General features: G+C 34.9%; 50 protein-coding genes, 5 pseudogenes, 1 riboswitch and 1 other annotated feature (2 of these 57 only partly in view). Of the genes and pseudogenes, 34 read left to right on the top strand and 21 right to left on the bottom strand.

Annotated elements, in window-relative coordinates; genetic code table 11:
* From I5435_RS12270 to I5435_RS12260, 3 genes are all read left to right on the top strand, one after another.
* Positions 1–319 carry the 3' end of an ATP-dependent nuclease gene (locus I5435_RS12270; protein ID WP_337982336.1) on the top strand. 1,502 nt of this gene lie to the left of the window's left edge, so only the last 319 of its 1,821 coding nucleotides appear in the window; its start codon lies off the left edge, out of view; it ends in the stop codon at positions 317–319.
* Positions 320–592: 273 nt separating this feature from the next.
* Positions 593–1,639 (top strand): RelA/SpoT domain-containing protein, encoded by a 1,047-nt coding sequence (locus I5435_RS12265; RefSeq protein ID WP_337982335.1) that lies wholly within the window; start codon positions 593–595, stop codon positions 1,637–1,639.
* Entirely contained in the window at positions 1,636–2,058 is a 423-nt protein-coding gene (locus I5435_RS12260) for a hypothetical protein (protein ID WP_337982334.1), read from the top strand. Before I5435_RS12265 ends, I5435_RS12260 begins: the two co-directional genes overlap by 4 nt.
* Positions 2,059–2,325: 267 nt before the next feature.
* On the opposite strand, the gene I5435_RS12255 is transcribed toward I5435_RS12260, so the two are convergent.
* Positions 2,326–3,321 carry a DGQHR domain-containing protein gene (locus I5435_RS12255; protein WP_337982333.1) on the bottom strand — a complete coding sequence of 332 codons (996 nt, stop codon included), beginning with the start codon at positions 3,319–3,321 and terminating at the stop codon, positions 2,326–2,328.
* Between the two features lie 132 nt (positions 3,322–3,453).
* Between I5435_RS12255 and I5435_RS12250 the strand changes: the two genes are divergently transcribed.
* Complete coding sequence (locus I5435_RS12250) at positions 3,454–3,804, top strand: helix-turn-helix domain-containing protein (RefSeq protein ID WP_337982332.1); 351 nt, start codon at positions 3,454–3,456, stop codon at positions 3,802–3,804.
* A gap of 378 nt (positions 3,805–4,182) precedes the next feature.
* Here the strand turns inward: I5435_RS12250 and I5435_RS12245 are convergent, their stop codons facing one another.
* The 6 genes from I5435_RS12245 to I5435_RS12220 all read right to left on the bottom strand — a co-directional run bounded on the left by I5435_RS12245 (position 4,183) and on the right by I5435_RS12220 (position 11,832).
* Complete coding sequence (locus tag I5435_RS12245) at positions 4,183–5,298, bottom strand: HNH endonuclease (protein WP_337982331.1); 1,116 nt, start codon at positions 5,296–5,298, stop codon at positions 4,183–4,185.
* Between the two features lie 371 nt (positions 5,299–5,669).
* Entirely contained in the window at positions 5,670–6,611 is a 942-nt protein-coding gene (locus tag I5435_RS12240; RefSeq protein WP_337982330.1) for an ATP-dependent DNA ligase, read from the bottom strand.
* Between the two features lie 55 nt (positions 6,612–6,666).
* Positions 6,667–7,062 carry a DUF6262 family protein gene (locus tag I5435_RS12235; RefSeq protein ID WP_337982329.1) on the bottom strand — a complete coding sequence of 132 codons (396 nt, stop codon included), beginning with the start codon at positions 7,060–7,062 and terminating at the stop codon, positions 6,667–6,669.
* 6 nt (positions 7,063–7,068) lie between these two features.
* A complete protein-coding gene (locus I5435_RS12230; RefSeq protein ID WP_337982328.1) occupies positions 7,069–8,856 on the bottom strand; it encodes a tyrosine-type recombinase/integrase in 1,788 nt (595 codons plus the stop codon).
* Positions 8,857–8,882: 26 nt separating this feature from the next.
* Positions 8,883–10,745, bottom strand: coding sequence for a tyrosine-type recombinase/integrase (locus I5435_RS12225; protein ID WP_337982327.1), 1,863 nt, complete (start codon positions 10,743–10,745; stop codon positions 8,883–8,885).
* A 4-nt stretch (positions 10,746–10,749) separates the two neighbouring features.
* Complete coding sequence (locus tag I5435_RS12220; protein ID WP_337982326.1) at positions 10,750–11,832, bottom strand: tyrosine-type recombinase/integrase; 1,083 nt, start codon at positions 11,830–11,832, stop codon at positions 10,750–10,752.
* A 116-nt stretch (positions 11,833–11,948) separates the two neighbouring features.
* Here I5435_RS12220 and I5435_RS12215 point away from each other — a divergent pair.
* A pseudogene (locus I5435_RS12215) lies at positions 11,949–13,715 on the top strand (DNA ligase D); the annotation flags it as partial.
* A gap of 53 nt (positions 13,716–13,768) precedes the next feature.
* Here the strand turns inward: I5435_RS12215 and I5435_RS12210 are convergent.
* The gene (locus tag I5435_RS12210) at positions 13,769–14,731 is read right to left on the bottom strand and encodes an MBL fold metallo-hydrolase (RefSeq protein WP_337982325.1); all 963 of its coding nucleotides are present in this window, start codon (positions 14,729–14,731) and stop codon (positions 13,769–13,771) included.
* Between the two features lie 137 nt (positions 14,732–14,868).
* On the opposite strand from I5435_RS12210, the gene I5435_RS12205 reads away from it, so the two are divergent.
* Together I5435_RS12205 and acnA are read left to right on the top strand one after the other, a co-directional pair.
* Positions 14,869–16,353 carry a methyl-accepting chemotaxis protein gene (locus I5435_RS12205; RefSeq protein ID WP_337982324.1) on the top strand — a complete coding sequence of 495 codons (1,485 nt, stop codon included), beginning with the start codon at positions 14,869–14,871 and terminating at the stop codon, positions 16,351–16,353.
* A gap of 330 nt (positions 16,354–16,683) precedes the next feature.
* On the top strand, positions 16,684–19,389 hold the full coding sequence (acnA, locus tag I5435_RS12200; RefSeq protein ID WP_337982323.1) for an aconitate hydratase AcnA: 2,706 nt from the start codon (positions 16,684–16,686) through the stop codon (positions 19,387–19,389).
* A gap of 45 nt (positions 19,390–19,434) precedes the next feature.
* Here acnA and I5435_RS12195 read toward each other — a convergent pair whose 3' ends face one another.
* The 3 genes from I5435_RS12195 to I5435_RS12185 form a co-directional block, all read right to left on the bottom strand.
* On the bottom strand, positions 19,435–20,352 hold the full coding sequence (locus I5435_RS12195; RefSeq protein WP_024361826.1) for a TIGR03943 family putative permease subunit: 918 nt from the start codon (positions 20,350–20,352) through the stop codon (positions 19,435–19,437).
* A gap of 11 nt (positions 20,353–20,363) precedes the next feature.
* Entirely contained in the window at positions 20,364–21,365 is a 1,002-nt protein-coding gene (locus I5435_RS12190) for a permease (protein ID WP_337982322.1), read from the bottom strand.
* A 196-nt stretch (positions 21,366–21,561) separates the two neighbouring features.
* Entirely contained in the window at positions 21,562–22,146 is a 585-nt protein-coding gene (locus tag I5435_RS12185) for a DJ-1/PfpI family protein (RefSeq protein ID WP_337982321.1), read from the bottom strand.
* Between the two features lie 141 nt (positions 22,147–22,287).
* On the opposite strand from I5435_RS12185, the gene I5435_RS12180 reads away from it, so the two are divergent.
* The 7 genes from I5435_RS12180 (at position 22,288) to I5435_RS12150 (ending at position 27,592) form a co-directional block, all read left to right on the top strand.
* Positions 22,288–22,725: an Lrp/AsnC family transcriptional regulator gene (locus I5435_RS12180; RefSeq protein WP_024361823.1), complete on the top strand. Its 438-nt coding sequence runs from the start codon at positions 22,288–22,290 to the stop codon at positions 22,723–22,725.
* A 72-nt stretch (positions 22,726–22,797) separates the two neighbouring features.
* A complete protein-coding gene (locus I5435_RS12175) occupies positions 22,798–23,313 on the top strand; it encodes a sigma-70 family RNA polymerase sigma factor (protein WP_025219438.1) in 516 nt (171 codons plus the stop codon).
* The gene (locus I5435_RS12170; protein WP_337982320.1) at positions 23,306–24,250 is read left to right on the top strand and encodes a DUF3221 domain-containing protein; all 945 of its coding nucleotides are present in this window, start codon (positions 23,306–23,308) and stop codon (positions 24,248–24,250) included. The genes I5435_RS12175 and I5435_RS12170 overlap by 8 nt, the downstream gene beginning before the upstream one ends.
* Positions 24,251–24,358: 108 nt before the next feature.
* Positions 24,359–25,207, top strand: a complete 849-nt coding sequence (locus I5435_RS12165; RefSeq protein WP_108030870.1) for a DUF2785 domain-containing protein — start codon at positions 24,359–24,361, stop codon at positions 25,205–25,207.
* Between the two features lie 36 nt (positions 25,208–25,243).
* Positions 25,244–25,480: a binding site (T-box leader), on the top strand.
* A 54-nt stretch (positions 25,481–25,534) separates the two neighbouring features.
* Positions 25,535–25,744, top strand: a complete 210-nt coding sequence (locus tag I5435_RS12160) for a hypothetical protein (protein ID WP_337982319.1) — start codon at positions 25,535–25,537, stop codon at positions 25,742–25,744.
* Positions 25,725–25,976, top strand: coding sequence for a DUF5915 domain-containing protein (locus tag I5435_RS12155; protein ID WP_108030868.1), 252 nt, complete (start codon positions 25,725–25,727; stop codon positions 25,974–25,976). Before I5435_RS12160 ends, I5435_RS12155 begins: the two co-directional genes overlap by 20 nt.
* Positions 25,977–26,725: 749 nt before the next feature.
* Positions 26,726–27,592: a helix-turn-helix domain-containing protein gene (locus I5435_RS12150; RefSeq protein ID WP_337982318.1), complete on the top strand. Its 867-nt coding sequence runs from the start codon at positions 26,726–26,728 to the stop codon at positions 27,590–27,592.
* A gap of 46 nt (positions 27,593–27,638) precedes the next feature.
* Here I5435_RS12150 and I5435_RS12145 read toward each other — a convergent pair whose 3' ends face one another.
* The 4 genes from I5435_RS12145 to I5435_RS12130 all read right to left on the bottom strand — a co-directional run bounded on the left by I5435_RS12145 (position 27,639) and on the right by I5435_RS12130 (position 33,148).
* A complete protein-coding gene (locus I5435_RS12145) occupies positions 27,639–28,856 on the bottom strand; it encodes an MFS transporter (protein ID WP_337982317.1) in 1,218 nt (405 codons plus the stop codon).
* 380 nt (positions 28,857–29,236) lie between these two features.
* Positions 29,237–30,184 carry a hypothetical protein gene (locus tag I5435_RS12140; RefSeq protein ID WP_337982316.1) on the bottom strand — a complete coding sequence of 316 codons (948 nt, stop codon included), beginning with the start codon at positions 30,182–30,184 and terminating at the stop codon, positions 29,237–29,239.
* A gap of 2 nt (positions 30,185–30,186) precedes the next feature.
* Positions 30,187–31,248, bottom strand: coding sequence for an arginase family protein (locus I5435_RS12135; protein ID WP_337982315.1), 1,062 nt, complete (start codon positions 31,246–31,248; stop codon positions 30,187–30,189).
* 1,297 nt (positions 31,249–32,545) lie between these two features.
* Positions 32,546–33,148, bottom strand: coding sequence for a LysE/ArgO family amino acid transporter (locus I5435_RS12130; RefSeq protein WP_337982314.1), 603 nt, complete (start codon positions 33,146–33,148; stop codon positions 32,546–32,548).
* Between the two features lie 100 nt (positions 33,149–33,248).
* On the opposite strand from I5435_RS12130, the gene I5435_RS12125 reads away from it, so the two are divergent.
* Positions 33,249–34,688, top strand: coding sequence for an aminotransferase-like domain-containing protein (locus I5435_RS12125; RefSeq protein WP_108030863.1), 1,440 nt, complete (start codon positions 33,249–33,251; stop codon positions 34,686–34,688).
* 358 nt (positions 34,689–35,046) lie between these two features.
* Here the strand turns inward: I5435_RS12125 and I5435_RS12120 are convergent, their stop codons facing one another.
* The gene (locus I5435_RS12120; RefSeq protein WP_108030862.1) at positions 35,047–35,625 is read right to left on the bottom strand and encodes a hypothetical protein; all 579 of its coding nucleotides are present in this window, start codon (positions 35,623–35,625) and stop codon (positions 35,047–35,049) included.
* Positions 35,626–36,125: 500 nt separating this feature from the next.
* Between I5435_RS12120 and I5435_RS12115 the strand changes: the two genes are divergently transcribed.
* A complete protein-coding gene (locus tag I5435_RS12115; protein ID WP_158694858.1) occupies positions 36,126–36,287 on the top strand; it encodes a hypothetical protein in 162 nt (53 codons plus the stop codon).
* A gap of 20 nt (positions 36,288–36,307) precedes the next feature.
* Complete coding sequence (locus tag I5435_RS12110; protein WP_107895365.1) at positions 36,308–36,544, top strand: hypothetical protein; 237 nt, start codon at positions 36,308–36,310, stop codon at positions 36,542–36,544.
* Positions 36,545–36,596: 52 nt separating this feature from the next.
* Here I5435_RS12110 and I5435_RS12105 read toward each other — a convergent pair whose 3' ends face one another.
* Positions 36,597–37,748, bottom strand: coding sequence for an MFS transporter (locus I5435_RS12105; RefSeq protein WP_229389648.1), 1,152 nt, complete (start codon positions 37,746–37,748; stop codon positions 36,597–36,599).
* A gap of 97 nt (positions 37,749–37,845) precedes the next feature.
* Here I5435_RS12105 and yeiL point away from each other — a divergent pair, with 97 nt between their 5' ends.
* Positions 37,846–38,511 carry a transcriptional regulator YeiL gene (gene yeiL / locus I5435_RS12100; protein ID WP_024361808.1) on the top strand — a complete coding sequence of 222 codons (666 nt, stop codon included), beginning with the start codon at positions 37,846–37,848 and terminating at the stop codon, positions 38,509–38,511.
* Here the strand turns inward: yeiL and I5435_RS12095 are convergent.
* Entirely contained in the window at positions 38,505–38,846 is a 342-nt protein-coding gene (locus tag I5435_RS12095; protein WP_024361807.1) for a hypothetical protein, read from the bottom strand. The two genes, yeiL and I5435_RS12095, sit on opposite strands and share 7 nt — an antisense overlap.
* A gap of 282 nt (positions 38,847–39,128) precedes the next feature.
* On the opposite strand from I5435_RS12095, the gene I5435_RS12090 reads away from it, so the two are divergent.
* The 4 genes and pseudogenes from I5435_RS12090 to I5435_RS12075 all read left to right on the top strand — a co-directional run bounded on the left by I5435_RS12090 (position 39,129) and on the right by I5435_RS12075 (position 44,263).
* A complete protein-coding gene (locus I5435_RS12090) occupies positions 39,129–40,109 on the top strand; it encodes a diaminopimelate dehydrogenase (RefSeq protein WP_024361806.1) in 981 nt (326 codons plus the stop codon).
* Between the two features lie 227 nt (positions 40,110–40,336).
* The gene (locus I5435_RS12085) at positions 40,337–43,189 is read left to right on the top strand and encodes a winged helix-turn-helix domain-containing protein (protein ID WP_337982313.1); all 2,853 of its coding nucleotides are present in this window, start codon (positions 40,337–40,339) and stop codon (positions 43,187–43,189) included.
* 27 nt (positions 43,190–43,216) lie between these two features.
* A pseudogene (locus tag I5435_RS12080) lies at positions 43,217–43,525 on the top strand (bacterial transcriptional activator domain-containing protein); the annotation flags it as partial.
* A gap of 72 nt (positions 43,526–43,597) precedes the next feature.
* On the top strand, positions 43,598–44,263 hold the full coding sequence (locus I5435_RS12075) for an alpha/beta fold hydrolase (RefSeq protein WP_337982312.1): 666 nt from the start codon (positions 43,598–43,600) through the stop codon (positions 44,261–44,263).
* Here the strand turns inward: I5435_RS12075 and I5435_RS12070 are convergent.
* Positions 44,252–45,118, bottom strand: a pseudogene (locus tag I5435_RS12070) (IS3 family transposase); the annotation flags it as partial. The gene I5435_RS12075 and the pseudogene I5435_RS12070 overlap by 12 nt on opposite strands.
* Positions 45,079–45,639, bottom strand: a complete 561-nt coding sequence (locus tag I5435_RS12065; protein WP_025220230.1) for a helix-turn-helix domain-containing protein — start codon at positions 45,637–45,639, stop codon at positions 45,079–45,081. The pseudogene I5435_RS12070 and the gene I5435_RS12065, both read right to left, overlap by 40 nt.
* 53 nt (positions 45,640–45,692) lie before the next feature.
* On the opposite strand from I5435_RS12065, the pseudogene I5435_RS12060 reads away from it, so the two are divergent.
* The 12 genes and pseudogenes from I5435_RS12060 to panF form a co-directional block, all read left to right on the top strand.
* Positions 45,693–45,902 (top strand): annotated as a pseudogene (locus I5435_RS12060) (alpha/beta fold hydrolase); the annotation flags it as partial.
* 189 nt (positions 45,903–46,091) lie between these two features.
* Entirely contained in the window at positions 46,092–47,321 is a 1,230-nt protein-coding gene (locus I5435_RS12055; protein WP_337982311.1) for a substrate-binding domain-containing protein, read from the top strand.
* Between the two features lie 111 nt (positions 47,322–47,432).
* The gene (locus tag I5435_RS12050; protein ID WP_025219459.1) at positions 47,433–48,209 is read left to right on the top strand and encodes an ABC transporter ATP-binding protein; all 777 of its coding nucleotides are present in this window, start codon (positions 47,433–47,435) and stop codon (positions 48,207–48,209) included.
* Positions 48,184–48,891 (top strand): ABC transporter ATP-binding protein, encoded by a 708-nt coding sequence (locus tag I5435_RS12045; protein ID WP_337983869.1) that lies wholly within the window; start codon positions 48,184–48,186, stop codon positions 48,889–48,891. Before I5435_RS12050 ends, I5435_RS12045 begins: the two co-directional genes overlap by 26 nt.
* Before the next feature lie 15 nt (positions 48,892–48,906).
* Entirely contained in the window at positions 48,907–49,779 is an 873-nt protein-coding gene (locus I5435_RS12040; RefSeq protein WP_337982310.1) for a branched-chain amino acid ABC transporter permease, read from the top strand.
* The gene (locus I5435_RS12035; protein ID WP_024361799.1) at positions 49,776–50,795 is read left to right on the top strand and encodes a branched-chain amino acid ABC transporter permease; all 1,020 of its coding nucleotides are present in this window, start codon (positions 49,776–49,778) and stop codon (positions 50,793–50,795) included. The genes I5435_RS12040 and I5435_RS12035 overlap by 4 nt, the downstream gene beginning before the upstream one ends.
* Positions 50,792–51,796, top strand: a pseudogene (locus tag I5435_RS12030) (3-oxoacyl-ACP synthase). Before I5435_RS12035 ends, I5435_RS12030 begins: the two are co-directional and overlap by 4 nt.
* A gap of 12 nt (positions 51,797–51,808) precedes the next feature.
* Positions 51,809–52,720: an intracellular short-chain-length polyhydroxyalkanoate depolymerase gene (gene phaZ / locus I5435_RS12025; RefSeq protein ID WP_025219462.1), complete on the top strand. Its 912-nt coding sequence runs from the start codon at positions 51,809–51,811 to the stop codon at positions 52,718–52,720.
* Positions 52,704–53,435: a 3-oxoacyl-ACP reductase FabG gene (gene fabG, locus I5435_RS12020; RefSeq protein WP_025219463.1), complete on the top strand. Its 732-nt coding sequence runs from the start codon at positions 52,704–52,706 to the stop codon at positions 53,433–53,435. The genes phaZ and fabG overlap by 17 nt, the downstream gene beginning before the upstream one ends.
* A gap of 17 nt (positions 53,436–53,452) precedes the next feature.
* The gene (locus I5435_RS12015) at positions 53,453–54,919 is read left to right on the top strand and encodes a class I adenylate-forming enzyme family protein (RefSeq protein WP_337982309.1); all 1,467 of its coding nucleotides are present in this window, start codon (positions 53,453–53,455) and stop codon (positions 54,917–54,919) included.
* Between the two features lie 245 nt (positions 54,920–55,164).
* A complete protein-coding gene (locus I5435_RS12010) occupies positions 55,165–55,428 on the top strand; it encodes a YhdT family protein (RefSeq protein ID WP_024361794.1) in 264 nt (87 codons plus the stop codon).
* Positions 55,428–56,873 carry a sodium/pantothenate symporter gene (gene panF / locus I5435_RS12005; protein ID WP_024361793.1) on the top strand — a complete coding sequence of 482 codons (1,446 nt, stop codon included), beginning with the start codon at positions 55,428–55,430 and terminating at the stop codon, positions 56,871–56,873. The genes I5435_RS12010 and panF overlap by 1 nt, the downstream gene beginning before the upstream one ends.
* A 95-nt stretch (positions 56,874–56,968) precedes the next feature.
* On the opposite strand, the gene I5435_RS12000 is transcribed toward panF, so the two are convergent.
* Entirely contained in the window at positions 56,969–57,340 is a 372-nt protein-coding gene (locus I5435_RS12000) for a nucleotide excision repair endonuclease (protein ID WP_024361792.1), read from the bottom strand.
* A gap of 243 nt (positions 57,341–57,583) precedes the next feature.
* A riboswitch (SAM riboswitch) is annotated at positions 57,584–57,671 on the top strand; it runs 22 nt beyond the window's last position.

Here is a 57,671-nt window from a genome sequence, read left to right as displayed (position 1 = left end):
TGATTCACTAAAAAATGTAACATCTGAGCCTTATCGCTTACTTAAAAGTTCTTTTAGGGACCAAAAAACAAATCGTATAGAACTAAGTAAAATTGAATTTGATGATATTGTTCGCGATATTATTCAATCAGATATTATCTATGCTTTAAATAAATCCCAAATTAATTATCTTCTAGATGAATTAAAAGGAAAGTTTTGTTCTGATACGGATACCATTCTCCATATGGGGATTATAGAAAAAACTTATTTTAATCGTATAAAAGAGATATCCGATTTTTATCAATGTCATATAGATGTTGTTCATAATCTCCTTAACTGAAGCTAATAGGTGTATGACATTCTTTATGGAGCTGTCGTAATTTAATGTCTTTATTTGCATGTTTGTCCGGAATTGGAATATTCTTATTTTAATGATGATAAAGTTCATAATTTAAGTTTTAATAACAATTAGATATCTTAACAGTAACCTCTTTAAGTATTACAAGAGGTTATTTTTTATTGGATATTTATGCTAAAATTGATTTAACTGTGTAGGTGCAGTATTTCAGTAATAAATTTGTATTGTTCAGTATTTTTTGGAGGGAGTAACTAAATGGAAATTTCTAAAGAGCTTTTTTTAGAAAAATATAATTTTGAATCTGATGTTCTTGAAAAAAACAACATTAGTTGGGGGAATTTAGAAGAGATTTACTCAGACTTTGTTAATACTAAAGAAAAATTGGAAGTATATGCTGATTTAATAGCTGGATTACTTAGGAAACAAGAAAAGGTACATACCGTTCGGACAAGAATTAAAGATCCAGAGCATTTAATAGCAAAACTTATAAGAAAAACTCCAGAAAGAAGAGAAAAATTTACCGAGGATTTTCAGTTTACGACAAGTAATTATAAAGAAGAGATAACAGATTTAATAGGTGTACGAGTAATTCATATATTCAAGGAAGATTGGTTAAGTATCCATGATTTTGTTTCGGATAATTGGCAAGTGAAAGAATCTCAAGCAAATGTTAGAGATGGAGATAATCAAGAAATATATACAGCATTAGGAATTCAAATTAATTCTAGAAAAACTGGTTATAGATCAGTTCATTATTTGATTGAATTTATGCCAACAAATGAGAAAATAACTGCAGAAATACAAGTTAGGACAATCTTTGAAGAAGGTTATGGTGAAGTTGATCATCAACTTAGATATCCAGATAATAATGTACCAGAAGTATTATCATTAAATTTATTAATGTTAAATAGATTAGCTGGTGGCGCAGATGAAATGGCTTCTGCCGTAAAGACTATTAAAGAAGAATGGTCAAAGATGCAACTATCTTTAGATGAAAAAGATGTTGAGTTAGATAACTTAAAAGCAAAAATTGAGAAGTTAGATATTAAAAAGGAACAAAGAGATTCCTTAGTTGAGGATATAAATAAAGTAAAGATAAATAAAATTTTATCTAGTATTAATAATTTAGAAAAGTCTTTAATGGAGCCTACAGGTTCATCTCTACAAGGTCAATATAAAAATACAATAAGTTCAGCAATAGGTAAAAGGGCGTTACATGAACCACTTAAAAATACAGCGGGATCAGCAGTGAGTAAGGCACTACAAGATCCTTCCTTTAAAAAGGAGAAAATTAATCAATGAATAAATTAGAGGGGCAAATATTGGATGCATTTGTACTGATAAAAAATGATATAGATGATTTTCTAAAATCAACAACAAGATGTGTTAAATATAGTTTTTCTAATGGGGATTATCTCAAGTATGCCCCCAAGAAAAGAGGTCTGTATTTTGTGTGGGAAGGCTCTGAACTTGTGTATATAGGTGAATCCGGAGCCATTGATTTGAGGATGAATGATATCAAATCTGGAAAACATCCATTAGCTAAATTGCTTGTTAAAAACTTGTTTAGTGCTAGAGTCGATTATAAAGTGGCATTTTTTCCTCTGGGATTGGGAAGATTAGAAATGGAAGAAATACTTACTTCATCAGCAGAAGTAAACCGTTCTGGTCGCCCTCAGCCGAAATATAATAAAAAACTTGGAAATAGGAGATACAAATAATTCTTATTAAACGGGGGATTTTATTTGAGAAATTGCCTTATTTAAATATGAAATAAAGACAAAAAACAGAGTTATTTCTACGCATTTAGTAGAACACTCTGTTTTTTATTTACTAGTAAATAGCTTAGGACTCAAAGGCTTTTTTCGTTATATCAATAAAAGCATTATCGAGTGCTGTATTTTCAAGAGAGCAACAATCTATACGAAAACAGCCTTTAGTAAAGATGTAAGCCTCCAATAAGTTGGAGGCTTTTAAGTATTAATACGTTAACTTTCTAGGCAATTGATTATATCTTCTGCTAACATTTTAGAACCTGCAGCACCTTTAATGTATTTTAAATTCCCAGTAGATAACCAATCAATCTCTTTCAAGTTACTTAAAAGCTTCGTTAATTTAACAGAATCCGGTTGTTGGGATTTCATTGAATAATTTTCATTAATTATTTTATTTCCTACAATCGCCAATGCGTTTAAACATGTTATATGTGTCATTCTATACAACTGATTATCGCCCCACTGTTCAGGAAACAACTCTTTAATTAAAGTGAAGTAAAATAAAGCTATATTTAGTTTTCGTTCTTTAGAGAGATTTGCTAAAGCAGATTTTTGAGTTAATAATTTTATGATGTTGTACAGATTTTGTAATGTTACGTTTTTTTCTTTAGTTCTTCTTCCGATTAAGGTTCCTGTACTAAAGAAAGGACTCTCTGGTTTAAGAATTAAGTTTGTAGCAATCCAACTATTGTCATCATTATCCCTATTTAAATAGCGACTTAGTGATGTACCAATACCCTTAGCTTTTGAATTAATTACATCAAATAATTTGATTTCTTCATCCTCATCTAAATAATGGAAAGCTAAGAAGGGAACATTAAGTGTGCTATCTGTTTCATTAATATATTCACTTATTCCGCCTAATCTATGCTGCCCATCCATTAATGTAGCTTTTTTTTTGCATATTAATCTCCCAAAATTCCTTCTTTGGCCTTCATATGCATGAAATTCCCAATGTCCGGAAGCGTTTAATAAAATAGGCGTGTAAAGAGCGTCTTCACCTTGTGATAAATAACTTGCAAAATCTTTGCATCTTTTTTTATCAATCGGGCGTTGATAACCTTTACCAGATGGATCATTGTAAAGTTTGGAATACGAAAAATTGACTGCAATTTGAGATGAAACAAAACCCTGATAAGTAACGCGACCACGCATCTTTGACTGTAATACATTTTCTATTGCTATATTTGAAGGTAAGTTATTGCTCATAATAAAAACTCCTTAAGAAATTTTAATACTCAAATATTATAGTACTTATAAGTTCATAATTCAATCAAATTTATACTATATGTATCTGTAAGATAGTTCTAACCTCACATAGTCTAAAAGTGAGGTGATTTTGTGGATAGTTTAGTCAAATTAGTTGGAAGCAAAATAAAAGAAATACGGAAATTGAAAAAACTCACTCAGGAAGATTTAGCTGAGAAATGTGGTTTGCAAACTTCGTATCTGGCGGGAGTTGAACGAGGAGACAGGAATATAACTATACAAACCTTGGAAAAGATTATTGAAGGATTGGAAGAAACACCTAGTAGTATCTTTAAATTTGATACTTTAAATATTAATAATAAGTATTTTGAAAAGAAAGAATTGATTATGATCTTACAAAATTTAACAGAAGGAAGAAATGAAGCTGAAGTTCGTCTAATATTAAATCTTGCTACTGAAATATTTAGAACGTATGAAAAGTAAAACGATAATATTTGGGAGTATTGTTTGCTTTACCAAGAGAATTTTTTGAACGTACAGATCTAAACATGTAATTCATAATTATATTTCCAGCAGTTCAAAATATTAAATGATTTAAAGAAGTTTGTTCTGATGAAAAATGGCTATTTTAAACCGAATCAACCATTAACACGCCAACACTTTTCCGAATTTTTAGCACTAACAATTTCTAAAAAAGGCGCAATGGAAATCAATGTTTCCTAATGTGCCTTTTTTCAACTTTGAACCATCCGAATCATAAGAGATTTCTATAATACTATGGGGACATTGTTTTAAAAGAAATAAAGATATTTAAATGAGTATCAGATTCAACAAACATGCCATTAAATTGAGTAACACTTTTTATTTATTAGCTAATTTTTTTTCATTTATCCAAGTTTCGTACTGTGCTTCTGTATTATCTTTTGTTCCAAAGTATGTGTGAAAATCTACATGGCAGTCTTCGCAAAGAGTAACTCCGTTATCTTTATCTACTCGTTTTTCCTCGCACCAATGGTATCCATCTTTATGATGAGCAACTAAATTGCCTCCACGGCTTCCACAACATTGGCACGTATAGTCATCGCGCTTAAATACCTCTCTTCGGAAAACAGTGTACTCATGATATTTTCTTTTCCGAACACGTTCATCCATTTCTTTATCAGGGTTCCATTGTCCATTATTTTCTCCAGTTCTACTTTTTACACCGCATGTAAAACAACCTGTACCACCTTTAAAGTGACAATATTTTACCGTTCCAATATGACCTTCTGGACAGATGTACACTAAATTTTGGCTAGAGTTGATATACGTATCCGATAATAGAGTATAACCTCTTTCCCAGAATTTGTTTTGAATATACTCGTAAGAATGGCGATCCCGATTTCCAATTTTTATCCCTCTGCAATCTCTACAATCTGCTTCTTGATAATAAAAACTGCTAAATGTAATTTTTTGTTCATGTCCATTTGGACAGATAAACTCCAATTCTTCTTCGCAATTTTTATATGATTCTGATAAAAGGACGTAGTTTCTATTAGAAAACTCGTGCTTTACAAAAGCATAAGAAAATCTTGTTTGTTGTGCACGTTTCTCAATAGCACAAGTCTTGCATCGTATTCCATTTTTAAATTTGTTCCAGGTTGTAACGCTACTGTGTCCTTCATCACATATAAAATCTAAATTACTCTTAGCATTCGTCACCTCTGATATTAGTGTGTAATTTTCCGATTCAAAGCATGCCTCATAATAGGATTGAAGATGTTGTTTGCAGTTGTTGTATCCGAGTTTTTTATACTGTTCATAGTATGCTTTGTATGACATTTCTTTTATTCGTCCACATGTATCACATAAAACATTCACTTTATTCTTTGATTGGTTTGTTAAATCTTCTGCTTTAATGGAAAATTCATCTCCAATTTTTGTGAATGAATAACCCTTTTTTACATAGTAATCTTTATGTTTGCTATTCCATTTCATTTTGATCATTTGACTTGGGACTAGGCTCATGTTTTCTCCTTTTCACTTTTTTAAGGTTACAATTATACTAACATAAGTAATAAACTTGTTAAGCTTGCTTTAGTAAAAATAACTGGTGCCATTTTTAAGCCTTTTCACATTTTTCATACTCAGCAATCTGGCGCGTTTGTTGAATAAGACTTAAATTGATAAACGACTTTATCGTTTTATTTTAGTATAGTGAAATTATCTTAATCAAAAGTTAAAAAACTATATCCTAACCCCGACCTAAAATTAAATCGGGGGTTACTCTTGTTTGAGCTTTTAAAATTAAATACTTTATTGTCTTCACGCATACTGGCTATTCAACTTTTATATCATTTTAAATGTATTTACATCTGATTAAATCTGCATTTTTCTGGATTTATTGATACAAATGCTTCGATAGTAGGGTGCCTTAATTTTTTACCATTGATCCATTCTAAAAAGTGAACTTTCACTGTTAAAAGAGGTTCTAACCAAACATTATCTTTAACATCAAAATTTTCAAAAGGTGATTTTTTACTTATTATTGAACTTATATTTTTCGTAAAATGTAACCAATCTTCTTTCGTTAAACTTCCAGAGCCCACGCTACCTATATAGATTAACTGGTTTTGGTCATTATATAACCCTAAGTGTAATGATTTAACTAATGAATTTTTTAAGGTTACTCCTCCAATTACAGCAATAATATCTTGATTTTTCTTTTTCTTTAACCATCGTTTATCCTTGCCATTAATGATATAGGTGCTATTTAAATCTTTGAAAACAGCACCTTCAAGTTCATTTTCAATGCAAGCATTAAAAAGTGCTTTTGTATCTGTAAAATTCTCTACAACATTTACATGTGAATTAGGAATAATCATCTCTCTTAAAAGTTTTTGACGTTCAGATAGGGGTAAGTTTGTAACCCATTTATCATCAATTGAAAGAATATCAAACACCATATAAGCAATTGGGGTATTTTCAAGTACTTCTTTGTTTCTCTCTACATTTCTAACTCTGTCTCGTTTCATTAACTCGTAAAATGATGGAACACCGTTTTTTAATGCAATTACTTCGCCATCAATAATAAATTTCTTAGTTTTTGAATATACTTCCGGGATAAGTAATTCTGGATATTGCTTTGAACGTTCATTCAAGTTACGATTATAAATTTGAATTTTGTTATCTGTCGAGTAAACAAGAATCCTAGTTCCATCCCATTTAACTTGGCCAATCCAGTTGTCTTCTGTAGGAATTTCTATTGTAGTCATCGGCTCAAAAGGTTTGATAGGTTTTAATGTTGTCATTGTATTTTCCCTTTTTATATATATCATTAACAACTATTAAGAATTTAATGTTCTTTTATAAAGAATTTTTTCTTTCAAGTGTAATAATTTGTCCATATAAAACTTCGATTTGTTTTTTTAAATCCTGTATTTCTGTTGCTTGTAGTTTAATTCTGTTCTTTAGTGTTAAGATTATTGCGGTTTTGGATTCTTCATTTATAGTTTTCTTCTTATCATTAACCTTTACTTGTTGTTTTCTTAGTAATTCTATTTTTTTTCTTACTTCTTTTGTCTTGTAGAGCCATGCAGTAGAAATATTACCTTGCTTTGAAACAGTATTGAAATTAATCGGGCGATCTTCATCAATTAAGTCTTGAATTGCTTTTGAAAACCTAATCATACACTCAGTTTTCTTTTTCTGAGCATGGTTTTTTAAACCTTTCGTATTTTTGACCCTTGGGTTATTTGACATTTAAATTCACCTGATTTCTGAAAGTCTACTTACTATCTTTTCTAAATTGGTTAAAACATCTTTATTTGCTTGCTCATGTCTTTCCCATTTGTTATCTTTTGCTTCTTGGATTATGAGTTTGGTTTCTTCTATTTGCTTTAAATGAGTAGAAAGAAAATTGTGATCTGTCCTGAAATGTGTGCAAGTTAAACAAGCATTTGAATGAGGACAAGATAGGTCAAGCGACAAAGAACAATAACCATTAGGCAATACTTGATGGTAAATTAACTCTCTAGGTATGGTTTTTTTTGTAGTATCTTTTATTTCAATATTTCCTTCAATGTTTATTAGAACATTGTTTTTTGGTAAGATTTCATTTTTTAATGTTTTACTTAATAGTCTTGCATAAATTGATGTTGTCATTGAATCAGTATGTCCTAAGTAATTTTTAACAATATGTTGTGGAACACCAGAATTAATCATGTTTGTTCCAACGGTATGTCTCATATCATGGAATTTAAATTCGTAAAAACTACCATCTTCATACTTTATTTCATTATCTATACATAATTTATTGATTTTATTTGTGATAAGCTCGGCATTATATGGTTTTCCTTTAGAATTTGGGAAGAGAAAATTCCCCTCCACGCCATACTTATTTTTCACAACCTTTTCTTGTGCTGCAATAAATCCTGCAAGTTCTTTAGAAATAGGAATTATATGATCTTTTTTAGTTTTTCCTTGAAAATATTTAAGATAAGAATCGCCTTCTTCGTCAGATTGTACACTTAAAGTCTTCAGTTGTAATAGGTCACTACGCCTCATTCCAGTTTCAAAACCGATTTTCATTAACCTAAATATATCGCTTGGAAGTTGCTCTAAATTATTTTCGAGCTGTTTTAATACATAATCAGGTATATAACGAGGAGCACTTTTTGGTTTCTGCGGAACATCTTCCTTTAGCAGTAGCAATTTAGGGAAATTTTTATTGTCGTTGAAATGCATGAATTCAAAAAACACTTTATAACTTGAAGCAATTGAGTGTAAAGAATGTTGTGTGTGAATCTTTTGAAGCTCTAAAAGATGGAATGAAATAATTTTTCTAGATAAATTTTTACTAAGTATTGTAGGATAATTGTTCATCAAGAAGTTTGATAACTTCTTAATTGCTGATATCATACTTACTACAGAACTTGAAGTTAAATTGTGTAAATTATGTTTTATATACGTTTTAATAGAATTTTTTAACCACAAAGGGTGTATTTCTTTGAAATTTATTATATTTATTTTAACTATCGAATTATTCGTGATTCCCAGTTTACGCGTATCCCAAATGTCTTTTACGTATTCTTCACGATCATCATAAACAACTAAAAGTTTATTCATTATCTTTATTAGTAATGTTTTAGTGAATTCTTGGCTTGTTTTTGAGAAATTCTCATCCCGAAGATAATTCAATAAATTATTCAATTTATTTTCCTCACTTAGTACAAGTAGAGAAGGGAGTTTTTCATTGAGATAATTTATATAAGAGATAATCGCATTAATACTGTAAATATAAAGACGAATTTTCTTTTTGCTCCAGTTATTTTCTGAACTTAATATTATACTTATCGTATACTTCATTTCCATATTGATATGATTGTCTTTTGAGAAACTTATAGTCGAGACATTAATCATATCAGCTAGATTAATCAATTCAGAAATCTTCCAAAAATCAGGTTTCCATTGACTGTTCAAGCCTTCAAAGGAGCTAACCATTTTTACTTTATTGTAAATAATTCCATTTGTATCGAAGTGTGCTAATTTCTTCATGAGTGGCTCCTCCTACGTACTTCGGATTATAATAATGAATTTAATATAGCTTCAAGATTGTTTTTTATTTTAGTGTTAGTTTCGATTTGTCTCTTCCACTCATTCTTTTCAGCCAACTTGATAAGATTTGAACTATCTTCTAATTGTTGAATTAGTATGTTTTTAAAAGTACCATCAGTTCTAAAATGATCACATGTAAGACAAGCATTGGCATGATTACAGGGACCTGTAATAACTGGTATTGAACAATATCCGTTGGGCAATGTTTGTGCTAAGATATTCTTTTTTAACCATTGCAATTCCTCATTTACCTCATTATTAAAGCCATCTTTTTCTCCATAAATATTTACCACTTGATTTTTTGTTCTCAAAAATTTTTCTTTTAAAGTTTTGTCATGAATTTGTGCGTACACACTTGTCATTGAAGGGGATTCATGCCCTAAGAACTCTTGAACAATATGTTGTGGAACTCCGGTATTAATTAATCTTGTACCTACGGTATGACGGAATTGATGGGAATGGAAATGGAATATTTCTCCGTCGTCGTTGAGAATCTTTTTTTTATATGAAAGCTTATTTAAATTCTCATTAAAATTTTTCTGAAGAATGGGAGTATTAAACTTGCTAGAAAATAAATAATTAGATTTTTCCCCAAATTTTTCAATTATATATTGCTGTTGAACCTTTATTATTTCAGCTGCTTCAGGCGGAATAGGTATTGAATGATCTTTTTTTAGTTTACTTTGATAATAATGTAAAAAATAATCGCCTTCTTGATCCTTAATTAATGGAGAGAATGGGAGCTCTAATATTTCACTAATTCTCATACCGCAAACTTGTAATAGTAAGACGATTCTCATGATATCTGGACGGAGTTCATTAATATGTTTATTAAGTTGTTTAAGAACCGAATCGGGAATGTATCTTACACTTTTTGATAAAGTTGTTTTTGGTATTTTAACTATTACTGATTCTTTTGGGTGAAACCACTCTTCAACTGTTGCAGTTAATAGAAGATCTTTAATAGCACAGAGTATTTCACTTTTATATGATTCTTTAACCCCTGAATTATTTAAAAAATTATGAAAATTATTAATAGTATTTTGGTCTATTTCGTCTAAAGTAGAAATATTATTGCAGCTTTTTGTTAAGAATGAGGAAAAGTACTTCAAACCATTTAATTTTGAATTTGCGTTACTAAAACTATATCTAGATAAACGATGTATAATAAATTTCTTAGAAATATCTTTTAACCAAGCCTGAGAAATTTTTTTAAAGGAAAGAGTATAAGTACCCGTTGTTATGTTGTAACTCTTTTTTAATTTTCTAATATCCCATATATCTTTTTCAATTTCATTTTTATTATCTAGTAGTTTAACAATCATTTTATAAAATTGATTTAACATATAAATAGGTAAAGGTTCTCTTGGATATACTTTAATTTCACTTTTGGAATTAAGCATAGTCCTTTTTAAATTCTCGTATTTTCCTTGATTCACCATATAAGTTCTGAGTATAACTTGCCAATGTTCAATACTATATGATAATAGCTCTGACAAACTATCGAACTCCGAGTCCAACCAATCAAAAAGAACATATAGATATCTTCTAGTTTGGGATAAGTATTTAATCGTCCATATCTTTTCTTGTAGGAGATTAAATATTACTAGTTTTAGTTCGTTATTTAAGTATTCTGACTTTTTAAATTCTAATTGCCTTGTACTATTCCATTTCTTTATTTTCTCAAGTGTATTTTCATCGGTATAGGGTAATTTTTCAAATCTCCAAGTATTATCCTTCCACACATTATCTAAATTACTATATAAGTCGAGTAAAGTAGAGGTTTTCTTTATGTTTGTTATCGATGAAGGTAAACTCCAATTTTCCATAAATTTATTCTCCATTCTTTAGACTGTTATATTTTTGAACTTCTCGTTTCATATCTTTATCAGATAAATGAGTATATGTGTTTATAGTTGTTTGTACGCTTTTATGACCTAACCTCTCTTTGACATATGCCATATCCCAGTCACTTTTAATTAAATTTGTAGCGTGGGTATGTCTAAACATATGAAGATTGAATTTAATTTTAGTTTTAATACTAATTCTTTGTACTAACTTACTTACAGTTTCATATTTCATTGGTTTACCCTTGGCACCGCCCCACAAGTTGACAAATACATAATCGGATTCTAAATCATCTAAATCATGTACTATATATTCTGTATAAAGCCCCATTAATTCTTTTGTAACATGTACGACATTAGTATCTATTGATTTCGATCTTGAAAAGTTCTCGTTATTGTCGCGAGGTATAATGTGTATTTCATTATCCATACTTTTTATATCGCAATGACGTAAACCTAGAACCTGCCCAATTCTCATTCCGGTTTCATATAAAAGAGAAAACATGAATTTGTCCCGTAGATTATTACAACTCTCGATAATTAATTTAACTTCGGAATCATTCAATGTTTTTGGGAATTTTTTTGGTACCTTTAACTTTATATTTTTATTTCTATGAAGTTTTGATTTTGTTATATGGTGAAGAAATGATTTATAATTTTTTCTCCTACTTCCACCTATACTGTAAAGAGGATTATCTTTTAAAACCCCATTATTGTAATAAAAATCAAAAAACGAACCCAATGCTGCTAAATATAAATTGATGGTTGTTTCTGTTCTGGCAGCCTCATATGTAGTAATGATGCCAGTTCCGAAAAAAGGGTTCCTTAAGTAATTAACATATTCCGCTATTAATTTTAAATTGGTGAACTTCCAATCTAATTCTCCTTTTGATTCTAAAAAGCCCCAAAATATTGAAAGTGAGTTTGCGTATGTCTTTATTGTATTAATAGAATAATTAATGTCATCTAAATATTTCAGGTAATCGTTAATTTCTTTAACAGGCAAATGATCATCTCTAATAACAATAAATGTTGTTTTATTTCCAAAATTCACCCTTTGTATTTTCATACTAACCTCCAATTTAACTATGTTTATACTCTATATAATAATTCTACAACGTTCGAAATTCTAATTTTATTTTACATTGTTTACGTTGTGGATAATCCTTATTTTACTACAGATAAGAAGGGAAATATGACGGATTCCGCTGTCTATTACAGTGGACTGATGAAGAGCCTATTTTGAAAAGTAGAAATGGCAATGTGTTAAATCATTTGTTTCCGGAAATTATTGATTATTGCAGAAGTCTTTATAATCACATCAAAGAATTTTTACCGTTAGTATTTGACGGAGAAATAGTGTATTTAATTAACAACTATAAAAGTGAATTTGCAATCGTGCAACAACGGGGAAGAATGCAAAAAAAAGAAGTGATTGCTGCACATGCCACATCCTTTCCTTGTCATTATATTGTTTTTGATTTACTTTCCTATCAAGGGGAAAGTCAAATGAATCGCTATTTAAAAACGCGAAAACAGCAACTAAACACTCTTTTTACATCGTTAAAGCTACCGACTGCTATTAAATATGAAGAAAACCATCGTTTACAAGCAATTGATGTTTTTGAAGATAGCCAAACTTTGTGGCATTTCATCAAAATTTATAATGGTGAAGGTATTATTGCCAAGAAAAAGACGAGTAAATGGCAGGAGGCTGTACGGTCAACACATTGGCTAAAAATTAAGAATTGGAAAATTGTCACAGTGATTGTGAACAAATTTGATAAAGGAAATGGATATTTTCACGGTTGTGTGCATCGACAGGGTGTGCTAACGGAAGTGGTTGTTTTTAGGCATGGGATGAAAAAGGAAGAGTTAAATACCCTTATTACATTTTTTCAAGCAAACGGGCAACAAAACAACGAAACATGGCAATTAGAACCATCCATCTGCATTGATATCGCATGTATCGACTTTGATGGTAGTAAGTTAAGAGAACCTCGTTTTCATGCCTTTCGATTAGAAATGGAACACCAGTACTGTAATTGGCAACTTATGCAACGCCAGCTTATGCCAATACCGGATAGTGTGCCAGTCACGCATCCCAACAAGCCGGTGTGGCCTGCTATCGCGATTACAAAAGAGGACTATTTGTACTATTTACAGCTTGTATCACCCTTTATACTGCCATTTTTACGAAATCGACCTATTACGTTAATTCGTTTTCCTCATGGGGTACCAGGAGAGAGTTTCTATCAAAAAAGCAGTCCGGAACATCTACCTGCATTTGTCGAAACAGAAAGAATGAGCGAACATCATAGTATCCTATGCAATAATCTTGAAACACTGTTGTGGTTAGGGAACCAACTTGCATTAGAATTTCACATCCCTTTTCAAACGATTGACACTGAAAAGCCTACAGAGATTGTTTTTGACCTAGATCCTCCTTCGGTCGACGCATTTTCACTTGCCATAAGCGGTGCACTACACTTAAAAGAAATATTTGATTATTTTAAACTACAGTCTTTTGTTAAAACTTCTGGTGGCAAAGGTTTGCAAGTTTATATTCCATTACCATTCAATACATTTTCTTATGAACAAGTTCGCCTTTTTACAGAGTTTGTCTGTCGTTTTTTATGTGAGCAAAAACCCGAATTATATACGATTGAACGTTTAAAGAAAAATCGCAAAGATAGATTGTATTTAGATTATGTGCAACATGCGGAAGGGAAAACCATTATATCGCCGTTTTCCACCAGAGGTAACGAAATGGGCTTAGTTGCAACACCTCTACATTGGAATGAAGTAAACGACAAACTATCACCGGAACAATTTACGATACCTGCTGTTATAGAGCGAATCAAACGAGTGGGTAATCCATTGATCCATTTTCAAGCGATAGGGGAAGAACAGGACTTTCAGGCAGTGCTTCAGCATTTAAATAACCAATAAAAGAATCTGCAACATTTCTCAAAGTTATCGTGAGAAATGAGCAGATTCTTTATCTATTTGCTAGTAGATGGTTTGTTTTTTTGCAAATAATCAAGAATGCCCATTGCTGATACTGCTGTATCAAAAGGAAGTGTTTGATAGACGGGATGGCTTTCTGCAATACCATTTCGCTGTAGATATTGATGTAATAGTGCTTGTAATCTCGTATCTAATAATTTAGCTTGCTGTGCTAAAGTACCCGGTGAAGCTAGTGCCTTTTCTCCTTCAACTAGAAATAACGGCGTCCAGTAACGAACTTGACGATAGGCTTCTGTTGGATTTTGATAAGCACCGTAATGACCGAAATACAATTCCTGAACGTTAAGTTTTTCGTATAATTGAATCGATTGCTCCATCGTATCCGGATCATACTGATTCGGGGAAGTTGAAGGGATAATTAAATCAATTGCTTCATCGGCCAACTCTGGATAACAGACACCTGTTGTATCACCTACAAACATTCCATTCGTCGCAGAGTAATGCATGGATACGTGATGCTTGGCATGACCTTCTGTATGGTAAAAAGTTAGTTGATGATTGCCCAATGATAAAATATCGCCATGCCTAGCTTCCATAATCCGTTCAGGCGCAACCGGTACGATTGGGTCAAAGAGGCGTTGGAATTCTTCACCATATACAGCCTTTACACTTGCAATTAGGCGGGTTGGGTCAACCATATGCCCAGCACCACGGGGATGTACGACTAATTTTGCTTTCGGGCAACTTTGAAGAAAAAGACCAGCCCCGCCTGCATGATCTAAATGAATATGTGTAACGATGACATAGTCAATATCATCTAGTGTAATTTGCAATTCATTTAAACCTTCTATTATATAGGGCACGGAAGGACTTGCAGATGTTTCAATCAACGCAATTTTCTCATCGATAAGTAAATAAGCGCTTGTGCGTTCCTTCCGATTCAAATCGTGCGTATCAATGCAAAAAAAGTTTGGTGCTATTTTTTGTACGCTCTCCATTAAAAAATCTCCCTTCTGATTAAAAAAGCTAAATTCTCTCTAAAATACCTTTTTTGTCTACAAAAAGTAATGTTTATACTATATAATAATAGAAAAACAAACTGAATGTCCATTCATTTTTTAGGGGGAGAAATATAATGGAGGTCAATATTCGCTATGATACACGGAAAGTTCATCGTGTTAATTTAGCCATCATTTCAATTTTAGCTATTCTTATTTGTGGCCCAATGATACTTACAAAAGGAATTATGTTCTTATTTATTGGTCTGGCGGTAATTGCTTTCGCTTTATGTAATTATTTTTTACCTATCCAAACATATATTAAAGGATTTATATTTGGCATGATCCCATCCAGTATCGTTTTCACATTGTTTTTACTAGATAGTTTTTCATTGAACAAGCATTATATTTTGCTTTGTACAATTGCCATTATTGCGTTGTACTTTAAAAAGGAACTGATTATCTTTTTTGGGATCATACTAAACGTAAGCTTCGTGATTTTATATATAGTGAAATCGGAATCACTCTTGGGACCTTTCAACGATATTATTGTATTCATTACATTATTAGCCATTACGAATGGCGTTATGATTGTTTTCTTTCTACTGGCAAAATGGGGAAATGAGCTAATTACACATGCAGCGGCGCAGCAAAATGAAGTAAAAGCTTCGCTCGCTCAACTACAGATGACCTTCAATCAAATTGAACAAAGTAGCTATAGACTAGATGAGCATATTACACGTTTTCAACAAACTATGCACAGTATTTCGGGGTCAAGTAAGCAAATATTACAAGCCACAGAAGATATCGCGGCTAGTATTCAACAGGAAGCCTCAAGTTTACAAATGATTCACGGAACAATGAAGGAATCCGTACAATTTGTTAATAAAACCTTTTCCATATCACAGGATACGGTAGCGAAATCTAGTAATCTCCAACAGGAAGTATTAGCAGGGTGGGGCAAAATGCAAGAGGCGATGGCTCAAATGATTGTTATGAACAATGCAATCGGTTCAACTGCCGAGACCGTCCAAGCATTGCAACAAAGTTTGCACACAGTGGATAACTTGTTGAAAGGCATCCAACATATAGCAGAACAGACAAACTTACTTGCATTAAATGCCACGATTGAAGCTGCTAGAGCAGGCGAACAAGGAAAGGGATTTGCTGTTGTTGCTGATGAGGTACGGAAATTGGCAGAAGAAAGTGCGGCCATTACGGTTAGCATTACAAATGTAACTAAAACAATATTCGAAAAATCAACGGAAGCTCAACAACGTTCGAATGATGGAGAACAAGCACTACAATATGGTGAATTGCTGTTGCAGGATGTCAGCCATTTCTTTAACGTTTTAAAAGATACCTTTGCAATAACCAATACGGATTTAACAAGTGGTATGAATGAATTAAGTAGTGCCATTTTGCAATTTGAAAAAATTCAAGAACAAATTGAAAAGTTGAATGAGATGACGGAGGAAAATGCTGCTTCTACTAGTGACATTTTACTTTCGGTTGAGGACGAACATCAAATGCTTGAAATGATGACTAGTACAACCGATCAAATACAAGAGCTTAGTATGGCGTTAAAGTCTCTGGTCACAAAGGATACTGTATCGAACTGAATGGATTGATTTTCCTTTATTATTTGGTGCTTCGGGGGTTCAATGCCTGTATTTTTATAGTAAACAACTAATTTTATTATTGTTGCAAACTAAATGTGCATATTTTTTAAAAAAATGTCTAAAATAAAACAGGCCGAAATATGTCATTTTCGTCACAAATTCGCTCATTCATGTAAAATAAATAAAAGACATCACTTGTCATAAGAAATACTTATTGAAAAAGATAATATTAATGTAATTTACTTATGAATATAAATACGTTATTATGGGTGGTGGAGAAAAGATGCTTTACATAGGCCTTTTCAAAAAGATATTTAGGGGGATCCGCAAATGGCACAAGGTAATTTACACAACAGCCGCGCATCATTCGAAGTTAATGGTAAAACTTACAATTACTATGACTTAGCTGCGATTGAAAAAGCTGGCGTTGCAAAAGTTTCAAACCTTCCTTACTCAATCAAAGTATTATTAGAATCAGTTTTACGTCAATATGATGCATACGTAATCAAAGAAGAGCACGTAAACGAATTAGCAAAATGGGGTAACGGTGCTGATCCAGAAGCTGAAGTACCATTCAAACCTTCTCGCGTAGTATTACAAGACTTTACTGGTGTACCAGTAGTAGTTGACCTTGCATCTCTTCGTTCAGCAATGAAAGAAATGGGCGGAGATCCAAACAAAATCAACCCTGCTATTCCAGTTGACCTTGTAATTGACCACTCAGTACAAGTTGACAAATACGGTAATGCATCTGCATTACAAGCTAACATGGACCTTGAATTCGAACGTAACGCTGAGCGTTATAACTTCTTAAAATGGGCTCAAACTGCTTACAATAACTTCCGTGCTGTACCTCCAGCAACAGGTATCGTTCACCAAGTAAACTTAGAGTATTTAGCTCCAGTTGTACACGTAAACGAAAATGCTGACGGTACATTCGAAACATTCCCAGACTCAGTAGTAGGTACTGACTCACATACAACAATGATCAACGGTATCGGCGTTCTTGGATGGGGTGTTGGTGGTATCGAAGCTGAAGCTGGTATGCTTGGCCAACCTTCATACTTCCCAATTCCAGAAGTTATCGGTGTTAAATTAGTTGGTGATCTTCCAAACGGAACGACTGCTACCGACTTAGCATTAAAAGTAACACAAGTTTTACGTCAACGTGGCGTAGTTGGTAAATTCGTTGAGTTCTTCGGACCTGGCGTATCTAAATTACCACTAGCTGACCGTGCAACAATCTCTAACATGGCTCCTGAATATGGTGCTACTTGTGGTTACTTCGCTATTGACGAAGAATCATTAAACTACATGCGTTTAACTGGTCGTGACGAAGAGCACATCGCGGTTGTTGAAGCTTACTTAAAAGCGAACCACATGTTCTTTGATCCAGCATTAGAGCCAGTTTATACTGACGTATTAGAAGTAAACTTAGCTGAAATCGAACCAAACCTTTCTGGTCCTAAACGTCCACAAGACTTAATTCCACTATCTCAAATGCGTTCTCGTTACAAAGAAGCAGTAGTGGCTCCACAAGGAACTCAAGGTTTCGGTTTAACTGAAGATGAATTCGAAAAAACTTCTGTAGCTAAATTTGCTGAAGGTGATGTAGAAATTCCAACAGGTGCTGTAGCAATCGCTGCTATCACTTCTTGTACAAATACATCTAACCCATACGTTTTAATCGCTGCTGGTTTAGTTGCGAAAAAAGCTGTAGAAAAAGGTCTAACTGTACCAAAATGGGTGAAAACTTCTTTAGCACCAGGTTCTAAAGTTGTAACTGGTTACCTTGAAGATTCAGGTTTACAAACATACCTTGACCAAATCGGTTTCAACACTGTAGGTTACGGTTGTACAACATGTATCGGTAACTCAGGTCCATTACTTCCTGAAATCGAAGAAGCTATCAAAGCGAACGACTTATTCGTAACGTCTGTTCTTTCTGGTAACCGTAACTTCGAAGGCCGTGTACACCCACTTGTAAAAGCGAACTACTTAGCTTCACCACCACTTGTTGTAGCTTACGCACTTGCTGGTACTGTGGATATCGACCTACAAAAAGATTCATTCGGTAAAGACAAAGATGGAAACGAAGTATTCTTCGCTGATATCTGGCCTTCAACTGAAGAAGTTAACGCTGTATTAGGTACTGTAGTTAACCGTGAATTATTCCAAAAAGAATACGAAACTGTATTCACAGCAAACGAAAAATGGAATGCAATTGAAACATCAACTGAGTCTCTATACACATTTGATGACAAATCAACTTACATCCAAAACCCACCATTCTTCCAAGGTCTTGCAAAAGAGCCAGAAGCTATCAAAGGCTTAGACGGCTTACGCATTATGGCGAAGTTCGGTGACTCAATTACAACTGACCATATTTCTCCAGCTGGTGCAATCGGTAAAGATACACCTGCAGGTAAATATTTAATCGAAAACGGTGTTGCAATCCGTGACTTCAACTCATACGGTTCTCGTCGTGGTAACCACGAAGTTATGATGCGTGGTACATTTGCAAACATCCGTATCCGTAACCAAGTAGCTCCTGGTACAGAAGGTGGTTTCACTACTTACTGGCCAACAGGCGAAGTAGAGTACATCTATGAAGCATGTATGAAATACCAAGAGCAAGGTACTGGCTTAGTAGTACTTGCTGGTAACGACTATGGTATGGGTTCTTCTCGTGACTGGGCTGCGAAAGGTACATTCCTACTTGGCGTGAAAACTGTTATCGCACAATCTTACGAGCGTATCCACCGTTCAAACTTAGTAATGATGGGTGTTCTTCCTTTACAATACTTAAACGGCGAATCTGCTGATTCTCTAGGTTTAACTGGTAAAGAAGAAATCTCTGTAAACATTACTGACAATGTAAAACCACGTGATATCTTAACAGTTACTGCTAAATCTGAAGACTGTACAGTTAAAACTTTCCAAGCTTTAGCTCGTTTCGACTCAGAAGTAGAAGTAGACTACTACCGTCACGGTGGTATCCTACAAATGGTTCTTCGCGCGAAAGCTGCTGAATAATTATTTTAGTAAAACCGATCTCTTAGGAGGTCGGTTTTTTTTATTTTACATACTAATGAGAATGTCAATTGGATAGATATACGGTTCAGCAGGCTCCTGTATGTTTTTCCATTGTTCGATTCGAATGATAGGGAGTTCAACACCATTATAGTAACCAATATCAATTGTGCCTTCAGCCTCAATCCAGCTATCTTCTTGTAAGCTCGCAGCTTCGGGCATTTCCGTTAGAAATCCAATAATGCTTGCATCAGCAACACAATGCGTAATTAAAAATCGGGAAATGACGAATTGATTTTCTAGTAAATCAGTTTCTTTTAACACAAAACCACTTAGTCGTATTTTTTTGCCTTGATATTGTGATAAATTATTATTAATATCCTCGTAATATACTGAGAATATATAATTTGTCATCTCGACAATTGGATTTTGGGCCAGTTGTTGCTTTAAAAGGTCGTATTCTTTTTTTGACATTTCCTGTTTTTCTTCTAATAGTTTTGGATCAATAGGATGATCTACCAACAAACCATCGTTATTGACTTCGTTACGACTTGCCACTTCATCTTTTTTTGAGGCTTGAGATTGATTGGTCATCATTAGCGTCGCGCCTTTTTTTTGCGCTATGGATGCATCTAAAAATTTTGTAGGCAATGTAAATCCAGTAAACAATGGAACAACTAAAATGAGATACGATAATACTCTTTTCCAATTAAACGGTGGGTTGACTAAGTTATGTGCGCAACACTTGCATAACTCGTTATGATTGCGATGATTAGAAAAAGAGAAAATTCTTTTTAATTGGGCTACAAACAGTACTAAAAATATAATCGCTACGGTTTTACTTAACATCTCATATTTTGGGTTAATTAATTTCGTTATTTCACCAGTTGCATGTAAATTGAAAATCATAACAGAGAAAGCACATAAAATAACGGCCTTTACAGCTTGTTGCAAGTGAAATTTCATTAGTTGCCTCCTTAAAGAAAAGGTGCGATTAGCCATATTATAAAAAAGATAACGAGAAACACGATCGTTAGTATTGATAGGACAAATTTCAATCGAAATACGCCCAACATCATAATCGTGTTTTTAAAATCAATCATAGGTCCAAAAATTAAGAAAGCAAGTATTGATGGCGTTGGAAAAATAGAGCTAAAAGATGCACCTATAAAGGCGTCTGCTTCGGAACATAACGAAAGGATATAGGCTAACAGCATCATGACTAACATAGAAGATGTAAAATGATCGCCTATGTCTACAAGCGTTTTAGTAGATACAAAGGTTTGCACAAAAGCTGCTAAAAAAGCTCCTATGATTAAATATTTGCCCATATCAAAAAACTCATCAATCGAATGATTGACCATGTTTGAACATTTTTTAAAGAATGATAGTTTTGCTGTACCATGCTGCGCATGATTAGTTCGAATACCCTTTTTAAATTGTGTTCCAGTAAACAGCATACTAATAAGCAGTGCGACGATAATGGCTATGATAAAGCCTAATATCATGCGCAACCCTGCAATTTTTAGATCATTACCGAAAGCCATATATGTAGAAATAATGACAATAGGATTTATAAGAGGTCCCGTTAACATAAAACCCATTGCGGCATGGATAGGTACCCCCTTTGATATAAGTCTTCTTACAATGGGTACTATTCCGCACTCACAGGCGGGGAATAGTGCACCAACGACACAGCTCATGATAATTGCCAAAAATTTATTTTTTGGAATACACTTTTGAATATGTTGCTCCGTAATAAAAATTTGAATAAACCCAGCGATTAGAACCCCAATTAAAACAAATGGTAAAGCTTCTATTAAAATACTCAAAAATATAGTATTGAGATTTAATAGTGGCGTTGCGAAAGAAAAGAGCCAGGCACTACTAGGAAAAAAAGATGGGGTTAGAAACAAAATAATCATGAGCAACAGAAAAAATCGAGCATTTAATAATTGTTTGGAAAGTGGACGATTCACATTTGCCTCCTAATTCTTTGACTTAATCGGGTAGTAACGATTATTCGATAAATGATAATCGTTGCGCTTTACAGTAAGTTATGTTTACATAGCTTTTAATATAACTCGTCATATAAAATAAATAGGACCTTCTTATATGGCTTCGCACAGTGAATGGACGAAAGCAATATAAGCTGATCCTATTTCGTAAAAAAGATTATTTAAATCCCATTAGTTCTTTTACTTTTAATGTATTTGGAGTAGATGTAAGCATTTCGAGTAAGTGAAAGGCGACATCGAACGCAGTGCCTGGATTTGAAGAGGTAATAATGTGTTCTGTCCGAACAATCCGTTCGTTGATAACTTCTGCTCCATAAGATTGTAACTGACCTAATCGTTTACTTGTTGGGTGATTGTAAGTAGTTGCCATCTTATTTTGTAAAATGCCACTATGTCCTAAAGCGAGCGATGCTACACAAATCGTCGCAATGGGCTTTTTATGTTCGTTAAAATGGCGGATAACTTGTTGAAATGCTTCACTAAAAGCATCATCATAAAAACCCGCTTCTTCAAAACCTCCAGGAATGGCGAGTGCATCAAAGTCCTCGAGTGTAATTTCATGCAATAATTTTTCGGGCGTAACTTGAAAATTCCATGTACATTGTAATTTGTTATGTAATCCTACTGTAACAACCTCTGTTGTGCCATCTCCCTCCCATTTGTTCCAGCCTAGCACATCTGTAAAGACACTTGCTTCTACCGCTTCAAAGCCATTTGCTAAAAGTAGTAAGATTTTTTTCATATGGTTGATGCCTCCTTTATTGCTTTAATTGTAATAAATGGAGTAACTGAATAACAGAAGTTATATAATGTAATCAAGTCTATTTTCCTTATAACGAAAGGAATTAATTAAAAAACAATTAATAAAAAAAGGTGGATTCTAATGGACAATATCGATACAGAAATTTTACGCCAATTACAATTAAACGCGAAAATCTCAATGAAGGAGCTAGCGACAATCGTTCATTTATCTTCACCAGCTGTTATCGAACGCGTTAAAAAACTAGAAGAACAGGGCAGTATTGAAGGCTATACAACGAAAGTAAATCTTAAGAAAATGGATCGCTCCATTCAAGCGATTGTCTTGTTTAAGTCCATTGACTGTAAAAGCCTGTCAGACTTTTGTAATGCCCATCCAGATGTTTTGGCATGTTACCGAGTAGCTGGTGAAATTAGTTATATTGTTAAACTCGCAACTTACTCTGTCGAAACATTAGAGCAGTTTATTGATGCTGCAATGCCTTATGGTACACCCTCTACAAATATTGTGTTATCTTCAACAGAAAAAACGATGGTTCTTCCTTTTTTTGATGAAAAATAATAATAATTCCCTAAAAAACAAACCTTTCGCTTCTGAGCACCGTTTATAGGGTACAGAAAGGGGCGCGAGACGTTGCAAGTAAAGGAACTAGAAGAAATAATGGAACAGCACACGGAACGACTTATTCGTCTTGCTTTTTATTATGTAAAGGACCTACAAGAAGCAGAGGATATTGTTCAGGATGTGTTTATTAAGTTCTATGACAATCAGCAAAAATATGAAGAACGTGGAGAATTAAAAGCTTATTTATCGAGGCTTGTCATGAACAAAAGTAAAGATTATTTACGTAGTTGGACTTATCGCAAAATTCAAGTGCAACAGAAAATTTTTGCCAAGCAGACAATCTCAAGAAGGGATATGCTCGTTCAGCAAGATGAACAAACGTTAATCGAAAATGCTATATTCTCACTACCATTAAAGCAACGAGAGGTACTAAGTTATTTTTACTTTGAAGACATGCCTGTTGCTGAAATTGCGAAGCTTCTAAGGATCCCTGACAGTACAGTGAAAACAAGGCTGCGCAGAGGACGTAAATTATTAAAGCCAAAGCTAGAGCATATTGAATGGGAGGTGTTGCTACATGAGTAAAATGGATGTACGAGTAATAAGGGATTTAACAGAAAGTAAAAAACGTGTGATGACAAATGTAGTAAAGCAAATTGAACAACGTGCTATCCCGATGAAATCGAGACGCGGGCAGTATAGTATGTATACTGTAATCCTGACAATATGTATAGGGTTATTTATATACACACAAGTCAACAATGGGGACGAGTTATCAGCAAATGCTGTACCGATATTGAATGAAAAAATATATGATATGATTCTTCATGATGCTGGACAGACAGATGAAAGCCAATTTACTAGTCTTAACTTTCAAACATTAATCGAGCTTGATGCCTATTATGCTTATGCAGTAAGTAAAGGTATAAAATTTAGTCAAGCCGCAATTACTGAGCGGCAACATTATGAACGGGAACAATTTATAAATGCTATTAAAAATGATATGAAAATGAAGAAAATGCTTGCAAATCTTAAGCTATCTCCTGATGAATATTACGAAAAATATATAGGGGTTAATGTAGTCAAAATAGTCGCGCATGCTGAATTAATGAAGGAATATTATCGGGAATTTGATAGTAGTTTTCAAATACATGCTCGCTCGACTGTGAAAAAAGAAGCGATGGATTATTTTACTGCTAAATATGGCCAACAAATTGCTTATTTAGAAAACAAATACAACGTGTCTAAACCTAACATTTCTACACAATACAAATATGGGACAGTTGTTGCTATGGAGGAAGACCGATTTTTAGTTGTGACAGGGGCATTGCAAGAGGAAATCGGGAAATTATCGAATGAAGAAATCATTACTAAACACACGAATGGAGTCTGGTTTCCACTTCAGGAAGTACAGGATAAAATTGCAATTGGACAAAGTGTAAATGTCACGTACAATTGGCAAGAACCATTAAATCAATATGATTTTGTTGCTAATTTGGAGAAGATTGAAATCTCAGACTAGCACCATTTGGAAACAGCTTATCATGATAAGCTGTTTTTTCTTATGGATTAAGGTACAATTAATGTTATTAATTGTATGTATTCTAAACATAAGGAGAAATTACTACATATGATATTATATGAAACATTATTTAGTGAAGCGGATTTAAAATGTGAACTTCAAGCATTCCTAAATGACAGTAATGCTTGGCAACAAGTAGATCAAAATAAACTTATACAGTCTATGCTAGTGCATATTGGCTCAGTTGATAGTGAGCTACGAGACGGACTAATCTATGGTTGCTTTTATACAATGATTGTAGAACAAGATTTACTACATCCTGCATTATTAAACGACACTTTACAATACTGTGTAACGGACTTACTAGATAAAGGCATTGGAGAGAGCGAATCCGATTCAGTTTTTACAAGAACCTTTACAATGTTACTAGTTGCACTAATATTAGCAAAAGATAATGAGTCGGATTTTATTGAAGCGAACAAGATAGAAGAATTAACACATAAGTTAATCGCGTATTTATTAGCTGAAAAAGATGTAAGGGGATATGTGCCGGATAAAGGCTGGGCGCATAGTGTAGCACATGCCTCGGACGTAATAGATGAATTAGTGAAAAGCCCTAAATTCAATACAGCTTCTTTTCTAGATATTTTGCGTCCTTTATGGCAAATGATGTTACAAACAAATTATGCTTTTATTCATTATGAAGATGAAAGGTTGTTAGTACCTATATTCACTATGCTAGAACAAGGTTTGCAGGAGCAAGAAATTATTACATTATTAAGCGAAACTACGGAAATGCTGTCTGCTCAAAAGGCACAGCTTGATGTCTGGCACTATCGAATATTACGCTTTAACTGGAAATCATTTTTAAAAAGTTTTTATATTCAAACTGCAAACAGTCCTCAATATGTGGCCCTTCATCAAAGCATCGCGGATTGTCTGAAAGTTGACAAGTAATTGCCAGTTTGTTAAGGTGAGTCACAATAAAAGCATACAAATTCGTTGATGAGAAAGAGTAGTGTTACATTTTGCTCTACAGAGAGCTGACATGTTGGTGGAAGTCGGTGTGCAAATGTTTCATGAAGATCCTCTCTGAAGATTAGCTAAATAAAGTAAGCTAATTCGGGTGTCTATCGTTAAAGTGAACACGTATGATTGTACGTTGCTAAGTGCTATTGAGCGGGTTTCAATAGAATTAGGGTGGTATTCACGGTTAACCTCGTCCCTTACTTGGGACGGGGTTTTTGTATGCCTTTTATACACGACTGTATAGGAGGAATTTACATGCAAGTTGACAACAACAAAGAGACAACTGTAGAAAGGGAAACAAGAATTCGTAAAATATGGGAGGGAGAACGAACGTTTCAAGCATCCATCAGTAATCGTTCTGTTAATAAGCCCTTTGTATTTTACGAAGGACCACCTACAGCAAATAACACATGTGTTAAAAGAGTCCATAGTGAAGGAGCATTATGTGTTAGCAAAAGAGAATGAATGTCGTGTCTTACTTGATACACATTTAACAGAAGACTTACTTCAGGAGGGTCAAATAAGAGAGTTAATACGTACCATTCAAGAAACCCGCAAAAAATGGCAGTTACCAGTTGTACAATATATCTCGCTTTCTATTTCTACGGATGCTGAAACAGTGAAAATCATCCAACAGTATACGGCATTATTAAAAGCTAATGTATGGTTAAATGACATTTTGTTCGGGGAAGTGTAATTTGGAGAACATGTGATTCAGGAGAAATTGTTTGATAGGGAAATGGGGATTACGTTTATTTTCTAATTATATATAGTTTAAGAAAAGTCAATTAAAGGATGCGCTAAAACCTTTCAATCGACTTTTCTTACTATTTATATTTAGACATAATTACAAATTAAACAATGTTTTAGTACTAAGATATTTTCTTTATTTAAGAAAGCTTATTGTTTTTTTAATGCCCACAACAGTAGAAAGTGCCCCTATTAGAAAGAAGATTAAACCTTTAGAAAAACCTAAGACTATAAATATTCCACCGATAAATAGATAGCTTGCCACAATAGGGTTTTTATAATTAATCTTTTCAAGATATCAGCTCCAGCAAACAATAAATTACTTTTAAAAATAGTATATATTCTTTATTGTTAAATTATATTATATATCAATTCTGTTCACAAAATATTCAAAAAATAGACACTTTTCATCTTGTAAAAGGCATTTTATACTAATTTGTAAAAATAATATTTATCTTCAAAGAGGGTGGGTAAAATGTCTTTAAAATTAATAAAAGTAGAAAATATAAGTAAGCTATTCAGAAAAGTGGTTCCCTAGTATAAGAGCTTTGATTGAACGACCTGCTTTTTTGATTAAGAACGCTAATTCTTTAATATTAGGTTCAAAAGAATATTTATTCACTATTTCTTTATTATTATTTTTTTAGACAATTTGATCAATAATTTCTACTTTAATACATGATAAAGGTGATTTTTATGGATAACTTAGGTAATACTTTTCGCAAGTTACGGTTACACAAAGGTTATAGTCTTAATAATACAGCAAAAGATATAATGTCTGTTTCTCATTTATCTAAATTTGAAAGAGATGAAACTGGCATAACTGTTTCTAAGTTATTATTGTTACTTAATCGAATTAATGTAAGTTTTGAAGAATTTATCTATATCAATAATGAATTTAAAGTAGAGCATTTTGAAGAATTAATTATAAACATGAAGGAATCTTATTTACGTGGAGATTTAAAGTTTTTGAATAAGTTAAGAAATGATGAAATTTTTAAATTTGAACTAACTAATGTATTGTCATATAAATTAAACAGCATCATGATCGAAGCAATTATTTCGGACCTTACTGCCAACAAAGTTAAACAAGAAAATTTAAAAATACTCGTTGATTATTTATGGCAAGTAGAGGTCTGGGGAGAATATGAAATAATTCTTTATGGAAATACGTTACATTTATTGGATATAGATGTTGTAATTTTGCTATCATCAGAAGTCATTAAAAAGAGTATATATTTCAAAAACATGTTAAGTTACAAGCGTAATTTATTTGATATCTATTTTAATACTATTAGAACATGTCTGGAGCATAATAAGTTGAAAGAAACCGAAGCATACTTATATGAATTAAAAAATCAAAATATACCTGAAACCTTTATTTTAGAAAAAACAATTCTAAATTTTTACTTTGGTATATTTAAAATGCATACAAAATATAAACAAGGTCTTGAACTTGCTCAAGAATCAATAGATATATTACATAAGGTTGAATCCTTGAATCATGCTCTAAATTATGAAGAATACTTACAATCATATATAAAAAAGCTAAAAAACGAATAAAAATATAATAACCAGCTATCAATAAAAAACAGATAGCTGGATTTTTTTAAGAATGTCTTTCTTCTAAGATTTCCTTTTTATCTCGTAAAGATGGTAAGTAGAAAATCGTTACTAAAGCAATTAGTATTAAATAGGCTGCAATAATAAACCCTGTATTAATTATGCCGATACGATCAATGAAGTATCCGAAAAGTAGATATCCTGGCAAGCTTACTCCAGTGTAAACGAAGTGGTATAAGCTGTATACTCGTGAAAGATATTTCTCTTCTACATTGCTTTGTAAATACGTATTTATAAAAATTAAAAATAAGCCTTGTGCAAATCCACCGAAAAGTAATCCTATTAACAATACCGCCAGTGGTAATTTCAATGAGAATAAAGCGATAATAATACCAAAGAATAGACTTGAAGCATAAAGCCCTATTTTAGGATTAATTCGTTTGTATAAGTAAGGCGATATGAAAGATCCTAAACCAATTCCAATCAAACTATATGTGGTAATTATATATAAATCTTCATGTGGTCGTTCCAATATTTCTACTAAATACGATATTAAATAAAGATCCACTGACGAACCAACTAACCATGCTGCACCAAATATTTGAAACAGCTTACTATATAATTTATTTATTTTAATATAAGCTAATCCAGCTTTTACGTCCTGTATAATAGTTTTTGGTTCGTTGGTTGATAAATTTTTGTGATATGGCTTTACTGCTAAAATCATAATCATCGAAATAATGTAAAATGAGCCAACGATAAGTAGCAAACTAGAATAACTCAATCCACTTTTAATCGACCACGCCCCCACGCTATAAGAACCTATTTTTGCAAAGAGCATTGTGATTTGGATATAACTATTTGCATTTGCTAAATATTCCTTCTTAACAATTTTGGGCAATAGAGAAGAATTGGCCGGGATGTAAAATATATTACACAAGACAATGGCAAAGACAAATATATAAATGGTAGCAGGTGTTAAATGAATTGTGTTAATTAATGCTAGACATCCAACTAAAACAAATCGTATTATGTCAGTAAAACTCATGACCTTTTGAAGGTATTTTCTTTCAATAATTGCCCCCGCTGGCAAAGAAAATATTATTGCTGGAAGTGTAGAAAAAATAAAGAAAATTGAAAGTCCGATAGCGCGAATACCAAAATTGCCTAACATAGATAATAGAATTATAAATAACATAGCATCTGCAAATACACTAAAAAAACGAGAGAAAAACAGTAAAACAAAATTATGATTTTTAAACATAGTAGTCCCCCTAGGCAAATGATTACTGGTTGGTCATCTTTACTTTGTAAACTACTCACCACTCAGTTAAACATAACAATTCTTAACGCTTGAAGTGGACGTTTCTTGGGGATAGAGCATACTTGCAAGTGTGTCTTTACTTGCAGTGGTGTCTATTATTTCCTAAGCTATTCCGTAGTTCCTATGGTATCTATTTCTAGCTAAGCAAATGGCTTTCATTCTTAGACCTCAGTCAGAATATTGATACTTGCTTCTATATCGCATGATATGCATGACAAATAGGACAAGTCCATTCCAGAATTTCGACGGTTTCTTGCTGTCTTTGTATCCACATGCTGAACAGATTTGACTAGCTGAATTAAGTTAAGATAATCTGCTGTTTAATAATCTAACTTGTATACATTTCCTGTAGTTATATCTAATCCTAAGCCATTATTACTTCGCCAATCAATCGATGGACTATTTGTCATTGAAATGTTTATTTCTATCCAACTATTCACAAAAAGATGATGTCTATACCAAAACCTCCATAATTCAGGATGATTGATTAGTGTGTTTCTAAAAATCGTGTAAATTTCATTTACAGATTGCTCAAAGTTCTCTTTTCTAAAGTATCTTAGATTCTCAGCTTTCAAACGAGGTTCTCCATCCGAATTTAAATCTGCCATTACAAGACACAGTGGCTTTTTAGTTAACAGCAGCAATCGGAAAATACCGCTTCTTAACCTTATTAATGATGTAATGTGTTGAACTTCAATTGGTTTTGAATCTTCACCAGCTCCTGTATTTCCATCCAAATATAATAGAAATGAGCCTCCTTGTTTAAGTAAGCGAAGCAACTTTAAGCCACTTATATTTTCCTCTGCTATTATGTAACTTATATTATTCTCTTGCTTAATTTCATTCCACTTTGTTAATTCTAATTCACTATCATAAGATTCTCTGTCTACTACAATATCCAATGAAAAATTGTTACCTTTATTCAAAGATTTTGTTAACTCAAGAGGCACATGACGGTAATGGCCAAAATGAAAAGTAGCAAAAATACCGCCTTTTTCAAAGCAAGAAATAATATTCTCCATACCTATTTTTTCCTTGAATCCCGAAAAAGCAAATGGCTCCTGTCTTAAGTAGTTTTGTACTTCATTATTAAAGCGATACTTTTCCCATACTTGTATTATTTTTAATTTATCATATTGTAATAAAGGTTGTAGTTCTTTTGATAAATTTACTAATGCTATAAAATTATCAAAATCAGAACCATATATCGATTCCTCACTTAATTTCAGCATACAATCATGTTGAATTTGATCTTCACTTTTTAACATGACTACTTTTCACCTCCATTTTTAGTTAATTCATCCAGTAAATATAATAAAATATGAAGAACCGAATCATATTGTTCAGGCTCACCACCTGATTGTCCTTCGACTATATCTACTGCTTTTATGGAAGGTACAATTTTAAAAATTTCCTGTATCATATTGATAACTTCTTGTAATTTTGGTCCTTCAATTTTTGGAAAATCTACTAAAGGGAAATCTCTAGGTTCTAATACATCAACATCGAATGAAACATACCCAATTATTTCATCGCCAGTATTTAATAATTCAGATACAATTGAATGAAGCTTATCTATATCAGTAAAATTGAGTTGAAAAAGTTTAGGATGATTATAATATTGCCCTAATGATCTAAGCCCTCTAACACCTATTTGAATGATTCCAGCAATCATTTCCTCTTGTAATAAAAAACGAACAAAATTGCTATGACAAATCTCTTTATCCATTTTTAAAATATCCGATCCGCAGTCATGATGAGCATCAAATTGAATAATAAGCATTCTTTTCAATAATATCTTTGTTAGATTTTTTACAAGAGTATATGTGATTGAATGATCTCCACCTACTACACAAAATTTTGTTTTTTGAGGTTCTATGTAGTTCAATACTTGAAATATTTGGTGATTAGTTTCTTCTAAACTATCGTTGACTATTGATAAATCACCATGATCGACTAACAAACAATTTTTCATCAAATATTTATCTCTTAAATAATCATAAATACCTGAAGTTTGTTCATTATATTCATCTAAATATATTGGAAGTCGTAGGCTCGATTCCCTTAAAGCAGCAGCAAAATTTTTCACTTTTGAATTACTTTTATTAGAACCTTTATTAAAAGGGATTCCAAATAAATGAACATTCCCTAATTTTTTTAATGGGTAGGAAAAGAAGGCTTTATCCGTGGCGGTAAAGAAATTCCTTTCTTCTTTTTCTGTATTTTCTGTATGGCAAATTTCAGATTCCCAAAATAAGGAGTTGTTCTCGTTTGTTAAAAGAATTTTGGAATTACCATATCTTACTTTATATTTTTTATGAGTTATTTCCATATTCAACCCTCCTATATTTACTTATTTTTCTGAAAATTTTATATAGTATTAGCGCGGGTAATATCATAATAATTAATGTATTATTGAATGAACTATCGAATAGTAAAAATAAATATTGCCATGTGAGGTAGATTGATATAAGGATAGATAAAATAAATAGCAAATAAAAGAAAATAATAGAACCTTTTATATTTTTCAATAGTGGCAATAAATAATATCCGTCTAACGGTTTTAAAGGCAAAATATTAATTAAAATTGCCGGTATATGAATAACTGCAACTATTTTTATGAATAAGCTATAGTTTTGTAACAAAATCAGTATGGAAAGCGTTAGTTGCAATATGACTCCAGAGAGCGTTATAATGCAATTTTCAAAATTGCTTATTTTCCTTCCAAAACTGAAAGTAGTACAAGGGTTAACATTTTTAATATTTAGTATAATTCTTGTTTGCGTTGCTCCAAGAAGTTTTGCAGCAATAAAATGTCCAAATTCATGAACATATAGACTTAAATACGTATATAAATTAAAAACTATAAAGAATAAAAATAGATAAAATAATATCATTTTCCCCAACCTTCAAAGAAAATCATTTGTAATTTACTTTTCCTAATCAAAACTCAAACGTAAAGTAAAACACAAAGAGCGAATAATATTCGTTCTTTGTGTCTTAAAACTAGCATCGAATAACAGTAATTTTGTCACCGTTACGAACTTCTTCAAACTTTACTAATTCTTCTGAAGAAATAGGTTGTAAGTTGCTCATTTCTATACCCCTCCCTCTTATAATAATTTAAGTATATAGCGATAAGTCAGACTATTATAAAAATTATAATATTTTAAAATGAGATAATTACATGAAAAGAGGAGGTAGCTTCCTCTAAATGTAGAAAAATAATAAATACTAAGCTCTTATTAAAGCTGTTGAAGATACTTAAATTTAATAAAACTAAGTAAAATAAAAGAAATATTTTTTCATATATTAGAATTCGCTAGATAAATACGCAAGATAATTTTAAAAAAATTGAGATGATTTTCACAAAGCTTACACCACATATGTAGATTTCTATGATTGTTAAAATAAACGTTTCAATTCAATATATAGATTTCGTCTTTGCGTTAGCTAATGATTTTTGTTATCACTCGCTACAGCTATTTTATTAATAATGTGAGCAAAAAGGGGCTATATAGAATAGCTATTACTTGGATTGATTTGTAAATAAATATATTGTAAATTAAAGATTTTGAAACATTACGCAAAACGTTGATCAATCAAAGAACTCTAAATTATGTACTAGATTAAAGTAATCCACTCAGTAAATAAATAGCAGTTGCCCAAATAAAGATTGCTGAACATTTATTGAAGAAATTCATCAGCTTGCCGGAGCCATCAAGCTTTTTGAAAGAAGCACCGGCCAATGTTAGACCGAAAAACCACAACCACGACATGAGCACACATGCAATAGTAAAGAGTACTTGTGCTGTGCCATTATATTTTAATGCGCTGGTGCCAATTACACCAATTGTATCTAAAATAGCATGTGGATTTAATAAGGATACGGACAGCGCGAATAAAACTTGTTTTTTAACGGGCAACGTTTCGCTCTTTTGACTAGTTGTCGAATCCGAGCGCCAAATGCTATAGCCCATATATAAAAGGAATACAATTCCGACGCCCATTAAGACAAGCCGTAGCCATTCAAATTGCAAAACAATAACGGATAAACCAAAAACAGCAAGCAAAATTAATAAAGTATCACAAAGTGCTGCCGTCATAGCCGCTGGTAGGGCTAATATTAAACGTTGTTGCGTAGCACCCTGTGAAAAAACGAAGACGTTTTGTACACCTAAAGGTAAAATAAGTCCAAATGCTAAAATCATACCATGCAGAAATGCCTCCAATGACAATCCCTCCTTTCCATTCACATTCTACCTGTGCTATAACTAAAAGAAAACGACCAATTGGATGGTATTTTACCCACCCAATTTACGAGGTGAACATATGAACTGGCAACCAACTCGACAAGGAAATCGTACATTACAACAACAAATTGTAACATGGATTACAGAGCGCATTGAACGAGGGGATTGGGTTGCAGGAACAAAGTTACCAACGCAAAGGCAACTCGCAATGCAATTAGGTGTTAACCGCAGTACAGTGCAGCAAGCACTAGAGGAATTAAAGGCAGCGGGCATACTAGAAACGACGATAGGCTCAGGGATTTATGTTGCTAACACTTCTTGGCACACATTAATTAAACACAGACAACCGAATTGGCAGACGTACATAGAAACAAGTCTCCACAAACCAAATTATCATACGATTCAATTAATCAACGAATATGAGCAACGGAATAGTATCATTCGCTTAGGAACAGGAGAATTAGCACCAAGCTTATTACCTACTAGAGAAATAGAAGCATCCTTAAAGGAAATCTCTTTACTACCGAAAGTGTTAGGTTATTCATCTCCGCAAGGTAACAAGCAACTGCGGGAAGCAATTTGCCAATATGTACAAAAAAGAGGCATACAGGCACAACCCGAAAATGTCTGCATTGTTTCGGGTGGACTACAAGCATTACAGCTTATTGCAGTTGGTTTGCTAGAGCAAGGTTCCATCGTATTTCAGGAACAAACATCTTATTTAAATTCTGTTCATCCATTTCAATCTGTCGGGATGCAAATGGTGGCGATTGACCGAGATGAAGGGCTTGCTCAAACATTAGCGCACAAGAAAAGAAAAAGGCAGGCTGTTTTTTATGCTGTTCCTACGCTAAATAATCCAACTGGAGGCGTATGGACATCATTAGAAAAAAAGCAACTCTACGAGGCTTGTAAACAATGCCGCATTCCCATTATTGAAGATGATGTCTATCATGAATTACTTTTCAATGAAGGATCCCCATCTATAAAATCACTAGATGATAGCGGACAAGTTTTATATATCGGCAGTGTTTCCAAAACACTTAGTCCTGGACTGCGCATTGGTTGGTTAATCGGGCCAACAACTGTGATCGAACGCTTAGCGGATATTAAAATGCAAACAGATTATGGATCAAGTGCTATCTCGCAAGAAATTGTTTTGCATTGGCTCCAATCAGGAAAGTACGAACGCCATATAGTTGGTTTACGACAAGCGCTTCAGCAGCGGGCAAACTTTGTTGAACAGTTATTACATGAAAAGCTGAAGGTCATTGCGAGTTGGGAACGATCAAAAGGTGGATTTTATATATGGCTAAAATTTCACGCACCAATCGTGGATAAAGCATTTTTTATAAAGTTATTGCAGTACAATGTTCTGATTAACCCAGGCTATATTTATGATGCGCAAGATACACAGCATATTCGACTTTCATATGCGTATGCAACACGAGAACAGTTGCAATATGGGGTAGAGAAGTTGTGTCAAGTGGCAAAGTCGAGGATGAAAAAAGCCGACTGAAAATCGGTGAATATTTACATTAAGAAGGAACAAAAAGCGTTTTGCATAGTAGAATATCGATGCAAAACGCTTTTTAATATTTTCCACTAGTCAACTAAATTATCTGTTAACCATAAATACGCTAATATAGCTAGAATACCGGTGAACATAAAATATAATGTCGCTGGAATAGCTCTTTTTTGAGGACTATTGTATTTACGACTCAACAAATATTCAAAAGAAAATAAGTTTAACACCATTAGAATATAAAGGATGACAGTAGGGTAAATAGCATGCGTGATATGATACATGGTTAAACATGTAAAAATAAAAAAAGTGGAGAAATTAACGGAAATTTGGTGTTTTTTATAAAAAGAATTTAGTTTGGGCATGCCAGTGAACCTAAATAGTATGCCGCAGCAATCCCAGTCCCAACTGTCCAACCTACTGGACCTGAAATACCTAATAGTACACCTGCTCCTGTAGTAGCTGCGACATGAGCAAGACCTAAGCCACCTAACCATTTACTACATGATCTTTTTACGATACGTGGTGCAGTCTCGGTTCCATATTGAATAAGGTTTCTAGATTTAACTAGTAAATCCGTAGTTTCACCATTTCCGTTTTCATCAGCTAATTTAGTATTGATATCTGCTATCGCAGAACTTATTTCTTCAGCAGTAACGGTAGAATGAATGTTTTGTAATTTTTTCTCCATCTCTGCGATATTAGAAATTGTAAAAACACCAATACCATTTCTTCTTTCATAAGATACGTGATCTGCGATAATTTGAACTTCTTCTAGTTGTTGTTCAGAAAATATTGCATTGTCAGTAGCATCTTCAATCGTTTTATTTTCCACCGCTTTAGCATCACTAGGGTTCAATGGCACAATAACTAAATTTGAAATTAAAGACATTGAAACAATTGTTACAATCGACCTTTTTTTCGAAGTCATACTATCCCTCTTTTCCCTTTCATTAGTATATTTTCATGTGAAATAGTGGTGTTGGCTTTTTGACGCCTTTTAGGTAGAATAGCTGGAGTGATAAGGAAAGTGACGAGAAAATTAATAGCTAGTTACGAGGTAAAAGAATAGATGCCATATAGATTCCTCCTTAAAAAAATAAATTATATATAATTTATTTTAAGAAAAATCAGAGTAATTTCAACTTTTTTTTTGAAAATTTCATATGAGGACAAACGCTACTACATACTAGTATTACTGGTATGTTCAGCGTTATAAGTAAGCGAGAAATTCTATGAGTGTACCAAAAATATTCAATTATTTATTTTCAATAATTGAAATGGTACTTTTATAGGTCAAACAAAATGACAGGTTTATTCTAAAAAAGGTACTGGCGTGCATATAATGTTGATTTTTACCTTTAAAAATGTTAGCTTGTAGTTGCTCGGACATATCTTTATTTTTCTATCGTATAGAGAGGAGAGGTTATTTTGATGAAACTAATCATTAAAATACTAATAACGTTGTTGGGTGCAGTGTTAATTTTTACAGACCTAAAAGAAAATAACACATGGTTACTTATTTTTTGTATTGCAGTCGCGTTATATATGACCTTCGAAGGGTTTTTTTACAAAAAGAAAAATCCTCAATAATGCGTGAGGTGAGTGTAGATATGGAAGATAAAATTGTAGGGTCACTGTTTTTAGTTATTGCAGCTATTTTAATTTCAACTCAGTATATTGTTACGGCTATCAGTGTCTCAAATTTAACGTATGTAGGTCAGGAAACTTTCTATAATTCTTTTTTTGATTCTGGCTATGTATTATTTCTTTTCAGTATCGTTTTCTTTATCTTAGGTATTCTGTTATTGGTTAGAGGGTTTACTTTGCATAAAATCAATGAAAAATAGTGTATATAAATAAAACCCCAATGGTAATCAAACCATTGGGGTTATTCTAATTTTAGTACTGGAATCTGTTACGAGTAGCTAGCAATATACCGATTGCTGGTACTGTACAAATCAGCATCGCCGCAAAGGCGAGACCAGGGGATATTTCGTATAAATAGCCGCCTAAAAATGTGAGAATGGCAGTGCTTAAACCCATTGCCAGTGCTGAATATAAGCCTTGTGCATTAGGAATTTGTTCCTTCGGTAAGTTCTTTGTTAAATAGCCGATAAAGGCAAAGTGTGCTAATGCAAATGATAAGGCATGTAATACTTGTGAGCCGATAAATACCCAAACGTTTGGAAAAAGGAAGATGAGTAACCAACGTAACGACGATCCACTAGCTGCTAACAGTAATAGTGAAGATGAGCGCCATTTCGTAAACAGTGTATCAGCTTTCATGAAATATAAAATTTCACAAACAACCGCAATGTTAATAATCATCCCCATATAGAATGGATCGACGTGTAAATCTTCTAAATAGATATAACCATAACTATAGTAGGATGCATGGGCACCTTGTAATAAAATAACAATCAATAATACAATCGGAAACCCTTTAATGCTCCATAATGTTTTCATTGATAGTGATTTTGCACGTTGTTCTTTCGTAGGTACAATAAGCAATTCTTTTGGTGTTGCCATTTGTTGCATGAATAACATCCCGATAATCCCTAAAATCATGCTCCAAAAAATAATATCCTTCCCAAAAACGCCTGTTAACATACTAATAATCAGTACTGCGATAACAAAGCCAAATGATCCGTAAGAACGACTTTTACCGTAGTGGACATTGCCATATTGTACAAGCGTTGCCGCACTACTTTCCACGGCAGGCAATAGAGCAGGGTAAAAAATACTAAATAAAATGGTAACGAAAAGAAGAGCGATAAAACTTGTGCTTGGAATATAAAGTAAAGCTGTCAGCAATGCACCAATTGCTAGTATCGTAATCAGTCGTTTATTGTGCACATATTTTGCAAGGATAGGAAAGAAAAATAGATTCGATGTTGCCCGTGCTAAAAGACCGCAGCCCATTACAACACTTGCTTGAGATACAGTAAGGTGCTTTGCATCGACTAACCAACCTGTCCAATAAGGTAAGAAAATACCCCATGTAATAAAAAATGCAAAGAAATTTTGAGAAAGCCATCGTTGATTGTTCATAAAATTTGGTACCTCCATTTAACTATGTTGAATAATAGCACGTTCCTCGCTACAATAATGTGAGATATCTCATATTTTGAACAGGAGTCCATTAAAAATGCAAAAACTTACAGGGGAAGAACGTTCTTACTATATAGAAAATTTTCAAATTGAAGATTTTTTTTCGTTTAATATTCATCCTTATATAGAAATATGTAAATTTGAGAAAGGGGAATGGATTTTTAAAGAAGGGTCTTTTCCAGATACGCTGTACTATATGATGGAAGGCAAAGCAAAGTTGTATATGACCCATAAAAATGGAAAGGTATCACTGATTGAATATATAGAAGCGCCATGTTTTATGGGAGAAATTGAATTGTTGAATGAGGCGAGGTATACAAAGGGGATTCAAACGGTGACAGAGACAATCTGTTTATCCATTGCGACGCAGGGATGCAAAGACATGTTATTAGCAGATGCGCCGTTTTTACGTCGATTATGTGTTTTTTTAGGGGAAAAAGCTTCCAAAATGACATCTAAGTATACGCAAAATCAGGCTTATCCACTGGAAAATCGGTTAGCTGCCTTTATCCAGCTATCATCTGACAAAGGCATTTATAAAGAAAAACATACAGAGATATGTGAATACTTGGGGGTCTCTTACCGGCATTTACTATATGTTCTTGCTCAATTTTGCGAAGCTAACATTTTAGAAAAGAAAAAGAACGGCTATCATATAATGGATGAGCAACGTCTGATGCAATTAGCGCAAGAAATTCAATAATAACGGTGGAGTTTGTGTCTTGCTCTGTTGTACTCACTTTTTTTAACGAGCCAGCGGGCTATTTGCTTTTCACTATGGTAGCAGTTACGGACTTTGCAACCATTTTTTATGATACTGTTAGGAAGGTCATTTATCGGTGCTAAAGGCATATTCACAAAATAAGCTACCTTTAGTGCCGTTTGGTGATTCATGAGGTTTTTTGCTGTAGATTTTTTGTTTGTTGCAATGGGAATTCTCAATTGTCTAACGAATACCGAGTTCGATTGCTGTTTGGCTTTTTTATCGTTTTTTAGAAAAACCTTCGTTGTACTAGGTGAGAAACCATAACCTTTCATTCATCATGCCCCCTTCGTCGTTACTTATATTGTACAAGACCTAGCGAGTAAAAAGTCTTGATTTACATGGCTTTTACGAAAACTTAAAAGTTCTCCTTGTTTTTTAGTAATTTGTAACCGCATTCATGCCATATGTGTATAGAAATCATAGAAAACTTGTATAATTTCTAAAGAAAAACACGTACTCAAACTATTGTGAATTTTTCTAACTCACAGTATTATTGTAAGTAGAATTAACGTGAAAGGTTTCACATTGTTACGTTAACGTGAGGAGGAATTTTAATGAGTGCAATTCGAGTAGGTATTGTCGGTTATGGAAATTTAGGGCGCGGTGTTGAATTCGCTATTTCACAAAATCCAGATATGGAATTAGTAGCGGTATTCACTCGTCGCGATCCTTCAACAGTGAGCGTTGCAAGTAACGCGAGCGTATATTTAGTAGATGATGCTGAAAAATTTCAAGATGACATTGATGTAATGATTTTATGTGGTGGCTCTGCAACAGATTTACCTGAGCAAGGTCCACACTTTGCGCAATGGTTTAATACAATTGATAGTTTTGATACTCATGCGAAAATTCCAGAATTTTTCGATGCGGTTGACGCTGCTGCTCAAAAATCTGGTAAAGTATCTGTTATCTCTGTAGGTTGGGATCCAGGTCTATTTTCTTTAAATCGTGTTTTAGGCGAGGCAGTACTACCTGTAGGTACAACGTACACATTCTGGGGTGATGGCTTAAGTCAAGGTCACTCGGATGCAGTTCGTCGTATTGAAGGGGTTAAAAATGCTGTACAGTATACATTACCTATCAAAGATGCTGTTGAACGTGTTCGTAATGGTGAGAATCCAGAGCTTACTACACGTGAAAAGCATGCACGTGAATGCTGGGTAGTGCTTGAAGAAGGTGCAGATGCGGCAAAAGTAGAGCAAGAAATTGTAACAATGCCGAACTATTTCGATGAGTATAACACAACTGTAAACTTTATCTCTGAAGATGAGTTTAATGCCAACCATACAGGCATGCCACATGGTGGCTTCGTTATTCGTAGTGGTGAAAGCGGCGCTAATGATAAACAAATTTTAGAATTCTCGTTAAAACTTGAAAGTAATCCAAACTTCACGTCAAGTGTCCTTGTGGCTTATGCACGTGCAGCACACCGCTTAAGTCAAGCGGGTGAAAAAGGTGCAAAAACAGTATTCGATATTCCGTTCGGTCTGTTATCTCCAAAATCAGCTGCACAATTACGTAAGGAACTATTATAAAAATAAAGCCCCAATCCCGATTATCTAGCCATGATAATCGGGATTATTTTATTTCTCTATCTATTATTTTCTACATAAAATAATAGCTTATCGCAATATTTATTGGAAATATGTAAAACTACATATAGTATATGGTAAACTGTCAATAATTTAACTATTCAAAAAGAATGGAATGTAGTCTATTCCACAACCCGTCTTACCGTTCTTATGGGGAGGTTAGTGTAAAAATGACAGCAGATATTATTATTCAATCGAAATGTATTCCACCAATTCCATCCAATCATTGTATTCGTCGGGCTGTATTGATGAAAAAACTAAAAAAAGGTCTTGAACACACCTGTACTTTTATTCATAGTGGTGCTGGTTACGGAAAGACCACAATTTTAGCACAGTTTTTACATGCGGAATCGAGCCCGTTTTCTTGGTATAGTGTTTCCGAAGAGGATGATAATATATTACCCTTTCTAAGACATTTACTTTATAGTATTCAACGAGTGATACCGCACTTTGGTGTACAATTTGACAATTGGAATCAGGTATCACGTTTTCCTAAAATTGAAGAATTGAATCGTTGGTATAAGATATTTGTCAATAGTTTATGTGAGATTGAACACTCCTTTTTACTAGTAATTGACGACTATCATTTAGTCGACCATGAATTTCATATAAACTATGTTATGGAAAAAATTATTGAATTTTCGCCACCTCATATTCATTTTATAATCGCCTCTAGAACACTACCGAAATGGGATATCATTCGAAAATTAAAAATGCAGATGAAAGCTCATTTTATAACAGAAACGGATTTAGCATTTTCTGCTGAAGAAATTGCTGTGTTTTTTGAAGACTATGTAGCCACACACTTGTCACAAGATGAAATACTAAAAGTATTGGACATTACAGAAGGCTGGGCAATCTCCATCACATTACTAGCTGAACAATGGAACTATGAAGCGCTAGACCACTGGTTAACAATCCATTCAAACGACTTGTTTACTTACTTATCGGAGGAAGTTTTCTTCAAGATGCCTAAATTTGAGCAAAAGACATTACTTCAATTAGCGATATTTCCTACTTTCTCCGAAGCGTTAATTGCGCAGTTTTATCAGAGTGAAACTGCTGAGACATTCAAACAGTTGTTGCAAAAACATTTATTTATTCAACCAATGGCTGAAAATGGCTTTTACCGTTTTCATGCTTTATTTCGTCGATTTTTAGAATTAAAATGGCAGAAAAATCCGCAACAATTTGTTCAATTGCATAAAAAAGCTGCCTTGTTTTACGTTCAAGAAAACGATGTGCATGCTATTTTACATCATGCATTTAAAACAAATGATTCCAACTTTAGTGGCACACTATTGCAAGATTATGCGGAAAATCTAGTAAAAGCTGGTCAGTTTGAGTGGCTATTAGAGAAAATTCATCGTTTTTCGGCGGCGGAAAAAGTGAAATTTTATCGTCTCTATTTTTTTGAAGGAGAGTGCCATCGATATCGAGCCTATTATGAAAAGGCTAAATATGCGTACGAAATGACTGAAAAGATGGCTAAAAGCAATCATGATGTGCTCTATATGACAAAGGCACAGGCTGGATTAGCGCACATTTATCTTGATACAATCCAACCTGCATTAGCAGAACCCTATTTAAAGCGTGCCTTACAATTGGCTCCGGAAGCTGCGTTAAGTGAGGAAGCACTTTTAGAATTGCAACGTCAGTATGCAGAGAATCTAGTGAATTTAGGAAAGGCAAAAAAGGCACAACAATTTATAGATGAAGTCAAGTTAAATGAAGCTGTGTTGCATAGGGCAAATGTAGATGTACGTATTTTATTACGCACGGGTCAACTAGTGGAAGCAAAGAATCTTTTGATTGAAAGATTGGAAATGCCTCCGCAATTAGTAGCTACACATAGGGAAAGTGAACTTTTAGCATCCTTTGTTTTCTCCCTATTAGGTCAAGGCAAAGAAGCGTGGTATACCGCTCAGCATGGCATTCGAAGAGGCGTGCGAGAAAAGTCTATTTTTATTGAAGCAGTAGGCTACAATCGAAAAGCACATGCCTTGCTATTATTAGATTTTCCGAATTATGCTGGAGCTTGTGAAGCCTATGAAAAGGCGATTACGTTAATGAATACCATTAATATTTCGCGTGTAAAGGCGGAACCCTATATGGGACTTGCCATTGCTAAACATGCACAAGGGGATAACGTTGCTGCCAGAAAATATTTAGCTTTAGGTTTGCAGGAAACGGAGCAAGTACAAGATGCTTGGATGACAGCCCTTATTTTACTTGCTGAAGTGAAGGTGATGATTTCATGTCAGGAGTGGCAGGAAGCCAAACAAATATTAGTGAAGGCACATAAGCTATTTCTTGATTGTGGCGATCAATATGGGGAGATGCATGTTTTTTTCTATCAATCTGTTATTGCCTTGCAAGAGAAAAACGCCCATCTATTTTGTCAATGTTTTCAGCACTTTGCTAGTACTTGTATTGCTAATGGCTATCATTATTTTTTTCAAAGGAAATCGATTCTTGGCCCAGCAAATTTAATGATTTTTTATGAGCTTTTGCAGTATAGTGAACACTGTGGGCTAGACAATGCCGAAATTCAAACATTGCGAAATGATTTTCAAATGGAAGGCAATATCGTGTACCCTACAGATGACATACAAGTGAATTTATTTGGTAGTTTAAATTTAATCAGAAATCATAAGAAACTGGGAGATAAAGAATGGCAACGCGAAAAATCGAAGGAGCTCTTTGTGTATTTGTATTGTCATCGCCAACGGTATATGCCTAAAGAGGAAATTGCGCTTGCGTTATGGCCAGAACGTTCTGTGGAGACAGTAGATCGCGATTTTAAAGTTGTTTTAAATACTTTGTTAAAAGTGCTAGAACCAAGGCGAAATGCCCGTCAGGATAGCTTTTTTATTCATCGCAAAAACAATATGTATCAGCTACAGCATATTCAGTTTTTGCATATAGATGTCGAACGATTTTATTATTATTATGCATTAGGGATGGAGGAGTTTGACCCTCATTTTTCGGATGAGTGGCTACAACTGGCTGCGCATAGTTAGACAGATGTTTTATATGCAGAAAAAAAGCAAATTGATTGGTTGACGCAAGACCGTGATAAATTACAGACTTTATATATTGAAGTACTTGAACGATTAGCCCAAAATGCCACGCGCCAACATCAGTTTAAACAAGCCATTTTTTATGCAGAGAAAATAATTCAAGAAGATATACTTTGGGAAGAAGGGTATCGTCTTTTAATGTATAGTTATTACCAATTGAATAACCGCTCACTGGCATTGAAATGGTATGAAAGATGTGTACAACAATTACAAACAGAGCTCAAAACAACGCCGTTGGAATCAACAATGGCTGTGTATGATTTAATAATGAGCTAGCAAGCATAGGTAAAGCTGTAAATGTTATTTAAATAATTTCGTAATATCTGTCGAATTATTGGAGGAGCTCAAATGCCATTTTGTCAAGTAACGAATGCAACAATCTATTATGAAGAGATAGGTGTAGTACAACCTATTATTATGCTCCACGGATTTACTCCCGATCATCGACTGATGAAGGGATGTATGGAGCCGATTTTTACGCAACGAGAGGGATGGAAACGTATTTATCTTGATTTACCAGGTATGGGTAAAACAAAAGATTATGAACACATCCATAATACAGATGATATGTTAGAAGCAGTAGTAGAATTTATCCAGACAGTTTTGCCGAGTCAATCTTTTGTTATAGCGGGTGAATCTTATGGTGGGTACTTAACAAGAGGTATAATGCAGAAACTTGAGGATCGTATTTTAGGTGTTGCCCTTGTTTGTCCGATGATTGTACCCGAAAAACAAGATCGCATTGTGCCAGCACATACGATTGTTGCAGCTAATCAACCTTTTTTAGCCACATTGACGAAACAAGAAGTAGACGATTTCAGCACCCATCAAGTGGTCTTAGATGCATATAACTGGAATCGATATAAGAATGAAGTATTAGTTGGCTGTCAACTGGCGGATGAAAACTTTCTTGAAAAAATTCTGCAAAACTATGGGTTTTCCTTTGCTTTAAAGGACATTCTTTTCCAACAAGGTAGTGACCCCTTAAAGTTAGAGTTTTTATTATGCAGCTAATTGGCTGGCATGTTTTCGGTAATTTACCGGACTCATGCCGGCCAGTTTTTGTTTAATACGAACATTATTATAATAATTGATATACTCTTTTATTTTCTTTTGTAATGCTTCATAAGAGATTAATTGTTCTCCATAATACATTTCCTGTTTTAGTAAGCTAAAGAAGTTCTCCATGGCCGCATTGTCTGCGCACGTTGCTTTACGAGACATGCTTTGAAAAATCCTGTTCTGCCTCAATGTTTTCACCCATGTATTGTGTTGATAGTGCCATCCTTGATCGGAATGAATGGTTGTCCGATATTCAGCACGCTTTTGAATAATTGGAAGCGCTTGTTTAAGTGAATCTAACACAAAATCTAGGCTCGGCCGTTTTGACATACTTAACCCAATAATCTCACCATTATATAAATCCATGATCGGACTTAAATATAATTTTTCATCATCTGTACATTTAAATTCAGTTACATCAGTCACCAATTTTTGAAGGGCATATGACGTTCTGAATCTACGATTCAAAAGGTTTTTAGCGACTTTCCCAACTGTTCCTTTGTATGATTTATAGCGTGATTTACGCACGAATTTCACACATTTCAACCCTAGGTTTTTCATAATTCGTTGTACCTTTTTATGATTTATTGTATGTCCTTGCACTCTTAATTCCGCATGAATTCGCCGGTAGCCATATCGACCTTCATGTTTTTCGAAAGTCTCTAAAATCAAGACTTTCCACTCTACGTCTGGATCCTTTTGCCCCATCAGTTTGATATGATAATGATACGTCGCTTCTGGAATATCCACTTGTTTTAAAATATCTTTTAATCGAAATCCTTCTTGTTTAAGTTCGAAGGCGATGGCAGCTTGTGCTTTTCGAGGAAGGCATCTGGATTCTCTCGAAAAGCCTTCAACTTTTTTAAATACGCCACCTCTAAACGAAGCAGTTCATTTTCGCGTTCTAGCTGCTCCTCACGTGACATTGTTTTTTCTTGGTTATTCGCTGTTGATTTTTGTTTCTTAGACATAGACGGGCGCCCCTTTAATTTTTTTTGCAGGCCCTCTATCCCTCCTTTTAAAAAACGATGATACCAACTAGCAACTAAAGTTGGATCATTCAAGTTAAAGTGAATCGCAGTATCTTGATAGGAAGCACCTGTTCGTTTCATAAAGTTTAATACATCTAATTTAAATTGAACAGAATAAAACTGCTTCGTTTTCTTAACGGATAAGCCACTTTGCCCAAACTCTTTAAAAGCACGGACCCATCTCCTTAATGGAGAATCACCTATACCATACTTCTTCGCTATCGCTCTATATCCTAGAGAGCCACTTAAATATTCTTGAACCACCATCAATTTGAATTCTTCATTATATTTAGTCATAAAAAATCACCTCAAAAGTTAGTTTTTCACTCTAACTTTTGGGGTGCAGTACCCAACCGAGCCTGTTTTTATTAGGCAAGCAAGATTCGGTCGTCGGCTATCAAGATGCCCTTGACTTGCTTAAATTTTTCCCAAGAGCAACATTCTCCATCTTAGATAGAGCAGGGCATAATCTCCAAATAGAACAATCTCATCTTTTTCATGTGCTTGTTAGCGAATGGTTAGATCGAGTAGAAGAAACGAATAGCTCTTTTTTCTTGTAGCGCAAGTACTCGTATAAAAGAGGGAAATGCAAAGAAATCACTTCAATGAGTTTGGCATGAGCCAAACTCATTTTTTATTTCTTCCAATCACGATTCCGAATTTGTAACTGATTTGTAACTGGACTTTTATATAGTAAATGCATGGCGAAGAAAGCGCTTTCTATAGTTCACAATGAAAGGGGTTTTGGGATGAAAAAGTATTGGTTAGTGTTACTGTTAGCCGTTTTGACTTTGTTGATAGCAGCTTGTAATGGGGAAGGAGCAAAAGAAAGCTCCACTGACAGTTCTGCTTCCAAGGAAGCGGAAGGAGAACAAGGCGGCACGATTAAAATCGGAGTACTGGCGTCATTGACAGGTGCTTTAGAATCGTACGGAAAGCAAACACAGCGTGGGTTTGACTTAGGTATCGAATATGCAACAAACGGTAGCATGGAGGTAAACGGTAAAAAAATAGAAATTGTCTATGAAGATACAGAAACGAAACCCGAAGTAGCCGTACAAAAGGCTACCAAACTGCTAGAAGATGATAAAGTCGATTTTTTAGTTGGTTCATCTAGCTCTGGTGATACGCTCGCTGTCCTGCCATTAGCAGAGGAATACGAAAAAATTATGGTCGTTGAACCAGCAGTAGCTGATAGTATTACTGGTGCAGAATTTAATGATTATATATTCCGTACAGGGCGAAACTCCTCACAAGATGCATATGCTGCAGCGGCTGCTATCGCTAACAAGGGCGTTAAAATTGCAACATTTGCTCCTGATTACTCATTCGGCTGGGATGGGGTAAAAGCATTTAAAACAGCGGCGGAAAAACTAGGTGCAGACATTGTTTTAGAAGAATATGCCGATCCAGCAGCAACGGATTTTACATCTAATTTGCAAAAAGTGATTGATGCCAAGCCGGATTATTTATTTGTTGTGTGGGCTGGGGCTAACTCGCCTTGGAATCAAATTGCCGATCTTAAAATTCAAGAGAAAGGCATTAAAATTTCTACAGGCGCGCCAGATATTATTGCCCTAAAGTTTATGAATCCGCTAATAGGAATGGAAGGGTTCTCGGTGTACTATCATACGTTGCCACAAAATGATGTGAATCAATGGTTAGTTGAGGAGCACCAAAAACGCTTTGATGAAGTACCAGATTTATTTACACCTGGTGGGATGTCTGCCGCGATTTCGATTGTAGAAGCGTTGAAAAAATCGCAAGGGGACGCGGACGGAAAGAAACTAATTGGCATTATGGAAGGAATGTCATTTGAAACGCCAAAAGGCACAATGACTTTCCGAAAAGAAGATCATCAAGCCTTACAGTCGATGTATTCGATTCGTTTAGAACAACAAGAGGGTGTTGACTATCCAGTGCCCGAGCTAATTCGTGAGCTTAGTCCTGAGGAAACAGCACCACCGATTTCGAATTAGAAGATCCCCCTTTACTTGGAGAGACAGAAAAACAATGTCATTCTGTCTCTCTTCATCTCTTCTTTGGAAGAGCAGGTGAAGAGCAATAGAAACATTGGAAAGGAGATTAATATGGAACCTATTTTGCGAACAGAAAATTTAACGATTCGATTTGGTGGTCATATTGCGGTCGATCATGTGAATTTTACAATGCCAGAAAAACATTTGAAATCCATTATAGGTCCGAATGGGGCAGGCAAAACGACATTCTTTAATCTAATTAGTGGAGAGTTAAAACCCACTGCTGGTGATGTGTATTTTAAAGGACAGTCGCTTGCGCAAGCATCTTCGGTTGAAAGAACACGTATGGGGCTAGGCCGTTCATTTCAAATTACAAATGTTTTTCCAAATTTAACAGTGTTAGAAAATGTGCGACTAGCTGTGCAATCTAAAGAAAAAATACGTTATCAAATGTTTCGTCATTTTAAAAGTTATCAAGCAATTACAGAAAAAGCGGAAGAGCTATTGACCCTTGTTTTACTCCATAACAAAAGAGATGCGTTGACAACGATGCTGTCGCATGGGGAAAAACGCAAATTAGAAATTGCGATGTTGCTTGCACTGGATACGGAAATTTTACTGCTCGATGAGCCTACTGCCGGTATGTCATTAGAAGAAGTACCAGCTATTTTAGAAGTAATTCGAACAATTAAACATAAAGGGGATAAAACCATTCTGTTAATTGAACACAAGATGGATATGATTTTGGATTTGTCTGATTCCATTATGGTGTTATTTAATGGTCAGCTTCTTGCCGATGGAACGCCAGATGCCATTATGCAAAATGAAACCGTACAAAATGCTTATTTAGGAGGTCTGTATGATGAACACCTTACTGAAATTACATGATGTTCATACGCATATTGGGCAATACCATATTTTGCAGGGTGTGAATTTTGAGGCGATGGCAGGGCAGGTCAGTGTTCTGCTAGGGAGAAACGGCGCGGGGAAAACAACCACATTAAAAACGATTATGGGCTTGACACCCGCTTCACAAGGCGATGTTCAATTTCAAATGCAATCGATAAAAAAAAGCCCAACCCATAAAGTGGCGAAATTAGGTATTGGCTATGTACCCGAAAACCAAGGAATCTTTTCCGATTTAACGGTAGAAGAAAATATGAAAGTGGCGATGCGCAAAGAGAATACGGCTGCTATGGAGCGACAGCAGTATGTACTAGAGCTTTTTCCGGATTTAAAGAAATTTTGGAAAAAAGCTGGTGGCCATCTTTCTGGTGGTCAAAAACAAATGCTATCAATGGCAAGAGCATTTATCAATGATAGTCAATTGATTTTGATTGACGAGCCTTCTAAAGGGCTTGCGCCAATTGTTGTGGAGAAAGTGATGGAAGCCATTGTTGAAATGAAGAAGCAAACGTCCATTGTCCTTGTGGAGCAAAACTTTATGATGGCCAGTCGAATTGGCGATACGTATACATTAATTGATGATGGTAAAACAGTAAATTCAGGAAACATGAAAGAGCTTATCCAAAATGAAGAGTTGAAGCGTAAATATCTTGGCATCGGATAAAGGAGGTGTAGTTTATTGGAGCTAATTGTAAATTTGGTTATTAACGGGCTGGCTACAGGCATGTTAATCTTTTTGCTTGCAGCAGGGCTGACATTAATTTTTGGGCTAATGGATGTTTTGAATTTTGCACATGGTGGATTATTTGTCTGGGGTGCCTATGCAGGGATATTTACGTATATGTACACAGAAAGTTTCTTAATTGGCATTATTGGAGCGCTTGTTGCAGGTGCCATTTTAGGTTTATTAACAGAAAAGTTTATTATTACACCAGTATATGGTAATCATATTCAACAAATATTAATCACTTTAGGGTTAATGCTTGTATTACAAGAGATGATTAAGGTCGTGTTTGGCCCAAATGGTGTGTCCGTGAAAACACCCAGCTATTTAGCAGGGAGTTGGGAATTTGGCGATGTCATTATAATTAAATATCGATTATTTATTATTGTAGTAGGTTTTGTGATTTTCGGGATTTTCCAATACATGCTGAAGCGAACAAAGATTGGGCTAATTGTTCGAGCGGGTGTACAGGATAAAGAAATGGCGCAAGCACTTGGTATTCATATTAAACAAGTATTCTTATATGTCTTTATGGTAGGTGCTGCTTTAGCCGCATTGAGCGGTATGTTAATGGCCCCATATTCGGGTGTTATTTATGCCGAGATGGGGATGGAATATGCAATATTAGGCTTTATCGTTGTTGTGATAGGTGGGATGGGAAGTTTTTCAGGCTCGCTGCTTGCTGCAATTTTAGTAGGGCTTGCGGGTAGTTTTATGGCTTATTATGTACCGGTGTTATCACTTGCTGTCAATATGATCCTCATGACCATCGTGTTAATTTTCCGACCACAAGGCTTATTTACAATCGGGAAGGAGCGATCGACATGATGAAAAAGCTGACGTGGAAGCATCTTAGTTTTGTTCTTATGTTAGCCATCCTCGTACTTCTGCCATTCGTCAATGATTCAAGGACATTGATTATCTTATTAACGCAAATTTTTATCTTTGGTATTTTAGCAATGAGCTATGATATTTTGCTTGGTTATACAGGGATAGTATCGTTTGGGCACGCCATGTTCTTTGGAATAGGTGCTTATACAACAGCAGTCATGCTGAAGCAAGTCGATACGACACTTTCTATCTTTTTATTGTCCATTGTTGTAGGGATGTTTTTAGCAGGCATTGTTAGTTTTGTTGTTGGATTACTAACTTTGCGTTTAAAAAGTCACTTTTTTGCGATGCTCACACTCGCTTTTTCTGGATTGTTTTTAGTTGTTGCTGAAAAATGGCGTTCCATTACATATGGCAATGACGGGTTTACATTTAGAGCACCAGAAATGTTTAAAGATCGTATAACCTTTTATTTCTTTGTACTCGCATGTTTAGTAGTTGTTTTTATTACGCTCTATCGCTTCGTACAGTCACCAACCGGGCGTATTTTAATCGCGGTGCGCGAAAATGAGCAAAGAACAAAATCATTAGGATTTCAGACCTTACATTATAAAGTAATCGCATCAATTATAGCTGGGACGGTAGCTAGCTTAGCGGGTTCACTTTATGCGCTGTCATTACGATTTGTTAATACAAGTGTTATGACGATGGACATCACGCTAGATGCATTATTAATGACGATTATTGGAGGCGTCGGTACATTAGTTGGACCATTGCTTGGTGCTGCCGTGATTGAGTATGCACAACATACACTTTCAGGCATGGCGAGAGATTATCCAATATTTGAACGTTGGATTATTTTCTTTGGCATTCTCTATATTTTAGCCGTCATCTTTTTCCCAAAAGGGATTATAGGCTCCATCCGTTTTATGATTTGGAATTGGAGAAGGAAGCTTAAAGCAAAAAGGAAAACACCACCTGCCCTGTCACATGAAAAGGAGGGGTTTGAATGACTGTAGGTATTGTCAGTACAGGAATCTATATGCCCAAAAGGAAAATGACCGCAACCGAAATTGCAGCACGTTCGATGATTCCTGAGCACATTATTCGACATAAATTGGGTATACACGAAAAACCAATTCCTGATGAACAGGATCATACGGTGCAAATGGGCATTTGGGCTGCACAAGAGGCTATACAAAAAGCAGGGATTGAACCTAAAACAATTGATGTCGTGATGTATATAGGAGAAGAACATAAGGAATATCCACTTTGGACGGCTTCCATCAAAATGCAAGAAGAGCTTGGTGCCGTCAATGCTTGGGCATTCGATGTGCAGTTACGCTGTGGGACGACGATTATGGCACTAAAGTTAGCGAAAAGCTTAATGGAATCTGATGACAGCATTCACACCGTGTTACTTGCAGGAGGATATCGAAATGTTGATTTTATCGATTATCGCAATCCGAGAACACGCTTTATGTATAATTTGGGCGCTGGCGGGGGTGCTATTGTTTTACAAAAAAATTACAAGCACAACCATTTATTAGAGGCGGATATTATGACAGATGGTTCTTTTTCAGAGGATGTTGTTGTCCCCGTTGGAGGCACTAAAAAGCCTCTGACACCAGAAGATTTAGCGAATAACTTGTACCAATTAGATGTTTTAGATCCAGTCGGTATGAAAGAACGGCTTGAGCAAAAATCTTTAAATAATTTTTTAAAGGTCATTCGTACATCTTTAGCGAAAAGTGGATTAAAAGAAGAACATATTCGCTACATCGCCATGCTTCATATGAAGCGCTCTGCGCACGCATATATCCTATCAGAACTGGGTTTGAAAGAGGAACAATCCATTTATCTTCAAGACTATGGTCATATTGGACAAATTGATCAAATATTATAATTACAGCTTGCGTTAGAGCAAAAGCGTATTGTGGATGGGGACATTGTCACGCTTGTTAGTGCGGGTATCGGCTATGTATGGGGAGCTATAACAATTCGCTGGGGATAGGGAGGAAGCACGATGTTACAAACGGTTCAACTAAAAAATGGGGAAACAATGGCTTATCGTAAGCGGGATGGAGGTAACCAAACGTTATTGTGTATTCATGGTAATATGACCTCCTCCAAACATTGGGATGTGCTGTTGGAATCTCTAGATACAAACTACACGATTTATGCCATTGATTTAAGAGGTTTTGGAGGTTCATCTTATCATCAACCTATTCGCGCTATTCAAGATTTTAGTGATGATGTCAAACTATTTGTGGATGCCATTGACTTAGACCATTTTGACATGATTGGCTGGTCCACAGGCGGAGCAGTATGCATGCAGTTTGTTGCAAATTATCCGGGTTATTGTCAACGGCTGATTTTATTAGCTTCCGCTTCGACAAGGGGGTATCCATTTTATAGTGATTTCGGTACGGGCATTCCAGCCGCATTCAAAAGAGCTGCCACGTATCAAGAAGTACTGATGGATACGTCGAAAACAAAGACGGTACAAGGTTTCTACGATACAAAAAATAGCCAAGGTCTGAAGTCGATTTGGGATACATTCATTTATACCCATCGTCAGCCCGACCCTGAACACTATGATGCCTATGTAGCCGATATGCTCACACAAAGAAATTTAGCCGAAGTTTACCACGCGTTAAATACTTTTAATTTAAGTGCAGTAGATAATGAAGTGGCGAAAGGGACGAATGAAGTACAACAACTAAACATTCCGATTTTAGTGTTAAGAGGAGACCGTGACTTAGTGATTACGGAGCAAATGAATGAGGAAACAATGGGCGATTTAGCAAAGCATGCACAATTTGTTAGTTTAAAAAATTGTGGGCATTCTCCGCTAATCGATGATTTACAACAACTGCTATTTGAAATTGAAACATTTTTACAATTTGGAGGGAAAATCAATGCGCTTAAACAATAAAGTAGCCATTATTACAGGGGCGGCAAACGGGATAGGATTTGCTGCAGCAGAACGATTCATAGAAGAAGGAGCCGTTGTATATCTTGCGGATTTTGATGACAACGCGGGAAAAATGGCAGCCAATCAACTAGGTGAAAAAGCTATATTCGTGCAGGTTAACGTAGCAGATAGAGAGAGTGTGAAAAAGCTTGTGACAACTGTGATCGAGCAAGCTGGTCGCATTGATATTTTAGTAAATAATGCAGGAATAACACGCGATGCCATGTTGTCAAAAATGACAGAAGACCAATTTCAACAAGTACTTGATGTCAACTTGTCAGGGGTTTTCCACTGCACGCAAGAAGTTAGTGTTCATATGATAGCTGCTGGATACGGAAAAATTATTAATACCTCCTCGGTAAGTGGTGTATATGGAAATGTAGGGCAAACAAATTATGCTGCTTCAAAGGCGGCGATTGTAGGTATGACAAAAACATGGGCAAAAGAGTTAGGGCGTAAAGGCATCAATGTAAATGCGGTGGCACCTGGATTTACAGAAACTGAAATGGTCAAAAAGATGCCTGAAACGGTACTGGAAAAAATGCGTGCAATCGTGCCACTTCAACGATTAGGTACACCTAGGGATATTGCTAATGCTTATTTATTTTTAGCATCTGAAGAGGCTTCCTATGTCCACGGTCATACACTCCATGTGGATGGCGCTATTATGATGTGATAAAGGAGGAGTTCAAGATGTTTGCAGAGCAAGCCTGGATTTTAAATCGTGCATCTTTAACACCGAATCGGCCAGCATTAGTGAACTTAGAAACAAATGAACAATGGACTTATCGGCAATTAACACTTGAAATCGCCAAATGGAGCCATTTTTTTGAAGTTCAAGGATTACAATCAGGTAGCCGAGTAGCGGTTTTTTCTCGAAATAATAGTCACTTATTTGCTATATTATTTGCTTGTGGATTACGGGGGCTGATTTATGTTCCTTTAAACTGGCGCTTAAGTGCAGAGGAGTTAAATGAAATTGTTGCAGATGCTACACCTTCTTTACTTTTATATGACCAAGGAATACCATGCCCTTTACAACTTGCAATGATGTACCCTATTCAACAAGTTCTGCCGTCAGCGACTATTGCGAGCTCAATAGAGCTGGATTTAAATGAACCTTGGCTAATGATTTATACAGGTGGCACAACTGGCAAAGCAAAGGGGGTAGTGTTGTCTTTCAATTCTGTAAATTGGAATGCAATTAATACAATTATTAGTTGGGGTTTATGTGAAGACGATTGTACGTTAAACTATATGCCCATGTTTCATACGGGTGGGCTTAACGCACTATCCATTCCATTGTTAATGGCGGGTGGGACGGTTGTTATCGGTGATAAGTTTGAAGCGGAAACAGCACTCAAAGCAATTAATTTCTATAAGACAACGATTTCGCTTTTTGTCCCAACGATGTATCAAGCCATGATAACGACAAACTATTTTCACAAAAGTAGTTTTCCCACTGTAAAAGTGTTTTTATCTGGCGGCGCACCGTGCCCTCTGCCGATATATGATGCGTTTTTTAAAAAGGGACTTTTTTTTAAAGAAGGTTATGGCTTAACAGAGGCTGGACCGAACAATTTTTATATCTCACGTGAAGAGGCTTATGTCAAAAAGGGGGCAGTGGGTAAAAGTATGCAATTTAATGAGGCGAAAATTATCAATCAAGCGGGTGAAAGCTGCGCTGCCCATGAAGTAGGCGAACTGTTCGTTAGAGGCAAGCATATGTTTCGATTTTATTGGAATAATCAGCAGGAAACCGACAATACGATACGAGATGGCTGGTTAAGGACTGGTGATTTAGCGACAATGGATGAAGAAGGGTATTTTTATATCGTCGGTCGTAGGAAAGACATGATTATTAGTGGTGGGGAGAACGTCTATCCGCAAGAAGTGGAGCAATGCATACTTCGTCATCAGCTCGTAAAAGAAGCGGCAGTCATTGGAGCACCAGATAATTATTGGGGCGAAATTGTCACAGCATTTATTGTCTGCCATCATAAGTCAGATACGTTAGTAGACGAAGTAGAAAACCTGTGTCGAAGCTATTTAGGTCACTATAAAATCCCGAAAAAAATTATTATGATTGATGAATTACCAAAAACGATTGTTGGGAAAATTGATAAAAAAGCACTTCAATTGCAATTAAAAAGCTCTTGAAGATAGGTAAGATGGGTGAAATCGCCACGAAAGACGCCGACACCGCCAATAAGTGGGGGAAAATCGCCACAAAAATCACAACAATCGTCCGAAAAGGCAGAAAGCGTATTCGGATTGGAGCCTTGTAAGATACCCATTTGATAGGGATTGTTCGCTAACTTTTGCTTTTTTTATCTACTTTTCTCACAATGCTTCCCATTAGTCCTACATCACAGTAAAATAGAGTAGGTTAGGGGGATTCTATTTTGAAAGATCAACGCTTTAAAATTGCGCATCGTGAGGCGCTTATTGGCATTGGGCTTGTATTTGTCAACTTTGCGATTTGGTACGGCTTTGCCTATGGTCTAGGTTCGGGGGATCCAACAGCGTATTCGTATGTATTGGGTTTCCCAGCTTGGTTTTTCTATAGTTGCATCGCTGGAACAGGTTTTATGATTGTATTAATCTGGCTCGTCTTAAAGCTCTTTTTTAAAGAGGTACCATTTGATGACGGGGAGGTGGATGAATAATGCATTGGCAAGTTATTTTTCCGCTTCTTGTTTTTTTAATTATTATTTTTGGGATTGGCATATGGGCGAATAAGCATGTTCGTTCATCGAATTCATTTTTACAGGAATATTTTCTTGGCGGTCGTGAAATGGGCGGCTTTATCCTAGCAATGACGATGATTGCCACGTATGGTAGTGCAAGCAGCTTTATCGGTGGACCGGGTGTTGCTTATAATAAAGGGCTTGGATGGGTCTTGTTAGCGATGGCTCAACTGCCAGCAGGCTATTTTGTACTGATGATACTAGGCAAGAAATTTGCCATTATTGCTCGCCGCTATCAAGCGATTACATTAATTGATTTTTTACGTGAACGCTACAAAAGCCATGTCATCGTTATATTGTCAGCGATTAGTATTATTGTCTTTTTATTTTCTGCGATGATGGCACAATGGGTCGGGGGCGCGCGCTTAATTGAATCATTAACAGGTCTTGACTATACAGCAGCACTCTTTATTTTTGCTGTTTCAGTATTAATTTATGTGATTATCGGAGGATTCCGTGCTGTAGCGTTAACGGATACGGTTCAAGGTTCCATTATGGTGATTGGTACTGTAATTTTACTGATTGGGACAATCGTTGCCGGTGGTGGCATCGATCAAATTATGACGTCCCTTGTTGCGGAAAATCCAAACCTAGTGTCACCATTTGGTGCTGAAGGGGAACTGACACCATTGTACGTCTCAACATTTTGGATTTTAATCGGCATTGGTGTGGTAGGGCTTCCTCAAATAGCAGTCCGCGCCATGAGCTATAAAGATTCCAAAAGCATGCATTTAGCGATTATTATTGGCACAATTGCTATTGGGACAATTATGTTCGGGATGCACTTGATTGGTGTATTAGCCCGTCCAGTAATTCCTGGCATTGAAATTGGTGATAAGGTAATGCCGTTGCTTACGTTAAAAGTGTTGCCGCCGTTTTTAGCGGGCATTGTGTTAGCAGCACCGATGGCAGCGACGATGTCTACCGTGAATGCGTTGCTGATGCTAGTTAGTTCAACAGTGGTAAAGGATATTTATTTGAACTATATCAAGCCCACTGCCAATGATCGAGAAATCAAGCGTGCTAGCTTCGTGGTAACAACGGTGATTGGTTTGGCAGTCGTTGTATTTGCGTTAAATCCGCCAGATTTACTTGTTTGGCTCAATTTATTTGCATTTGGTGGCTTAGAGGCTGTCTTTATTTGGTCAGTTGTCCTAGGGTTGTATTGGAAAAAAGCCAATAAATACGGGGCGATTGCGTCCATGATTACGGGCATGACGTTATATATTATGATTGATCGCTTTTATCCGACGATTTTTGGTATGCATACGGTGACCATCCCGATAGTAGCTTCATTGATTATCTTTGTTATCGTCAGTTGGCTAACAGCTCATAAATTTAAAGATGAAAAACTATTTATCTAATGATGAAAACCTCGAGTGACAACGCTTGGGGTTTTTCTTTTTGCCACTATAGAATAGAAAAACCGTTAGCATCATGTATGCTAACGGCTTGAATCTTAATAAAATACTTTATCTAGATTATATTTTGCACGGAATGTGTTAATCGCATATGTTTCGTAAATTTCACGTTCCATTGGATCATCAATTTCATACACTTCGATTTTGAAAATTTCATCACGGTATTTTTTCATTGGTGATACATTATCTTCAAAATGCTTTTTAATACGTTGGCGAATTTTACGTGCTTTCCCTACAAATAATAGCTCATTTTTTTCATTATAAAATAAGAAAATGCCACCTTTTTCGCGAGTGATTTTATGGAAATCAATAAATCCGTGGAAAGGCGTAATTTCTACATCCCCTGGTTTTAATACTTGCTCACGTTGACGAATTACTAAGTCTGGTTTTGGGAGTTCAATTTTAATCAAAATATTCACGTTCCTCTCTGTTACTAAAGGTATATGTTAACATAATACCTCTATGATTGCCATTACGATTTATTGGTTCCATTAATTTTCGTGTATGCCTATTAGAATTGGGACTGGCTGTCAAAAATATAACTTGATAGTAGTGTTTAACAATTCATAAGCTTCCATTCATTTAAATACAAAATATTCTATGTATTATTGAAATTCTTAATTGTTCATGATACAATTCTTTTTAATTGAATAATCTTATCAAGAGAAGCTGAGGGATTTGGCCCTATGACGCTTCAGCAACCTCTAACATTGTTAGAAAGGTGCTAATTCCACCAAAGGA

The sequence above is a fragment of the Lysinibacillus sp. C5.1 genome, from assembly GCF_016350185.1.
GTDB classification, from domain to species: domain Bacteria; phylum Bacillota; class Bacilli; order Bacillales_A; family Planococcaceae; genus Lysinibacillus; species Lysinibacillus sphaericus.
Note: the sequence above shows the minus strand (reverse complement) of the source record. Positions and strands in the feature narration are given on the sequence as shown.

Bases quoted from the DNA above. Each gene is read 5' to 3' on its own strand.
- phaZ (WP_025219462.1), top strand. From the start codon at position 51,809: ATGTTACAAACGGTTCAACTAAAAAATGGGGAAACAATGGCTTATCGT.
- I5435_RS12210 (WP_337982325.1), bottom strand. From the start codon at position 14,731: ATGGAGAGCGTACAAAAAATAGCACCAAACTTTTTTTGCATTGATACG.
- fabG (WP_025219463.1), top strand. From the start codon at position 52,704: ATGCGCTTAAACAATAAAGTAGCCATTATTACAGGGGCGGCAAACGGG.
- I5435_RS12105 (WP_229389648.1), bottom strand. From the start codon at position 37,748: ATGAACAATCAACGATGGCTTTCTCAAAATTTCTTTGCATTTTTTATT.
- I5435_RS12050 (WP_025219459.1), top strand. From the start codon at position 47,433: ATGGAACCTATTTTGCGAACAGAAAATTTAACGATTCGATTTGGTGGT.
- I5435_RS12170 (WP_337982320.1), top strand. From the start codon at position 23,306: ATGAGTAAAATGGATGTACGAGTAATAAGGGATTTAACAGAAAGTAAA.
- I5435_RS12220 (WP_337982326.1), bottom strand. From the start codon at position 11,832: ATGAAAATACAAAGGGTGAATTTTGGAAATAAAACAACATTTATTGTT.
- acnA (WP_337982323.1), top strand. From the start codon at position 16,684: ATGGCACAAGGTAATTTACACAACAGCCGCGCATCATTCGAAGTTAAT.
- I5435_RS12160 (WP_337982319.1), top strand. From the start codon at position 25,535: ATGCAAGTTGACAACAACAAAGAGACAACTGTAGAAAGGGAAACAAGA.
- I5435_RS12230 (WP_337982328.1), bottom strand. From the start codon at position 8,856: ATGAAGAAATTAGCACACTTCGATACAAATGGAATTATTTACAATAAA.
- I5435_RS12075 (WP_337982312.1), top strand. From the start codon at position 43,598: ATGCCATTTTGTCAAGTAACGAATGCAACAATCTATTATGAAGAGATA.
- I5435_RS12180 (WP_024361823.1), top strand. From the start codon at position 22,288: ATGGACAATATCGATACAGAAATTTTACGCCAATTACAATTAAACGCG.
- I5435_RS12120 (WP_108030862.1), bottom strand. From the start codon at position 35,625: ATGACTTCGAAAAAAAGGTCGATTGTAACAATTGTTTCAATGTCTTTA.
- I5435_RS12240 (WP_337982330.1), bottom strand. From the start codon at position 6,611: ATGACAACATTAAAACCTATCAAACCTTTTGAGCCGATGACTACAATA.
- yeiL (WP_024361808.1), top strand. From the start codon at position 37,846: ATGCAAAAACTTACAGGGGAAGAACGTTCTTACTATATAGAAAATTTT.
- I5435_RS12260 (WP_337982334.1), top strand. From the start codon at position 1,636: ATGAATAAATTAGAGGGGCAAATATTGGATGCATTTGTACTGATAAAA.
- I5435_RS12165 (WP_108030870.1), top strand. From the start codon at position 24,359: ATGATATTATATGAAACATTATTTAGTGAAGCGGATTTAAAATGTGAA.
- I5435_RS12140 (WP_337982316.1), bottom strand. From the start codon at position 30,184: ATGTTAAAAAGTGAAGATCAAATTCAACATGATTGTATGCTGAAATTA.
- I5435_RS12255 (WP_337982333.1), bottom strand. From the start codon at position 3,321: ATGAGCAATAACTTACCTTCAAATATAGCAATAGAAAATGTATTACAG.
- I5435_RS12185 (WP_337982321.1), bottom strand. From the start codon at position 22,146: ATGAAAAAAATCTTACTACTTTTAGCAAATGGCTTTGAAGCGGTAGAA.
- I5435_RS12265 (WP_337982335.1), top strand. From the start codon at position 593: ATGGAAATTTCTAAAGAGCTTTTTTTAGAAAAATATAATTTTGAATCT.
- I5435_RS12195 (WP_024361826.1), bottom strand. From the start codon at position 20,352: ATGAAATTTCACTTGCAACAAGCTGTAAAGGCCGTTATTTTATGTGCT.
- I5435_RS12095 (WP_024361807.1), bottom strand. From the start codon at position 38,846: ATGAAAGGTTATGGTTTCTCACCTAGTACAACGAAGGTTTTTCTAAAA.
- I5435_RS12205 (WP_337982324.1), top strand. From the start codon at position 14,869: ATGGAGGTCAATATTCGCTATGATACACGGAAAGTTCATCGTGTTAAT.
- I5435_RS12065 (WP_025220230.1), bottom strand. From the start codon at position 45,639: ATGACTAAATATAATGAAGAATTCAAATTGATGGTGGTTCAAGAATAT.
- I5435_RS12035 (WP_024361799.1), top strand. From the start codon at position 49,776: ATGATGAAAAAGCTGACGTGGAAGCATCTTAGTTTTGTTCTTATGTTA.
- I5435_RS12145 (WP_337982317.1), bottom strand. From the start codon at position 28,856: ATGTTTAAAAATCATAATTTTGTTTTACTGTTTTTCTCTCGTTTTTTT.
- I5435_RS12125 (WP_108030863.1), top strand. From the start codon at position 33,249: ATGAACTGGCAACCAACTCGACAAGGAAATCGTACATTACAACAACAA.
- I5435_RS12225 (WP_337982327.1), bottom strand. From the start codon at position 10,745: ATGGAAAATTGGAGTTTACCTTCATCGATAACAAACATAAAGAAAACC.
- I5435_RS12245 (WP_337982331.1), bottom strand. From the start codon at position 5,298: ATGAAATGGAATAGCAAACATAAAGATTACTATGTAAAAAAGGGTTAT.
- I5435_RS12015 (WP_337982309.1), top strand. From the start codon at position 53,453: ATGTTTGCAGAGCAAGCCTGGATTTTAAATCGTGCATCTTTAACACCG.
- I5435_RS12055 (WP_337982311.1), top strand. From the start codon at position 46,092: ATGAAAAAGTATTGGTTAGTGTTACTGTTAGCCGTTTTGACTTTGTTG.
- I5435_RS12110 (WP_107895365.1), top strand. From the start codon at position 36,308: ATGGAAGATAAAATTGTAGGGTCACTGTTTTTAGTTATTGCAGCTATT.
- I5435_RS12045 (WP_337983869.1), top strand. From the start codon at position 48,184: ATGAACACCTTACTGAAATTACATGATGTTCATACGCATATTGGGCAA.
- panF (WP_024361793.1), top strand. From the start codon at position 55,428: ATGCATTGGCAAGTTATTTTTCCGCTTCTTGTTTTTTTAATTATTATT.
- I5435_RS12235 (WP_337982329.1), bottom strand. From the start codon at position 7,062: ATGTCAAATAACCCAAGGGTCAAAAATACGAAAGGTTTAAAAAACCAT.
- I5435_RS12090 (WP_024361806.1), top strand. From the start codon at position 39,129: ATGAGTGCAATTCGAGTAGGTATTGTCGGTTATGGAAATTTAGGGCGC.
- I5435_RS12085 (WP_337982313.1), top strand. From the start codon at position 40,337: ATGACAGCAGATATTATTATTCAATCGAAATGTATTCCACCAATTCCA.
- I5435_RS12150 (WP_337982318.1), top strand. From the start codon at position 26,726: ATGGATAACTTAGGTAATACTTTTCGCAAGTTACGGTTACACAAAGGT.
- I5435_RS12135 (WP_337982315.1), bottom strand. From the start codon at position 31,248: ATGGAAATAACTCATAAAAAATATAAAGTAAGATATGGTAATTCCAAA.